Genomic DNA, 56,669 nt, shown 5'->3' with positions numbered 1-56,669 from the left:
TGCTGGACATGACCCTGCGCGATATCGAGCGGGTGTTGTACTTTGAAAGCTACGTGGTCACCGACCCGGGCATGACGACCCTCGAGCAGGGCCAGTTGCTGTCCGACGAGCAGTACTACGAAGCTATGGAAGAATTCGGTGACGAGTTCTCCGCCAAGATGGGCGCGGAAGCGGTCCAGGACCTGATGATGCAGTTGGATCTCGACCACGAGATTGCCACGCTGCGCGAAGAGATCCCGGCAACCAACTCCGAGACCAAGATCAAGAAGCTGTCCAAGCGCCTGAAGCTGATGGAAGCTTTTGCCAACTCCGGCAACAAGCCTGAGTGGATGGTACTGAACGCGCTGCCCGTGCTGCCGCCGGATCTGCGTCCGCTGGTACCGCTGGACGGCGGTCGCTTCGCGACTTCCGACCTGAACGATCTATACCGTCGTGTTATCAACCGTAACAACCGCCTGAAGCGTCTGCTGGACCTCAACGCGCCGGACATCATCGTGCGCAACGAGAAGCGTATGCTGCAGGAATCTGTGGACGCACTGTTGGACAACGGCCGTCGTGGCCGCGCCATTACCGGCTCCAACAAGCGTCCGCTGAAGTCTCTGGCTGACATGATTAAAGGTAAGCAGGGTCGCTTCCGTCAGAACCTGCTCGGTAAGCGCGTAGACTACTCTGGTCGTTCTGTGATCGTGGTGGGTCCCACCCTGCGTCTGCACCAGTGTGGCCTGCCCAAGAAGATGGCCCTGGAACTGTTCAAGCCATTTATCTTCGGCAAGCTGGAAGCCCGTGGCCTGGCCACGACGATTAAAGCTGCCAAGAAGATGGTGGAGCGCGAGCCGCCGGAAGTATGGGATATCCTCGCCGAAGTCATTCGCGAGCACCCCGTACTGCTGAACCGTGCACCGACCCTGCACCGTCTCGGCATTCAGGCATTTGAGCCTGTGCTGATTGAAGGTAAGGCAATCCAGCTGCACCCGCTGGTTTGTGCGGCCTACAACGCTGACTTCGACGGTGACCAGATGGCGGTACACGTACCGCTGACTCTGGAAGCCCAGTTGGAAGCGCGCGCACTGATGATGTCTACCAACAACATCCTGTCGCCCGCCAACGGTGAGCCCATTATCGTACCTTCCCAGGACGTGGTTCTGGGCCTGTACTACATGACCCGTGAGCGCATTAACGCCAAGGGTGAGGGCACGCTGTTTGCCAACGTTTCCGAAGTGCACCGTGCTTACGTTGCCGGTCACGTACACCTGCAGGCCCGCGTCAAGGTTCGTGTCACCGAGACTGTGGTTCAGGACGAGGGCGACCCAATCACTCGTACCTTTGTTGCTGAAACCACCGTCGGCCGTGCGCTGCTGTGGGAAATTGTCCCCGCCGGTATCGCCTTCGATATGGTGAACCAGGACATGGCCAAGAAGGCTATCTCCCGCATCATCAACCAGTGTTACCGAGTGGTTGGCCTGAAAGCGACTGTGATCTTTGCTGACCGCCTGATGTACACCGGTTACGAGTACTCCACTCGCTCCGGCTCCTCCATCGGTGTGAACGACTTCGAGATCCCCGAAGAGAAGGCTACCCTGATCGAACACGCGGAAGCCGAGGTTATGGAGATCGAAGAGCAGTACGCTGCCGGTCTGGTAACCCAGGGTGAGAAGTACAACAAGGTGATCGATATCTGGTCACGTGCCAACGACCTGATCTCCAAGTCGATGATGGAAGGCCTCTCTAAAGAGACTGTGGTCAACCGCGACGGCGAGGAAGAGCAGCAGGCATCCTTTAACTCCGTATACATCTACGCTGACTCCGGCGCGCGTGGTTCGCCCGCCCAGATCCGTCAGCTGGCGGGTATGCGTGGTCTGATGGCCAAGCCGGATGGCTCTATTATTGAGACACCCATTATTGCGAACTTCCGCGAAGGCCTGAACGTATCGCAGTACTTTATCTCTACTCACGGTGCTCGTAAGGGTCTGGCGGATACCGCTCTGAAGACTGCGAACTCCGGTTACCTGACCCGTCGTCTGGTTGACGTGGCGCAGGACTTGGTAGTGACCGAGGACGACTGTGGCACCGATGCCGGTCTGCTGATGACTCCGGTTATCGACGGCGGCGACATCATCGAATCCCTGGGTGACCGGGTGCTGGGCCGTATCGTGGCCCGCGATGTAATGAAGCCCGGTTCTGAAGACGAGATCGCGATTACCGCCGGCACTATGCTGGACGAACTGTGGATCAAGCGTCTGGAAGAGATGAGCATCGATGAGATCGAGGTTCGCTCGCCCATTACCTGTGAGACTCGTCACGGTATCTGTAGCGCTTGTTACGGTCGCGACCTGGCACGCGGTCACCGCGTGAACATGGGTGAAGCGATCGGTGTTGTGGCAGCCCAGTCGATCGGTGAACCCGGTACCCAGCTGACCATGCGTACCTTCCACATTGGTGGTGCGGCATCCCGGGCGACTGCCCAGGACAACATCCAGGTGATGAACGACGGTACCGTCCGTATTCACAACCTGAAGACCGTAGAGAACACTGACGGCAACCTGGTCGCGGTAAGCCGCTCCGGTGAACTTTCTGTTCTCGATGTACGCGGCCGCGAGCGTGAGCGCTACAAGCTGCCCTACGGTGCTGTGCTGAAAGTGAAGGACAACGAAGAGGTTGCCGCTGGCGCCATCGTTGCCAACTGGGATCCCCACACTCACCCGATCATCACCGAGGTGGCCGGTACCGTGAAGTTCAGCGGTATGGAAGAGGGTATTACCATTAAGCGCCAGACCGACGAGCTGACTGGTCTGTCCAGCATCTCGGTGATGGAAGCCTCCGAGCGTCCGGCTGCAGGTAAGGACATCCGTCCTGCCGTGACCCTGGTCGACGACAAGGGTGAGGAACTGTGCCTGGCAGGTACCAACGTACCGGCCCACTACTTCCTGCCTGCGCTGGCACTGGTGAGCATGGAAGACGGTGCCAAGATCGGCGCGGGTGATGTTATCGCCCGTATCCCGCAGGAAGGCTCCAAGACCCGTGACATCACCGGTGGTCTGCCCCGCGTTGCCGACCTGTTCGAAGCGCGTAAGCCGAAAGAGCCTGCCATTCTGGCGGAGATCTCCGGTACCGTGTCTTTCGGTAAAGAAACCAAAGGCAAGCGTCGTCTGGTGATTACCCCGACTGACGGCAAGCCGCTGGCGGATGGTTCCGATCACTACGAAGTACTGATTCCCAAGTGGCGCAACATGAGCGTGTTCGAGGGTGAATTCGTAGAGAAGGGTGAAGTGGTTTCTGAAGGACCGCCCAGCCCCCACGATATCCTGCGTCTCAAGGGCATCGAGGAACTGGCCAAGTACATCGTCAATGAGATCCAGGAGGTTTACCGCCTGCAGGGCGTGAAGATCAACGATAAGCACATTGAGGTGATTGTTCGCCAGATGCTGCGCAAGGTGATCATTACTACCAGCGGCGATTCCAGCCTGATCAAGGGCGAGCAGGTCGAGTACACCACGCTGCTGGAAGAGAACGAGCGTCTGCAGGCCGAAGGCCTGGTGGCTGCTACCGGCGAGCGCGAGCTGCTCGGCATCACCAAGGCGTCGCTGGCCACCGAAAGCTTCATCTCTGCGGCCTCCTTCCAGGAGACTACCCGCGTACTGACCGAAGCTGCGGTAACCGGCAAGCGCGACTACCTGCGTGGCCTGAAGGAGAACGTGGTTGTGGGTCGTCTGATCCCCGCCGGTACTGGCCTGGCCTATCACGAAGAGCGCAAACGCAACCGCGATTCCGACTCTGACATGATGGTTTCTGCTCAGGAAATCGAAGCGGCGCTGACCGAAGCACTGCAAGCTGATAGCTGATTTTTCAGTAGATCCGCACTTAAAGAAGTTCGCCCAACCGGGCGAACTTTTTTTTTTGGCCGTAATTATGTTCTTGTAGTCATTTGGGCGGCGTGAAGATTGGGGAGCGGCCGTCCTGTGACTCTGGGAATATAAGAAAAATACATGGTTTTCTCTGAACCCTTCTTTCTGTTCGTTTTTCTGCCATTGGCTCTGGTGGTCATCAACCTGAGCGCAGGGCGTGGGCACAACGTGTTCATTCTGGCGTTCAGCTTGATCTTTTACTATTGGTCGTCGGGGCTGGCCACGCTGGTGCTGGTGGCGTCTATCGTTGTGAACTGGCTGCTGGGGTTGTGGCTGGGGCGCAGTTCCTCGAAAGCTGTGCTGAGCATCGGGGTGGCTTTTAACCTGCTGGTGCTGGGCTTCTTCAAGTACGCCTTCTTCTTCAGTGACAATATTCTCAGAGTGGTCGACAGCGTGCAGGACAATCCGTTTCTGGGCATCGTGCTTCCCATAGGCATCTCGTTCTATACATTCCAGGGCGTGGCTTATCTCGTCGACATCTGGCGCAAGGAGATTCCCGCTGAGAAAAACCTGCTGACTTTTGCTGCCTATCTCATGTGGGACACGCACTGGACCGAAGCTGCAGGCTTTGATGCGATGAATCAGCTGTTCGAAGCTAGGCCTGGCGAAATCGGCATTCCACAGCGTGCAGTAGCGACGGAACGCATACCCCAGCAAGCTGACCTTGCCGCAATGCTGGCACTCGATGCCTCACATTTGCCCGCCATCGAAGCTCCCCAGCCGGAGCCTATTAAAGAGGCTCAACAGATGCCTGTAGCGCCCTTATTCCTGCATGATTCCTTCTATGAGCGAATAATGCCCTACCTAGTGTCCAGAGCACCGTCCGCCAGCTTCGAGCGGATGCAGCAGTATCGGCTGCAGACCGCACGCGAAACACTGGATGCGGCCAGTCTCGTGGTGTTTTCTGCGGTGCAGCGCAATTATCCGCGTTATGTCTGGAGCCGGGAGGTATTGGGGTGGGGGGAGCGATCGGCGACTGGATACTGGCTGGGATGAACCGTGCTTCGCAGAGTTGCCAATGGGGCGATACGGTCAAAGTGGTTGCTCGCCGAGACCCACGTAGTCCCGGTGGTCTGCTCTTCTCCATTCCCCGAGTATTTCAGAGTGGCGCATTCTGCCTTCGGGTTCGGACGTCTTTGCCCCGCCCGGTCAGGGCGATGCTACAGGTCTCCAGTAGCGAATGGGGGATGCCGGAATTTAGTACCGGAAGAATGATTGAAACGCATTTCGCACAGGGCAATGATGTTCTTGGCCTGATCGTTCCCGCCGGCTACGGTGCAGAGCAGTACCGCCTGTCCCTGACCGGCAGGCTTTCAGCGAGCAGTCGTATCGATATCGAAGTGGCTCACCTTCCTTGAGCCACTCTCAGGACATATCTTTCGTTCTGTACGAAGCTTGAACAATCCTTAAGTTGATCTACTTTTAGACTCGGATCGGGGCAGGGACGTCCACCCGGGGATAGCAACCTGGATGAAGACCTGCGCCAGGGATACGTGCCTGCCCGATGTTTGTTCCTCTCTGTCCTCTAATCTGCATTCGTGATCATGCGAAGAGGAATAAATCTATGAAAATCAGAACAATAGCGATGGCTGCTACGCTGCTCGCAGGAATGTCTCCGCTCGGAATCGCGGCCCAGCAGGAGGTGCCGACGGTGGTGCCGGTGGAGTTATTCACCTGCAGCTTCAAGGAGGATAAGGCCTGGGATGACCTGGATGTCCTGAACAAGAAGTTCGCTAAATGGTCTAAGAAGAACGATGGCAGCTACAGTTCCTGGACTATCTCGCCGCAGTTCAGAACCAACGATGGCGAGTTTGACGTGGGCTGGATTGGCTCCGGGGTGACGGGCCAGTAAATGGGGCAGGGCATGGACAACTGGATGGCGGGTAACGACGGCCTTGGTGAGTCCTATGCAGAGGTCATTGGTTGCAGCCACTCACTGGTGTCGTCAATCCCCGTGCATGCGCCGAATGGGCCTCCCCAGGGCAATGGCATCGTGTGGTTCTCTAGTTGCATCATCGATGACGATAGCGACTCAATGAAGGCCTACCAGGCCCATAAGAAGTTCTCCGAGGTCATGTCGAAGATGGGTGGTAAGGGACAGTCATGGCTGATGTAGCCACAGCTAGGGTTTAGCGGTATTGAGTTTGACCACTACTCGGTGGTGAGCTTTGAAAACTATGAGCAGCTGGGCGAGGCCTGGCATAACTACGCCAATGGCGGTGGTTGGGCCAAGCACCAGGAGATCATGGACGACGTGGCGGAATGCGATAGCCCGCGGGTGTACGACGCCAGAATGGTCGTTCTGGGAGGAAATAACCGCTAAAAAAAAGGCCGGCATAAGCCGGCCTTTTTTCCTGAAGGTAGCGCTTAGCCGTTGGCTTTACGCTCCTTAACTTCGGCAACCACCTCGTCTGCCACGTTCTGCGGGCAGGGCATGTAGTGGCTGAACTCCATGGAGAACTGGCCACGGCCGGAAGTGATGGTGCGCAGGTGGCCGATGTAGCCGAACATCTCTGACAGAGGTACGTCTGCCTTGATGCGTACGCCAGTGGCGCCTGCGTCCTGGTCTTTGATCATGCCGCGACGACGGTTCAGGTCACCGATAACGTCACCTACGTGATCGTCTGGAGTGAACACGTCAACCTTCATGATGGGCTCGATCAGCTGAGCGCCGGCCTTGGGCATGGACTGGCGGAATGCGCCCTTCGCTGCCAGTTCAAAGGCAATGGCCGAGGAGTCAACTGCGTGGAAGCCACCGTCGTACAGCTCGATTTCAACGTCAAGAACGGGGAAGCCGGCAATCGGGCCTTCGTCCATCATGACCTTGAAGCCCTTCTCAATGGCAGGGAAGAATTCCTTCGGTACGTTACCGCCCACAACAGTGGAGGTGAAGGAGAAGCCGTCGCCAGGCGCAGCGGGCTTGATGCGGTAGTCGATCTTACCGAACTGACCGGAACCACCAGACTGCTTCTTGTGCGTGTAGGAATCTTCGATTTCCTGGGTGATGGTTTCGCGGTAGGCCACCTGAGGCTTACCAACTTCCAACTCAACGCCGTAGGTACGCTTGAGGATGTCGACTTTAACGTCCAGGTGCAGCTCGCCCATGCCCCTGAGGATGGTTTCACCGGAGTCTTCGTCGGTTTCAACGCGGAAGGAGGGGTCTTCTGCAACCATTTTACCGATCGCAATACCCATTTTCTCGGCACCGCCCTTGTCTTTCGGAGCAACCGCGATGGAGATAACGGGCTCGGGGAAGACCATGGCTTCCAGGGTGCAGGGGTTCTTCTGGTCACACAGGGTGTGGCCGGTCTGAACGTTCTTCATACCGACAATCGCCAGAATGTCGCCTGCCTGGGCAGAGTCGAGTTCGTTGCGGTCGTTGGCGTGCATTTCCACCATACGGCCAATACGCTCGGTCTTACCGGTAGCGGAGTTGAGGATGGTGTCACCCTTGTTCAGTACGCCGGAGTAGATACGCACGAAGGTCAGGGCGCCGAAACGGTCGTCCATGATCTTGAACGCCAGGGCGCGCAGGGGCTCTTCCGGATCAACGGTCGCGAATTCACCAGTGGGCTCACCTTCTTCGTCGGTCAGCGGCTGGGGGTCTACCTCGGTGGGGCTGGGCAGGTAGTCAACAACGGCGTCCAGTACCAGCTGTACACCTTTGTTCTTGAACGCGGAGCCACAGTAAGTGGGGAAGAAGTCCAGCTTGCGAGTACCTTCTCGGATGCAGCGCTTGATGTCTTCCATGGAGGGCTCGTTGCCTTCCAGGTATTGTTCCATCAGCTCGTCGTCCTGCTCAACGGCAGTTTCAATCAGCTTCTCGCGCCACTCTTCAACGTCGTCGGCCATGTCGGCGGGAACGTCGGTGATTTCGAAGTTCTCGGGGTTGTCGTTATCGGCCCAGACGTGCGCCTTGCGGGTCAGCAGATCGACAACGCCGATGAAGCCGTCTTCGCGGCCGATGGGCAGAACCATGACCAGCGGGTTGGCACCCAGTACGTCTTCTACCTGCTTAACAACGCGGTAGAAGTCTGCACCGATACGGTCCAGCTTGTTCACAAAGATCAGGCGGGATACTTCAGATTCGTTCGCGTAGCGCCAGTTGGTCTCGGACTGGGGCTCAACACCACCGGAGCCACAGAATACGCCAACACCACCGTCGAGTACTTTCAGGGAGCGGTAAACTTCTACGGTGAAGTCAACGTGTCCTGGGGTGTCAATGATGTTTAGGCGGTGATCTTTCCAGAAACAGGTGGTTGCTGCAGACTGAATGGTAATACCACGCTCCTGCTCCTGTTCCATGAAGTCAGTGGTCGCAGCACCGTCGTGTACTTCACCGGTCTTGTGAATCTTACCGGTGAGCTTCAGGATGCGCTCGGTAGTGGTGGTTTTACCCGCGTCAACGTGGGCGAAAATACCAATATTTCTGTAAAGGGATAAGTCAGACATTGGGTCTCTCAATCGTTCAAAGTTTGGCCAGAAAAAATTGTGGCGGATAGTACATGAAAAAGGCCTGTTTGGGGAGCAAAAAACACCCAAATTTCTCCCGCCGGGGCCAGGTATATGGGGACGATTTGTTGTTGACTCAAGGTGGGGCCATCTATAGAATGCCGCCTCCTCATTTTTGGGGTGGTTTCCTGTGGCCTTTTATTAAGGTTTTGCAGGTTATCCGGTCCAGAGCTGGGGAAATGGCCATAAGGCCATGAAATACAACATTTTTTGGAGTTCTATCTGAATGGCAACGATCAACCAATTGGTTCGTAAGCCCAGGAAGCGCAAAGTAGAAAAGAGCGACGTACCTGCCCTGCAAAGCTGCCCGCAGCGCCGCGGTGTTTGTACTCGTGTTTACACTACCACGCCGAAGAAGCCGAACTCTGCACTGCGTAAAGTATGTCGTGTACGCCTGACCAACGGTTACGAGGTTTCCTCTTACATCGGTGGTGAGGGTCACAACCTGCAGGAGCACAGTGTAGTTCTGATTCGCGGTGGTCGTGTAAAGGACCTTCCCGGTGTGCGTTATCACACCGTGCGTGGCAGCCTGGACACCTCCGGCGTAGCCGACCGTCGTAACGGTCGCTCGAAGTACGGTGCCAAGCGTCCCAAGTAAGTCCTGAAGCGTAAGCTGGCTTATATATAGATGTAAGTAAGGCCGAACCCCTGCCTCCCCCGCATTTGTGGCAGGTCGGTGTTCGGGTAACCCTGAAGAGAGAGAGGCTAATATGCCCAGAAGAAGAGTAGTCGCCAAGCGCGAAGTACTGCCCGATCCTAAGTTCGGGAACGTGACTTTGGCGAAATTCATGAACCACGTAATGATCAGTGGTAAGAAATCCGTCGCAGAGACCATCGTTTACGGTGCTCTGGACATTGTTCAGGAAAAACTGAACAAGGATCCCCTCGAAGCATTCGACGAAGCGCTGGAAAACATCGCGCCCATGGTAGAGGTTAAGTCTCGCCGTGTGGGTGGTGCTACCTACCAGGTGCCCGTGGAAGTACGTCCCGCCCGTCGTGTGGCTCTGTCCATGCGCTGGTTGGTTGAGTACGCTCGCGGCCGCGGTGAGAAGTCCATGCGCCAGCGTCTTGCCGGCGAGATCATCGACGCATCCCAGGGCAAAGGTAATGCCGTGAAGAAGCGTGAAGATGTTCACCGCATGGCTGAAGCGAACAAGGCATTCTCGCACTACCGCTTCTAATCACCACCTTTTTCCGAGGAAAGCAGCGTGGCACGTCAAACGCCTATTAACAGATACCGAAATATCGGTATCTGTGCACACGTGGACGCGGGTAAAACCACGACCACCGAACGTGTTCTTTTCTATACAGGCCTGTCCCACAAGATTGGTGAGGTGCACGATGGTGCAGCCACCATGGACTGGATGGAGCAGGAGCAGGAGCGGGGTATTACCATTACCTCCGCGGCTACCACCTGTTTCTGGAAAGGCATGGACGCGCAGTTCGACCAGCACCGCATTAACATCATCGACACCCCCGGACACGTGGACTTCACCATTGAGGTGGAGCGTTCCCTGCGTGTTCTGGACGGTGCCGTGGTAGTGCTGTGTGGGTCATCCGGTGTGCAGCCCCAGACCGAAACCGTCTGGCGCCAGGCGAACAAGTACGAAGTGCCGCGCATGGTGTTCGTCAATAAGATGGACCGTGCCGGCGCCGATTTCATGAGCGTGGTAGATCAGCTGAAGGAGCGCCTTGGCGCCAACGCTGTGCCGCTGCAAATGACCATCGGCGCCGAGGACGAATTCAAGGGCGTGGTAGACCTGATCGAGAACAAGGCCATTCTTTGGAGTGAAGCCGATCAGGGCATGTCCTTTGAATACGCCGATGTGCCCGAAGACCTGGTTGACCAGGTAGAGGAAATGCGTGAGTTCATGGTGGAGGCAGCTGCCGAGGCCAGCGACGAGCTCACCGAGAAGTACCTCGAAGAGGGCGAGCTTTCCAAGGAAGAAATCAAGCAGGGCATTCGCGCCCGCACCCTGGCCAATGAGATCGTGCCCGTACTGGGCGGCTCGGCCTTCAAGAACAAGGGTGTGCAGGCGGTACTGGATGCCGTGATCGAATTTATGCCTTCTCCCACCGAGGTGAAGGCGATCGAAGGGCACTTGCTGGACAAGGACGAAACCCCTGCGACGCGCGAAGCGGACGACAACGCTCCCTTTGCCTCGCTGGCGTTCAAAATTGCCACCGACCCCTTCGTGGGCACCCTGACATTCTTTCGCGTTTACTCCGGCAAGTTGGAATCCGGCACTGCCGTGTACAACTCTGTCAAAGAGAAGAAAGAACGCGTTGGCCGGATGGTGCAGATGCACTCCAACAGCCGTGAAGAGATCAAGGAAGTGCTGGCGGGCGATATCGCCGCCGCAGTGGGCCTCAAGGATGTCACCACCGGTGACACCCTTTGTGATCCCGACAGCCCCATTGTGCTGGAGCGCATGGAATTCCCCGAGCCGGTAATTTCGGTGGCGGTGGAGCCCCGTTCCAAGCCCGATCAGGAAAAGATGGGCGTTGCCCTGGGCAAGCTGGCCCAGGAAGATCCGTCCTTCCGGGTCAAGACAGATGAAGAAACCGGCCAGACAATTATTTCTGGTATGGGTGAACTGCACCTGGACATTATTGTCGACCGTATGCGTCGCGAGTTCAGTGTAGAGGCCAATATCGGTAAGCCCCAGGTGGCCTACCGCGAGGCGATCCGCAACACTGCGGAAATCGAAGGCAAGTTTGTACGCCAGTCCGGCGGCCGCGGCCAGTACGGCCATGTATGGGTCAAGTTTGAGCCCGCAGAGGACGAGACCGCAGAAGGCCTGGAATTCGTCAACGAGATTGTTGGCGGCATCGTGCCCCGGGAGTACATTCCCGCGGTACAGAAGGGTATCGAAGAGCAGATGCAGAACGGTGTTCTGGCTGGCTACCCCCTGCTGGGCCTGAAGGCCACCCTGTACGACGGTTCCTTCCACGATGTGGACTCTAACGAAATGGCGTTCAAGATTGCCGCAAGCATGGCGACCAAGAAGCTCGCTAGCGAGGGCGGCGCAGTACTGCTCGAACCCGTTATGGCCGTAGAAGTGGTGACGCCTGAAGAGAACATGGGTGATGTGGTTGGCGATCTTAATCGTCGCCGCGGCCTGATTGGTGGCATGGACGAAAATCCCTCAGGTAAGGTGATTAACGCCGAGGTACCGCTGGCAGAGATGTTCGGTTACGCGACCGACCTGCGCAGCGCAACCCAGGGTCGTGCGACCTACACCATGGAATTTTCGAAATACGCAGAGGCCCCCGCGAGTGTGGCAGATGCGATTGTTTCAAAGTACGCGTAATCGGGGACAGACCCCAATTTCGCTGTTTTAAATTGGGGTCTGACTCCGATTGAGTAGGATTTTTTGACTGGGTGGAGTGATCCTCTGCCCACATTTTAAAGAGGAGCCTGGTAATGGCAAAAGAAACGTTTGAACGTACTAAGCCCCACGTAAACGTGGGCACCATCGGTCACGTTGACCACGGTAAAACTACCCTGACAGCGGCCCTGACCCGCGTATGCTCCGAAGTATGGGGCGGCGACGCGGTAGCCTTCGACGGTATCGACAACGCACCTGAAGAGAAAGAGCGTGGCATCACCATCGCGACTTCTCACGTTGAGTACGACTCTCCGATTCGTCACTACGCGCACGTTGACTGTCCCGGACACGCTGACTACGTGAAGAACATGATTACCGGTGCTGCGCAGATGGACGGCGCGATCCTGGTTTGTGGTGCTACTGATGGCCCCATGCCCCAGACTCGTGAGCACATCCTGCTGTCTCGTCAGGTAGGCGTACCTTACATCGTTGTATTCCTGAACAAGGCTGACCTGCTCGCAGAAGACTGTGGCGGCGCCGACACCGAAGAATACGAAGAGATGAAAGAGCTGGTTGAAATGGAGCTGCGTGAGCTGCTGGACCAGTACGAATTCCCCGGTGACGACACTCCGATCATCTGTGGTTCCGCGCTGATGGCGCTGAACGGCGAAGACGAGAACGAGCTGGGCACCACTGCCGTTAAGACCCTGGTAGAGACTCTGGATTCTTACATCCCTGAGCCCGAGCGTGCCGTTGACGGTGCCTTCCTGATGCCGGTTGAAGACGTATTCTCCATCTCCGGTCGCGGTACCGTAGTAACTGGCCGTGTTGAGCGTGGCATCATCAAGGTTGGTGAAGAGATCGAGATCGTTGGTATCAAGGACACTCAGACCACTACCTGTACTGGTGTTGAGATGTTCCGCAAGCTGCTGGACGAAGGTCGTGCGGGTGAGAACGTAGGTATTCTGCTGCGTGGCACCAAGCGTGACGAAGTTGAGCGTGGCCAGGTGCTGTCCAAGCCCGGTTCTGTAAACCCTCACACCAAGTTTGAAGCTGAGGTTTACATTCTGTCCAAGGAAGAAGGCGGTCGTCACACGCCTTTCTTTAAGGGCTACCGTCCGCAGTTCTACTTCCGTACTACTGACGTAACCGGTGCATGTGAACTGCCCGAAGGCGTTGAGATGGTAATGCCTGGTGACAACGTACAGATGGTTGCCACTCTGATCGCTCCGATTGCGATGGAAGATGGCCTGCGCTTCGCGATCCGCGAAGGTGGTCGTACTGTTGGCGCTGGTGTTGTAGCCAAGATCATCGAGTAATCGATATCGCGTCTGCCCTTGCCTTACGGTGAGGGCCTTAAAGAGCCCGGCCTTTGTGTCGGGCTTTATTGTTTTGGTTTTGGCTAATCTATCCGCCACGGAACTGGCGAGGAGATTGCGTCACGACCACAAGCTCAGCTCCGATGGCTGCGGCCGGGGCGCAACTCAGAGTGGGATTGCTGCGCAATCCTCAAGCACTCAGCCCGGAAAGCCCTCCGCCCTCTCCGCTGAGCTTATGCATGGCCTGATGGTGACATAATTTTCTCGCCAGCGCCGTGGCTCGATTCCGGTTTTAACTTCATGATCAAAGATGTCGAATTGAGATGGGGTATTTGCGATTAAGCCCAACTTGGGAAATGCGCTTGCTGCAAATCGGGATTTGAGTGGTATAGCTGTGAAGAGTGGGCTTGGCAAAGCGGTTTATCGGAGCGGCCGAAAAGAGGGCCGGGAGTGGCGTAAGCTCTTCCGAAATCGTCGGGAGGCATGGATGCCGGACGCCGAAGCGTCCCATGGATGGGCTTGCAGCGGTTTCGGAAGAGCTTACGCCGCTCCCGAACCGCATAGTCAGAACTAACCCGATAAAACTCAGGCCAACAGCGAGTCGATATCTTTCTCAATATCAGCAGGCTTGGTCGTCGGCGCATAACGCTTAACAACGTTGCCTTCGGCGTCTACAAGGAACTTGGTGAAGTTCCATTTGATATTCTTGGTCAGCAACCCCGGGGCTTCATCCTTGAGGTGCTTGAACAACGGGTCAGCCCCGGAGCCATTCACTTCAATCTTGCCCATCATGGGAAACGAAACGCCATAGTTGAGCTGGCAGAATTCCTGAATCTCATCGTTGCTGCCAGGGTCCTGCTTGCCGAACTGGTTACAGGGGAAGCCGATAACGGATACGCCTTTGTCTTTGTACTTTTCATAGAGCTCTTCAAGCCCCGCGAACTGAGGCGTGAAGCCGCACTTGGAAGCCGTGTTCACAATCAGCAGAACCTGGCCCTTGAATTCATCGAGTGGACGGTCGGTGCCGGCGGCGTTCTGCACGGTGAAGTCGAATACGGTGGTCATGGGAGGCATCCTCGCGGTTATCAGTGGTTGGGTGTCTAAAGTATCACAGAGCTATCGATACGCGAGGTAAAGCAGGACAGATCATGGACGCAGACACAAAAAAGGGGCCTTAAGGCCCCTCGATGCATTTATGCGAGGTTTACGCGGGCTGCATCTGCGCCTGTAGCTGAATTTCCTTCATGAGGAGCTCCATGCGCTTGCGCTGCATCTTCAGCGAGTATTCCAGCTCCTTGAACTTGGTGCGCAAGGTGGCTGTTTCCCATTTCTGCTGCAGGCGGGCGCGCTTCTCGCCCAGGGCGCCACCCAGTTCGGCTTTCTTGGCTTCGTAGCGCTGCGCTTGCAGGGTTGTCCACTCGTTCACTGATTCAGTGAATTGCTGGTACTCGCGCTCAAGTTTGTCTCGCAGCGTGTCAGAGCTCTCGGTCTCGTCCAACTGGGCGCGGGCGCGCTTGAACTGAGTGTCGAGCATGGCGCGCTGAATTTTAATCTCGGGTACGCGCACCAGCTTGCTGGCCAGGCCCACGCGTGAGCAGCCGTTAATCAGCCACTTGGTGGGATCCCACTGCCACCAGCGAATGCCATTGCGGTAGTCCGTTTGGAAGATGTGGTGGTAGTTGTGGTAGCCCTCGCCGTAGGTGAGGAACGCCAGGAAACCATTGTCGCGGGCGCTGTTGGTCTCGGTATATGGGCGCGTGCCCCAGAAGTGCGCGAGCGAATTGATGAAGAAGGTAACGTGGTGGTTGACGATCAATCGGAACAGGCCGACCAGCAACAGCGTGCCGATGACGTCGCCCAGGTATAGGCCCAGCAGCAGCGGCAAGCCCACGTTCATAAAGGTAGTGAGCGCCACGTAGTGGTTGTGCTGGAACATGACCACGGAATCGCGCTGCAGGTCCTTGGCGTTGCTGAAGTCCTGCTCGTTGGTGCGGTACTCGCGCAGCATCCAGCCCATGTGGCTGAACCACAAGCCGCGGCCCGCGGAGTAGGGGTCTTGTTCATTGTCATCCACGTGACGGTGGTGACGGCGGTGATCGGAAGCCCAGATCAGAATGCTGTTTTGCAGTGCGCCAGCGCCCCACAGTGCGTAGAACCACTTGAGAGCCGGGTGTGCTTCGTAGGCCTTGTGGGACCACAGGCGGTGATAGCCACCGGTGATGGACATGCCGTTCAGGTAGAGGAACGCCAGTGCCCACAGCCACTGCGCCAGGCTGTAGCCGTGATAAATACCCCATGCAGGAACTGCTAACAGTGCGATCAGAGGGAGCCCGACAAACACTGCAACATTGATCTTGTCCAGCGGGGGCTTGTTGTTGGGGTTGCTCATGGCGTTGGCCTTGGCCTCAATCGAAAAAGGTCGTCTATAGTAACTTCTTTGCCGCGCAAAGTCCTAGCGGGGTCAGTATTATGCCCAACCCTTAAATCAGCCTGAATCCGGGAGTCCATGAGCAACAAGCAGGCCGTCTTTACCAGTGGATCCACCATGCGTCATGTGCTGGTGATGACCGCTGCCAGTGCGACTGGTCTGCTGACCATGTTCGGGGTGGACATGGTCGATATGTACTTTCTGACCTTGCTGGGCGAGACCGAGCTTGCGGCGGCCGTCGGCTATGCAGGGACACTGATATTCTTCCTGGTGGCGGTAAGTATCGGCTTACAGATCGCCCTCGGTGCGCTGGTGGCGCGGTCCGAGGGTGCGATGCGCCGCGATCTCGCCAGTCGCTACTGCAGCAGTGGCTTATTGTTCAGTTTCCTGGCGTCGGTGGTGATCAGCCTGCTGGGCTGGATCTGGCTGCGAGAACTGTTGCAACTTCTGGGCGCCGGGGGATCCACACTCGATTACGCGGTGAGCTACGCCAATATTCTGCTGCCGAATATGCCGGTGCTGGTACTGGGCATGAGTGCCGCAGCGGGTGTGAGAGCCGTGGGCGATGCGCGCCGTTCCATGTGGGCAACGGTGGCGGGGTCATTGGTGAATGCGGTGTTGGACCCCCTGTTTATCTTTACCTTTGGCTGGGGTCTGGAGGGCGCCGCCTGGGCGTCGGTGGTTGCGCGGTTAGTGGTATTCCTGGTGGCCTGGCACGCGATTTACCACGTGCACCGACTGCCGGTAAAAATCAGTTGGCAGGAGTTTGTTGAGGACCTCGGGCCGCTCATGAAGATCGCCACGCCGGCCATTCTGACCAACCTCGCGACGCCGATAGGCGGTAGCTTCGTGTTGCGCACCATGTCCCAGTTTGGTGACAGTGCGGTCGCGGGCGCGGCGATTATGGGGCGCATCACCCCGGTGGCGTTCTGCGCCATTTTTGCGCTGTCCAGCGCGGTAGGGCCTATCATTGGCCAGAACGCCGGCGCTGGCCTATACGACAGAGTGCGTTCCACCCTGCGCGATGCCATGACTTTCAACGCCGTGTATGTGCTGTTGGTGTGGTGGTTGATGTGGCTGCTGGGTGATCTGATTGTGACGGCATTCTCCGCTTCCGACGAGGCGGCTGACCTGATTCTGTTCTACTGCAATTTCCTGACAGGTGCGTTTATTTTCAATGGCGCGCTGTTTGTGGCCAATGCCAGCTTCAACAACTTGCGCCATCCCCACTGGGCGACAGGATTTAACTTTGGTCGCGTATTGCTGGGAACCATTCCGGCGGCTTACCTGGGGGGCAGTGGTACGGCGCGCGCGGCGTACTGGCGGGCGAGGCGTTTGGCGCGCTGGCCTTTGGATTACTGGCTATGGTCGCGGCGTTTCGCCTCACTCATCGGCTGGAGCGTGAGCACACCCCGCTCCCGGACACGAATCAGGTGGAAGGCCTGGATACCGAGCGGCGCCCGCCGCTCTAGGTTGGGATCAGGGCTGGGCGCGATGCTCGTCGAGGGCGCGGTGCAGCCATTCACCAGAGGGTTCGGTAACGCCATCGCAAGTCACCGTATATTTCTTGCCTGTCCAGGAGCTCTCTGAGGCCAGCCGGTCGATAAACTGGTCGGCGTTGTTCACATACTTACCGCCGCGTCGATACTTGAGACGCAGATGGTCGGCGGCATCTGCCGAATTGTGTACCGTACCATTGCGCTCAAAGTCGCAGCCGCTTTGCTCCACAAATCCCAGCAGATACTGGACTTCGGGATCCGGTGTGTCCGCCTGCACCAGTGTTGCGGTAAGAGCCACTAGCAGGGCGGCGGTAGTAGTCAGGGTTTTCATTCAATCACCAGTCGTGCGCGCAGCGCGTTGTGGTCGGAGCTTTCGACCGGAATGACTTCGGTGTGTTCGACACTGAGGCCGCGCACATAGATGTGGTCCAGCGGGCGACCAAAGAAGGTGGTGCGCTGGTCGTCCTGGAACTCGACAGCCGCGAGGCCATGGCGCGCCAGCACGCGATCTACCAGCGCCTGGCGGTCTTCGCTCCAGGTGTTAAAGTCGCCGGCCAGAATCGCAGGGCCATTGTGCCTGGCCAGCAGGCCGGCCAGGGGACGCAGCTGCTTCTCCAGGTCTTCAATGCCGAAGGTAAAATTCACCGCGTGCAGGTTAATGGCCAGCAGCCGCTCGTCACTGTCCAGCAGCGGGTGCTCGGTGACGGTGGCGGTTTTCGGGGTGCCCAGCCAGGGTTCCATGCTGCTGAAATTACACGACAGGCTCGGTGAATGTGAGCTCAGGGTCATGACGCCAGTATGCAGGCTCTCGGTGCTGTAGCCCTGGGTAAAGGCCTGGTAAATATCCCGTTCGTCGAGTTTGCCGGGAATGTCCGCCTGGACGGAGGCTTCCTGTAGGAAGGCCAGGTGAACATCGGACGCCATACTGGCCAAATCTTCCGCCCAGCCTGCGTTGCTGGCCTTCTGCATGTTCCAGCTGAGAATATCCAGGTGACCGGACAGGGCCTGGCCCACCTGTGCCTCTTCCTGGCCAAGGCGCAGGCCACAGGAGTTGACCTCACGTGCCAGTGTGCGCGTATGGGTGATGCCGGCAGTGACCGCTATCGCGACGAGCAGTAGCGATAAGCGCGGCAGCCAAGCAAACCGTTTTTTGAGTAGGGCGGAACTGTTCATGACGACGAGTATTGCAGGCCGCGGCCACGGCGTACATGACCAGGGGCGCCAGAGTTGCAGTTATCTGGCGCCCACGGCCGTGTCACAGGCGTTCAAGGTAGGTGAGGTATTCTAGGTCGGTGATTCTGCGGCGAAATTCAGCGATTTCCTGGGATTTAGTGAGGGTGTAAATGCGTTGCAGCTCTTCTCCCAGTGAGTTGCGAATAAAATCGGATTCACTGAACAACTGCACCGCGTCCGGCATGTAAACCGGCAGTGCGGCTTCTTCCTGGGCATAGCCGTCGCCGCTGATGGGGTCGCCTGGCGAGAGATTTTCACGAATACCTTCAAGCATGCCCGACAGGATCACGGCAAATAACAGATACGGGTTGGTGTCGGCGCCGGCCACCCTGTGCTCGAGGCGCCGCGCGGTCGGGCTGCCCGCAGGTACACGCACAGCTACCGTCCGGTTTTCGTAGCCCCAGCTGGGGTAGGTGGGCGCATGACACCCTTTCTGGAAACGCCGGTAAGCATTGTAGGAGGGGGCAAATATCGCCACCGATTCGGCCATATAGGTCAGGCATCCCGCGATGGCGTTTTGCAGCAGAGGGGTGCCTTTGTCGCTGCCATCGTCAAAGATGTTAAGGCCCTGTTCGTCCAGCACACTGCAGTGGACGTGCATGCCGTTGCCGGCTTCCTCCTCGAAGGGCTTGGCCATAAAGCTGGCGATGAGTCTGTGTTTGGCGGCCACGCCCTTGATCAGGCGCTTCATCATGATGATCTGGCGTGCGGCGAGCACCGGATCGCTCACGTGCTGCATGTTGACTTCGTACTGGGAGGGGGCGGATTCCTTGACCACGCCGTCGAAGGGCAGGTCCTGGGCTTCGCACGCGGTGCGCAGGTCTTCCATCATTACCCTGTGCTCGTTCAGAACATCCAGGCCATAAGTGTTGCCGCCAATGGGGCTGCCACTCGCCGGCACAGGGCAGGTGTGGTCGGGCAGGGTCGCGCCGTTGCCGGTGGCGTTCAGGGTGACCAGGCTGAATTCCAGCTCCGCGGCAATGACCGGGCGCCAGCCAGAGGCGTGAAAGCGTTCCACCACGCGGGCCAGTACATGAGCGGGGTCGCCCATATAGGGTGAACCGTTCAGGTCGTACATGGCCAGCATGACCTGCCCGCGCTCGCCCCCTGGTGACCAGGGGGCCGGTAACAGCGTGCCTTCGATGGGGCGGCATAGTCCGTCGGCATCGCCCGTGCTGAACACCAGTTCTTCGACGTCTCGTCCCCAAATATCCAGGCTAAGGGCGGTTTTGGGCAGCTTGAGCTCACCTTCAAATACCTTGCCCAGTTTGGGCCTTGGGAGCCATTTGCCGCGCATCACACCGTTGCAGTCGGGCAGGAGTGCCTCGACGGTGGTGATTTCCGGGTGGGCGCGCAGGAACCAGTCTACTTCGACTGACATGGGTTGTGATCCGATTGAAGTTAGCGGTCACTATTGCTCTAGCGGGCGTGGAGCTCAATGCCCTGCTTGGGGCAGGGCAGGGTGTACAGAATGGTCTAGCGGGGCGCCATGTAAATGCTGAGCGGGTCGCGCGAGCCGGCCTCGCCTACGCAGGACATGGCGTTGAGGAACAGTGAGAACAGGTCGGTCTGCGAGCTGACATCCAGTTTGCGATAAATGCTTTTGCGGTGCCTGCGCACGGTTTCCACCGCAATGTCGAGACGGGCGGCAGAGGTGTCGGTGCCGTAGCCACGCAGCATGAGCTCCAGGACATCCTTCTCTCGCGGTGACAGGAGGGAGGAGCCAAAGGTTTTGAAGGCCTGGTTGATCTGATGATCGATGCCGGGCTGGATGAGGTGCTCTGCAGCGAATTTGCGGTGTTGGCTCTGGGTTTTTAGCAGCTCCGAGACAGGTTCCGCCAATAGGTACAGCGCCTCGTATTCATCGTCAGTGAAGGGGCCTTGGTGGGGCAGACGCATCACACACAGGTTGATGACAATACCTTCGCCCAGATTGGTCAGATACACCACTTCATCGACGGTGCCGGTGTGGGCGTAGTAGTCGGTGTAGTAGTTGGTCTCTTCCAGCTTGCCTAGAGCAACACGCGAAAGACGGTAAATCTTGGAGCGCGGTTGCTGCATGGACGTCTGGTAAAAGGGGTCTTCCTGGTAGGGGCCATCCAGGTATTCATCGACCTGGCTGGCCAGGGCCGACGGTGGAATCTCGTGGTACAGCAGCTGGGGTGGTACGTTGCGGCGGTAAAGCCATACCTGGGGGTAGTCGACCCTGACCTGGTGACTTATGGCTTCGATCAGGCAGGGGAAAAACTGCGGGGTGCCAAGGGCCGCGATGGCTTTGGATAGATCCCGGTTCCAGCGGCTGATCTGTTCGAGATTGGTCATGTGTTGACGCTTTGGTGTCTATCACGCGAAAGTAACCCATATTGGTCAGGGGGCCGGCGGGCTGTCAATGTTGGAATGGACGAAAGTGGCAAAAGTCGCACTAGCGAATACCGGGGCGACAGAATTTGAACTGGACCAGAATTCTCGGCAGGGACCCTTTCGCTTGATACGCGGTCTCAGGATATACTTTTGTCACACATTTGCGGGAGGAGGCTTTGGTAAAGCAACTGGTCGATTCTGACTTTTACAATGAAGCGGTGCCTATTGAGTTCACCCGGGCCCTGCTTGCCCAGGCGAAAAACTACGGCGCGGATGTCACTGCACTGCTGGAAGCAGCCCGGTTCCCCTTTGATCCCCTCACTCAGCACGCCCAGACAGCATTTGTGTCCCGCGAGCAATACAGCCGCCTGTGTTTGCAGTTAATCCAGGTCTTGGGAGATGAATCTGGCGGTGTCATGCCTGACGTTCGCACGCCCGTTGGAACGACGCGGCTGATATTGTTGAGCATGTTGAACAGTTCGAACCTGTCTGCAGCACTGCGCCGGGGTATCGAATTTAATGCCACTTGCCGTATTCGTCAGGGCGCGAAAGTGGTCAATGGCCTGGTGGTGGATGCTGAAGGCCGTGACGCTACGCTGACCTACCTGTGTGAAGACGACCCCCTGGAGCATCAACACAGTGTGCTCTGCAATCTGGCAATGTGGTTGCGCTTCAGTGGCTGGTTGATCGGCCAGCATATCGACATTGTCAGCGCGACCTGTGCCGGCCCCGAACCGGAGTTAAATGCGGGCCTGAGACACTTTTTCCCCTGCCCGGTGGAATTCAACGGCACCGCGAACGCGGTGAGTTTCAGCGCTCGTCATCTTGAAGCAGAGCTAATCCGCAATGAGGCGGATTTGCGCCACTTCCTGAAATTGGCGCCGTACCACATTGTCATCGAGCCGGAGCCAAGTGAGGTCAGCGTGACCCAGCGCATTCGCGGAATTCTCGGTGATGATTTTCGCGAGGAAATGCCCAGCTTCGAAGATCTCACAGGGCTGCTGAACATGTCGGCGCGTACCCTACGTCGACGCCTGGAAAAAGAGGGCACCTCCTACCAGCGCATCAAGGACAACGCCCGCCGAGATGCAGCGATTTCGCTGTTGAGTCGCGATGGATTAACGGTTTCTGAAGTGGCTGAGCGGGTGGGCTTCTCGGATCCTTCCGCCTTTCATCGCTCGTTCAAGAAGTGGACCGGGCAGTCGCCGGGGTCCTACCGCTAGCGATCGCTAGTCGGCCCAGTTGAGCGGATCCGTGCGCCAGTGCGATTGCCATGCGCGATATACCTTGTTGGAATAAGTGCGCCGGCCAACGCTGCCGTTGTAGCGGGCTAGCGCCTTGTGCAGGTGGCCTTTTTCACGCTGCAGGTAAAATTGCAGAATGCGCGTTCCATACGAAAAGTTGGTGATATTGTCGGTAAGGTTGTCGTCGGGGCGGCCGATCTCGTCTTTCCAGAACGGCATGACCTGCATCATTCCCTGGGCGCCTACCCGTGACACGGCAAACCGGTCAAAGTGGGATTCCACTTCAATCACTGACAATACCAGCTCCGGTGGCAGGTTGGCCTGGACCGAGGCTGCGTGTATCTGCTGGAGAATCTCCAAACGGTATTCCGGGTCTTTGACGTATCTCGCCAGCCGCGCAGACATATCTACCAGCCACACCTCGGCATCGTATTTGTCGTCGAAGGACTGGGCCGAGTTGATCGTGGAATCCAGAAAATCGCGCAACTCAGCGCGCTCCTGATCGTCAGCGGGCTGGCTGAGGCCGGCTGAGGACCACAGTAAGGTCGCAACCAGCAGGAGATGGTGGAGCAAGGGATTAGCCTGTCAGCTGCGCAGTGATGAACTCGACAATCTGCTCACGCGGGATGAGTTGCGAGTCGTCATCACGGCGGCCTTTGTACTCGATGTTGCCCTCTTTGAGTGCGCGATCACCAATGACAATGCGATGGGGAATGCCGATCAGTTCCATGTCGGCAAATTTCACCCCTGGGCGCTCGTTGCGATCGTCCATTAGGACATCGACGCCCTGGGCCTTCAGCGTTGCGTAGAGTTCCTCTGCGCAGGCGGCGACCTCTTCCGACTTCTGCATATTCAGGGGCACAATGGCGAGCTGGAAGGGGGCCATGGCCGCCGGCCAGATAATGCCCTTGTCGTCGTGATTCTGTTCGATCGCCGAGGCCACAACCCGGCTCACGCCGATGCCGTAACAGCCCATGGTCATAGTGACATTGCGGCCGGTATCGTCGAGTACCTGGGCCTTCATGGCATCGCTGTACTTCGTGCCCAGTTGGAAGATGTGGCCAACCTCGATGCCGCGTTTGATTTGCAACGTGCCCTGGCCGTCCGGGCTGGGGTCGCCCTCTACGACTTCGCGGAGGTCTTCCACTCGGCCTAGGGGGCAATCGCGCTCCCAGTTGGCACCGGTAAAGTGGAAGCCGTCTTTGTTGGCACCACAGCTGAAGTCCGCCAGTGCGGCGGCGCTGCGGTCGACGATGACATCGATATTCATGCCTACCGGGCCCAGGGAGCCAAAGCCGGCGCCACAGGCTGCGCGCACGGCTTCTTCATCGGCCATGCACAGCGGCGAGGCAATGCCACTTAGCTTTTCTACCTTGATGCCATTGAGTTGGTGATCGCCGCGCAACACCAGGGCGACCAGCTGGCCCTCCTCCTCGCCGTGAACAACCAGGGTTTTCACCGACGTGTTGGCTTCGATCTCGAGGAAGGTGCAGAGGTCCTCAATAGTTTTGACACCAGGGGTAGCTACTTCTGTGAGCTCCGCGGCAGGGGCAGGGCGGTCGCCGGCAGGGGCCACTGCCTCGGCCATTTCTACGTTGGCGGCGTAGTCACTGCTGTCGGAGAATGCAATGTCGTCTTCGCCGGAGTTGGCCAGCACGTGGAATTCATGGGAGGCGCTGCCGCCAATGGAACCCGTGTCGGCGATGACGGGGCGAAAATCCAGGCCCAGGCGCGTAAATATCGCGCTGTAGGCCTGGTGCATAACCTGGTAGGTGTCTTCCAGTGAGGGCTGGTCCACGTGGAAAGAGTAGGCGTCTTTCATCAGGAACTCGCGCGAGCGCATGATGCCGAAACGGGGCCGGATCTCGTCGCGCACCTTGGTCTGGATCTGGTACATGTTGATCGGCAGCTGTTTGTAGCTCTTGATTTCATTGCGGATCAGGTCGGTGATGACTTCCTCGTGCGTGGGGCCAAGGCAGAAATCGCGCTCGTGCCGGTCGTGGATGCGCAATAGTTCAGGGCCGTACTGTTCCCAGCGACCCGATTCTTCCCACAGTTCTGCCGGTTGCACGACCGGCATACTGACTTCCTGGGCGCCCGCGCCGTCCATTTCTTCGCGCACAATGTTCTCTACCTTACGCAGCACACGCAGGCCGAGGGGGAGCCAGGTGTAGAGGCCGGATGCGAGCTTACGAATCAGTCCGGCGCGGAGCATGAGCTGGTGGCTGATGACCTCGGCGTCGGCGGGTGTTTCTTTCTGGGTGGCGATCAGGAAGTTGCTGGTGCGCATTGTGGTTCCAAATTGGGGAAAACGATAAGGGCGCCTATTTTAATGGGCATATGAGTATCGGTAAACGGTGGTTGTTGTGCACTCTTTTCGGGCATTTGTCAGGTGAAGTTGCGTCCGGGACTGCAATATAAGGGTTTTTTTGCCCTCGATGTGCGAAAACACTTGTATTGCAGTATTTTCTGCATTATACATTTGTACGTGGCTTGTTGTTGCCGCCCAGCTGTAAGGGAAGCGGAATGGCTCGGCACAAACCTGAAACAACTCACTATTAGGGAAGGTCGAAAATAACATGGCGACTAAGAAAGCAGCAGCGAAGAAAAAGGCTCCGGCCAAGAAAAAGGTAGCGGCTAAGAAAGCTCCAGCTAAGAAAAAAGCAGCAGCGAAGAAAGCCCCTGCCAAAAAGGCAGCAGCTCCCGCGCGTAAGGCAACTGCGCTGAAGGAGAAAATGACCAAGAGCCAGATCGTTGCGAGCCTCGCGGAAAGCACTGATCTGAGCAAGAAGCAGGTTAATGCCGTTCTGGATGAACTGAATGTGCTGATCGAGCGCTCTATTAAGAAGCGTTCCGTTGGTGAATTCACTATTCCTGGTGTGATGAAGATCACCACTGTGAAGAAGCCCGCCCGCAAAGCGCGCAAGGGTATCAACCCCTTCACTGGTGAAGAGACGACCTTCAAGGCGAAGCCTGCCAGCATTGCTGTCAAGATCCGCCCGCTGAAGAAATTGAAGGAATACGCCGCTTCCTAAGCAGCTTTTCCTGAGTCGACCGGCCCGCTGCGCTATCGGGCCGGTTGATTTGCCCCAACCCATCGCCGCGCTCTGACGAGTGAAGGGCTTTTTTGCCCCGGCGAACCTCCCTCCCCAAGCTTGGCCTTCCAAGTTGCTTGGGTTAAAATCCGCGCCTCAAAATTTCTCTCCAAGTGATTGATAGTTGGTGGATTGAGCCCCATGCCGATTTACGAGTACCAATGCCAGAAATGTGGCAACGAACTTGAGGCGCTGCAGAAGATCAGCGATGCGCCCCTGGTTGATTGCCCCGAATGCCATGCGCCCGAGCTCAAAAAGAAGGTGAGCGCGGCCGCTTTTCGGCTGAAAGGTGGTGGTTGGTATGAGACCGATTTCAAAACCGGCAGCAAAAAGAACCTCCATGGGGGTTCGGAAAGCTCATCTTCCAGCGATTCTTCGAGCTCCGCGAGCGAAAGCAAGAAGTCAGCCTGATCGCCCGGCAATAAGCCGGAGCGAATAGCCAAAATACGGAATTTTATTATGCGCAGTCATTATTGTGGCGTTCTGTCCACTGCCAACATCGACGAGACCGTCACTATTTGTGGATGGGTTGATCGCCGCCGCGACCATGGCGGGGTGATTTTTCTCGATATGCGCGACCGCGATGGCATTGTTCAGGTGGTATTTGACCCGGACACCGAAGAGCACTTTGAGCGCGCGGACCGGGTTCGCAGTGAATATGTGTTGAAAATTACCGGCCGGGTACGCGCCCGCGGTGAAGGTACCGTTAATCCTGCAATGGCCACCGGTGAGATCGAAATCCTGGGTAAGGAGCTCGAGATTCTCAATACCGCGGCTACGCCCCCCTTCCAGCTGGATGAGCACACCGCGGTGGGCGAGGAAGTCCGTCTGCGATATCGCTATATGGACCTGCGCCGCCAGGAAATGCAGGACAAGCTGATCAAGCGCTCGAAAATCACCTCGGCGATCCGTAACTTCCTCGACAGCGAGGGCTTCCTGGATATCGAAACCCCGATTCTGACTCGGGCGACCCCGGAAGGTGCCCGCGACTACCTGGTGCCGAGCCGCACTCATCCGGGGCAGTTTTTCGCTCTGCCCCAGTCACCTCAGCTGTTCAAGCAGCTGCTGATGGTGTCTGGATTCGACCGTTACTACCAGGTGGCCAAGTGCTTCCGCGACGAAGATCTGCGCGCCGACCGTCAGCCTGAGTTCACTCAGATTGATATCGAGACATCCTTCCTCGGCGAGGAAGAGATTATGGCGATCACCGAGCGCATGGTGCGCGAACTGTTCAAGTCGACCCTGGATGTCGATCTGCCCGAGTTCCCCCACATGCCTTACTCCGAGGCTATAGAGCGCTATGGCTCGGACAAGCCGGACCTGCGTATCGACATGGAACTCGTGTCCGTTGATGACCTCATGCAGCAGGTCGACTTCAAGGTCTTCCGCGGTCCCGCGGACGATGAAGCCGGCCGTGTTGCCGCTTTGAAAGTGCCCGGCGGTGCCAAGATCAGCCGCAAGGAAATCGACGACTACACCAAGTATGTTTCCATCTTCGGTGCCAAGGGCCTTGCCTGGATCAAGGTAAATGACCTGGCGGCCGGGGTTGAGGGCCTGCAGGCGCCCATTCTCAAGTTCATGCCCGATGAAGTGGTTATGGAGATGATGGAGCGTCTCGGCGCTGCAGACGGCGATATCATCTTCTTCGGTGCAGACAAGGCCAATGTCGTCAACGAGGCAATCGGTGCGCTGCGCATCAAGGTGGCCGAGGATCTCGGTCTGGTGCGTGAAGGCTGGGCACCTCTCTGGGTGGTTGACTTCCCGATGTTCGAAGACGATGGCAATGGTGGTCTGACTCCGCTGCACCACCCCTTCACTGCGCCTTCCTGCAGTGTCGAGGAGCTGGAAGCCAACCCCGCCGGCGCGCTGTCGCGTGCCTATGACATGGTGCTGAATGGCTGTGAACTCGGCGGCGGCAGTGTCCGTATCCACGAGCGCGAGATGCAGGAAGCGGTTTTCCGCATTCTGGAGATAAGTGACGAGGAGGCCAACGAGAAATTTGGCTTCCTGCTTCAGGCCCTGCAATACGGTGCACCGCCCCACGGTGGCCTCGCCTTTGGCCTGGACCGCATGGTGATGTTGATGACCGATTCGGCATCCATTCGCGATGTAATCGCCTTCCCCAAAACCCAGACAGCGGCCTGTGTGATGACCGACGCGCCTGGCGAGGTGAATGCCCAGCAGCTGCGTGAACTGAATATTCGTCTGCGCCAGAAGGCCGAAGGCGAAGGCGCCTGAGCCTTCTCTAGGCGCCAGCGCGGAGTTCAGCCATGGCAGGCCACAGTAAATGGGCCAATATCAAGCATCGCAAGGCGGCTCAGGACGCCAAGCGCGGCAAGGTATTCACCAAGCTGATCCGTGAGCTCGTCGTGGCCGCCAAGCAGGGCGGCCCCCATCCCGAAGATAACCCCCGCCTGCGCGCGGCGGTCGACAAAGCCCTGGGTGCCAATATGACCCGGGACACCATCGACCGCGCTATCGCCCGTGGCGCCGGTACCAACGAAGCCGACAATATGGAGGAGCTGACCTACGAAGGTTACGCTCCCGGCGGTGTCGCGGTACTGGTTGAGGTGATGACAGACAACCGCAACCGTACCGTGGCCGAAGTGCGCCATGCGTTTACCAAACGTGGCGGTAATCTGGGCACAGATGGCTCGGTTGCCTATCTCTTTTCCCGGGTCGGTCAGATCGGGTTTGCCCCTGGGGCTGACGAAGAACAGGTCATGGAAGTGGCTCTGGAAGCCGGTGCGGAAGATATCACTGCTCACGAGGATGGGTCTCTGGATGTGACTACTCCCTGGGAGGAATTCGGCACCGTCAAAATGGCGCTGGAAGCGGCCGGCCTCGAGCCCGCCGGCGGCGAAGTGACCATGATCGCCTCCACCACCGTGCCCATGGCAGACGCCGGCAGCGCCGAATCCATCCTCGCCCTCATCGACGCCCTCGAAGACCTCGACGACGTCCAGAACGTCTACACCAACGCCGACATCTACTAATACCCCAGGGTGCCTGAGAAATTTGGGGTCTGACCCCGGGTGACGGGGTGGGGAGATGCCTGTATATTTGTACAGAATAATGACATTGGTGGGGTGGCGCGGGGCGAAGCGATGGCGCTGATCATGGGAATCGATCCGGGGTCGCGGAAAACGGGCTTCGGAATCATCAATTATGTGACCGGGAAGGCTGAATACGTGACGTCGGGTGTGATTAAGCTGCCCGAGGGCGATATCGCGCCTCGGCTCAAGATCATCTACGACAGTGTGACTGAGTTGGTTGAGCTTTACGGGCCGGCAACGCTGGCGATTGAGCAGGTTTTCATGGGGAAGAGCGCCGGCTCTGCCCTCAAACTGGGGCAGGCCAGGGGCGCGGCGATTGTTGCCTGCGCGGCCCAGGATATGGATGTGTTTGAGTACTCGGCCCGGCAAATCAAACAGTCTGTGGTCGGTACTGGTGCGGCAGATAAGGGGCAGGTGCAGCACATGGTGAAAGTGCTGCTAAAACTGCCTTCTGAGCCCGCCGAGGATGCCGCGGACGCGTTGGCCGCTGCCCTGTGTCACGCGCACACACAACAGAGTATGATCAACATGGCTGGCGCCACTTCTGTGCGCCGGCGCCGGATACGTTAAGGGGATCGGCCCTCCATGATAGGTAGAATTCGGGGTACGCTGGCTGCCAAACAGCCACCGGATATTCTGGTGGATGTCGGTGGTGTCGGCTACGAGCTGCAGGTGCCCATGACCACCTTGTTCCAGCTGCCCGAGCTGGGGGCGCAGGTGACACTGCTCACGCATTTTGTGGTGCGCGAGGACGCCCAGCTGCTGTATGGCTTCATCGATGAGCGCGATCGTGAACTGTTCCGCCAATTAATCAAAGTGAACCGGGTCGGCCCAAGCTGGCCCTGACCATTCTCTCGGGTATGGATGCCAAAAGCTTTATTGGCTGCGTGCAGCGCGACGATATTTCCGGCCTGTCGGCCCTGCCCGGGGTGGGCAAAAAAACCGCCGAGCGCCTGTTGATTGAGATGCGCGACAAGCTCAAGGACTGGCTCGGCGAGATGGAAGCCGGCGGGTCCGCTGGTGGCGCTGTGATCGAACCGGTGGCCGATATGGTCGCCGACGCCGAGGGCGCGCTAATTGCCCTCGGGTATAAGCCGGCCGAAGCGGCCAAGGTGGTTGCCGCAGTGAACGATGACTCCATTGCGGATTCGGAAGAGCTGATCCGCCGGGCCCTGAAATCGATGGTGAGCGGATGATAGAAACCGACCGCCTGATCGCCCCGGAGCCTGAAGGCCCCCGGGAGGATGCCCTCGATCGCGCTATTCGCCCGAAATCGCTGGATGAATACGTCGGCCAGAAGGCTGTTCGCGAGCAGATGAGTATATTTCTGCAGGCGGCCAAAGGCCGCGGTGAGCCGCTCGACCACACCCTGATTTTTGGCCCGCCCGGGCTGGGCAAAACCACGCTGGCGAGCATTATTGCCAACGAGATGGGCGTGTCCCTTAAAACGACTTCAGGACCGGTGCTGGAGAAGGCCGGTGATATCGCTGCGCTGATGACCAACCTCGAGCCCGGCGACGTCTTGTTTATCGATGAGATACATCGCCTCAGCCCCTTCGTAGAGGAAGTGCTGTATCCGGCCATGGAGGACTACCAGCTCGACATTATGATCGGGGAAGGTCCCGCGGCCCGCTCGATCAAGCTCGACCTGCCTCCCTTCACCCTGATCGGTGCCACCACGCGCGCGGGATTGCTTACCTCACCGTTGCGCGATCGTTTCGGTATCGTGCAGCGCCTTGAGTTCTATGAGGTCGCCGACCTTGCACATATTGTGGAGCGCTCGGCGCGCATTCTCGGTATGGGCATCGACAAGCAGGGCGCCACCGAAATTGCGCGCCGCTCCCGGGCACGCCCCGAATTGCCAATCGCCTGTTGCGCCGGGTCCGCGATTACGCGGAAGTGAAGGCTGATGGCCATATTGGCGCTGAAGTCGCTGACCGCGCGCTGGATATGCTCAGCGTTGACCAGCAGGGCTTTGATCACCAGGATCGCCGCCTGCTCCTCGCCATGATTGAGAAGTTCGATGGCGGTCCGGTGGGGGTCGATAGCCTAGCTGCGGCCATTTCCGAGGAGCGCGGGACGATTGAAGATGTGCTCGAACCCTACCTGATCCAGCAGGGATATGTGGTGCGCACACCCCGCGGCCGAGTGGTGACGCGCAACGCCTACCTGCATTTCGGGCTGCCTCAGCCCAGGCCAGGTGAGGCGGGCAATTTGTCGCTGGATCTAGATGGCGGGCAGGAAGAGTGACGTCTGGCCAGGAATTTTCTCTGCCGCTACGTGTCTACATTGAAGATACGGATGCCGGTGGTATTGTCTATTACGTCAATTATCTCAAATTTATGGAGCGCGCTCGCACGGAGTTCATGCGGGCGATGGGCTACGGCAAAGATTACATATTCAATAACGATCTGATGTTCGTGGTGCGCAATGTGGCGGTAGAATACCGGGCACCTGCCAAGTTGGACGATGAATTGATCGCCACGGCAGAGATCACTGAGTTGGGCGGGGCCTCGATGACCTTTGCCCAGCGAGTATTGCGCGGCGACGAAGTGCTTGCCGGTGGCGACATTCGCATCGCATGCGTAGACAGCACTTCGGTCAAACCGCGCCGTATACCCCGGGATATGGTGGCACGCCTGTCCGGGGCAGAATGACATAACGCAAAAGGGGATCCCTCTTGGAAGAGCAACTTAGCCTGATAGACCTCATTCTTCACGCCAGTTTCACCGTGCAGGTGGTCATGGCAATGCTGGTCATGGCCTCAATTCTGTCCTGGTACATGATCGTCCAGCGCTATATTTACTTCCGTAATGCGCGCGAGGAAATGTACAGCTTCGAGGAGCGTTTCTGGTCGGGTATCGATCTCTCCCAGCTCTATCGCGAAGGGAACGAAAAGGCCTCCGACGGGCATGCCATTCTGGGTATGGAGAGTATTTTCAGGGCGGGCTTCAAGGAGTTTTCGCGCCTGGCCCAGCAAAAGGAAATGGACTCCGAGGCCATTCTGGAGGGTTCACGGCGCGCCATGCGTGTGGCGGTATTGCGTGAGGAAGAACGTCTCGAGCGTCACCTGGCGTTTCTGGCTTCTGTGGGTTCCACCAGCCCATATATCGGTCTGTTTGGCACCGTTTGGGGCATTATGCATTCCTTCCGCGGCTTGGCCAATGCTACCCAGGCAACGCTTGCCACAGTGGCGCCGGGTATCTCCGAGGCGCTGGTTGCAACCGCCATGGGCCTGTTTGCTGCGATCCCTGCGGTACTCGCCTACAACCGTTTTGCCGCCAAGGTAGAGGTGTTCAGTAACCGCTATGACACTTTTGTAGATGAGTTCTCCAGTATTCTCTACCGCCAGGCGTACGCACTGCGCGCCCGTCAGGGAGGCTGAGCTACCGTGAGCAGAGCCCGCGGCAAGCGCAAACCCATGGCAGAGATCAACGTCGTGCCGTATATCGATGTGATGCTGGTCTTGCTGATTATCTTCATGGTCACGGCGCCCATGCTGATGCAGGGGGTGAAAGTTGATCTGCCCGAGGCCGCCGCGGACCCTGTCGAAAATCAGGACAGCGAGCCGTTAATCGTATCCGTGGATGCCAGTGGCCAGCTGTTTCTGAACCTGGGGCAGGAGAAGCAGGTGCTTGCGCTGGCCACCATCAAGGACCGGGTGTCTAAAGTGATTAAGCGCAACCCGGATAAGCCGGTGCTTATCTGGGGTGACGAGGCTGTCCCCTACGGCGAGGTTGTGACGGTGATGGTCGCCCTGCAACAGGCCGGTGCGCCCAGTGTCGGCCTGGTAACCGAGAACCCTCAGTGAGCACTGACTCCGTCTATGCCAAGCCCGTGGCGCCGCGCATTGTGGTGCGCCCGGCCATGGCAAGCATCGCCCTGCATGCGATGATCCTGGCATTTATGTTGTGGAACTGGTCGAGCCCGATGGAAACCAAAACCATCGAGGCCAAGGCACCGCCGAAAGTAATTAATGCCCGCCTAGTGGATGCCAGTGAGTTGATCGCCAAACCCAAGCCGAAACCGGTGGCCAAGCCGAAACCCAAACAACCCAAGCCGGTGGCCAAGCCCAAGCCAAAGCCCGCGCCACCCAAGCCCAAGCCACAGCCCAAGGTAGAGCCAAAGCCGGAACCCAAGCCCGAGCCCCGCATTACCGAAGAGGAACTCGCTGCCATCGCTCGCGCGGATCTGGCCCGTGCCATGGCCGAGGAAGAGGAAGTGCTCGCGGCAGAGGCGGCCGTGACGGCCGATGAAATGGCCGCCAGCTATGCCGCCCTGATTCAGCGCACAGTCATTAATTACTGGAGCCGCCCCCCGAGTGCTCGCAACGGTATGGAGGCGGTGTTGATTGTACAGTTGGTGCCCACCGGTGAAGTGGTCAGCGTGCGCCTTGAGCGCAGCAGTGGTAACAGCGCTTTTGATCGCTCCGCGATGAATGCAGTAGAAAAGGCCGGCAGCTTTCCCGAGCTCAAGAATCTGCCCGCCAATGAATTTGAGAAAAACTTTAGGCGCTTCCGCCTGTTATTCAGACCCGAGGACTTAAGATACTGATGAAACGGCTGGTATTGGCTCTGGCGCCCGTGCTTCTGGCACTGATGGCGTTGAATGCACGGGCTCAACTTACAATTGAAATAACCCAGGGTGTGGATGATCCCACCGCGATTGCAGTGGTGCCCTTTGCCTGGGCGGGCCCTGGCCCGGCGCCGGAAGATATTGCCTGGGTCGTGGACAGTGATCTCGCACGCAGCGGCCAGTTCGCACCGGTGGGCCGCGCCGAGATGCTGGGGCGCCCCAGCACCGAGCGCGACATCTTCTACCGTGACTGGCGAGCGCTGGATACGGAATACATTCTGATCGGTCGCTCCTCTGCCTCGGGCCAGGATTTGCGGGTGGAATACGAGCTGTATGACGTGACCCGCCAGGCGCGCGTTTACCAGGGTGTTGAGACCGGGCCGATTAACGAGGCGCGCATGATTGCTCACCGGGTGGCTGACGATGTTTATGAAAAGCTCACGGGGATTCGCGGCGCCTTTGCCACTCGCCTGTTATATGTGTCTGTGACCCGTGTGGAGGGCGGCAAGGACTACTATCGCCTCACCCTGGCGGATTCCGATGGTGCCCGCCCGATTGTGCTGCTGGAGTCTCGTGAGCCAATTATGGCCCCGGGCTGGTCGCCAGATGGCAGCGAGATTTCCTATGTGTCCTTTGAAACCGGGCGCCCGGCCATTTATCGCCAGAATCTGTCCAGTGGCGCACGCGAGCAATTGACCAACTTCAAGGGCCTCAATGGTGCTCCGGCCTGGTCGCCGGATGGCCGCAGCATGGCCATGGTGCTGTCCAAGGACGGCAGCCCGGATATATACCTGCTGGATCTCGCCACCAAGCAACTGACGCGGCTGACGCGCCACTACGCTATCGATACCGAACCTACCTGGACGCCGGACGGCAGGACACTATTGTTTACCTCGGATCGCGGTGGCCGTCCGCAGATCTACAAGTACGATATGCGTACCGGCAATACCGAGCGACTCACCTATGAAGGTGTTTATAACGCACGTGCCAGAGTCGCCCAGGACGGTCGCAATGTGGTCATGGTGCACCAGGTAAATGGCCGTTTCCACATTGCTATCCACGACCTTGTGACCAACCGTTTGCAGGTGCTGACTTCTACTGAATTGGATGAATCTCCCAGTATCGCACCCAATGGTTCCATGGTATTGTACGCAACGAAACATGCAGGTCGCGGGATACTCGCCGCGGTATCTGTCGATGGGGGAGTAAAGTTCCGCCTGCCTTCGAGAGAGGGCGACGTGCGGGAGCCAGCATGGTCACCTTATATGGAGCGCTGATAGCGCTCTTTAGAAGCTAAGATTATAGAAACCAAGTTCTTTTAAGGAAGAGTATTATGAAACAACTACCTGTTGCCGGTAAGGCTATTACACTGCTGTTTGCAGCAGCATTCCTGGCAGCTTGTTCCGGTAATTCCAAGGAGCAAGAAGAAGCAGCAGCCGCGGCAGCGGCAGCCGAGGCGGCACGCATTGCCGAGCAAGAGGCTCTCGCTGCACAGCAGGCAGAGCAGCAGCGCTTCCGTGACGCAGCAATTGCTGCCGGTAGTGTTTTCTTCTTCGACTACGACAGCTACACCCTGAAGCCCGAAGCGATCGCTGCTCTGGATGCCCACATCTCTTACCTGGCCGGCAACAACGAAACCGTTCGCCTGGAAGGTCATACTGACGAGCGTGGTACTCGCGAGTACAACATGGCTCTGGGTGAACGTCGTGCCAACGCGGTACGAGACTACATGGTAGTGAATGGTGTTGCTGGCTCACGTATTGAGACAGTCAGCTACGGTGAAGAGCGTCCCAACGCCTACGGTTCCGGTGAAGCCAACTGGTCACAGAACCGGCGCGTTGAACTGAAGTAATCGCGCTATGACAGGCATAAGCAAATGGCTTGTGGCGGGCGGGCTGGTCATTGTGACCAGCCCGTTCTGCTTTGTGGCCCATGCACAAGACTATGTGGATGTGGAAGCCGAGCGCAGTGGGCGCCAGTCCGCACCGCAATCGGCTCCGGTACAGCCCGCTGTGTCAGACCCTTACGCCACGCCGGCCAGCCGCGATCCCTACAGCGTCCAGCCTGCCCAGACTTACCCGGCCACCAGCTACGGCGTTACTAGTGCCCCGGCGGCGCCGACAACAGCGACACCGCCCCCGGCAAGCCAGATGACCTCCCAGGCCGTCGGTGGCCAGGGCAATGTTGGCAATCTGTTCCTGCAGGTCCAGCAGTTGCAGCAGGAGGTGATGCGGCTCAACGGCATGGTGGAAGAGCAAGCCAATGAACTGCGAATTCTCAAGGCCCAGAGCCTTGAGCGCTATGTCGACCTCGACAAGCGCCTGAGTGCGGGCGGCGGTAGTGCCCCGACGGCCAGCGGTGGGAGTACTCAGGTTGCTCCAGCTCCAGTAGGCGGTGGCGCTATAGGTGGCGGCGCTGCGGAAATCCCCGGCGAAGCCCAGGCCTACAAGGCGGCGTACTCGTTGGTGCGCAGCCAGCAGTTTGACGAGGCCGTGACGGCGTTTAATGATTTCCTGCGCGCTTATCCGGATGGCAAGTATGCACCCAATGCTCATTATTGGCTGGGTGAGCTTTATCTGGTGGTGCAGCCCCGTGATCTGGAAGGTTCACGGCAGGCCTTTACCTTGCTACTCGATCAGTACCCCACGAACGGTAAGGCACCGGATGCCATGTACAAGCTCGGCAAAGTCTACTTCGAGAAGGGCAATCGCGAGCGCGCCCGTGAGCACATGGAGCGCGTCATCAGCCAATACGGTAACACCAGCAGTTCCGCGGTCAAACTGGCCCGGGATTTCCTTGCTCAGAACTACTGATTCCGCGCGCCTCAGGGCGCGCTCCTCCTATGGCCGATCACGCTCCACAATCCACTGACTCCACCCTTGATACAACGCCGACACTGCGCCTCACCGAGATGTTCTACTCGCTGCAGGGCGAAACCCGTACGGTTGGTCTGCCCACGGTATTTGTGCGCCTGACCGGCTGTCCACTGCGCTGCGTTTACTGTGACACCGAGTACGCGTTTAGCGGCGGTGAGATATTTACGCTCGACCACATTGCTGCCAAGGTGGCCGAGTGGCAGCCGCGCTATGTCACTGTCACCGGAGGAGAACCGCTGGCGCAGCCCAATTGTCTGCCGCTGCTTATCCGGTTGTGTGATGCGGGCTACGAGGTGTCATTGGAAACCGGCGGGGCAATGCCGCTGGCCGGCGTCGATCCGCGGGTGGTGACGGTGCTTGATTTGAAAACGCCGGCCTCGGGAGAAATGTCGCGCAATGATTACGCTAATATCCCGTTGCTGAAACCCCATGATCAGGTGAAGTTCGTGATCTGTGATCGGGCAGATTACGAGTGGATGCGTTTTAAGCTGGAAGAGTATCAGCTGGCCACGCGCGTGGCTGAGGTACTGCTGTCGCCGAGTCACGGCCAGCTCAGCGGTCGCGAACTCGCCGAATGGATCCTCGAGGATAACCTGCCAGTGCGCATGCAGCTACAGCTGCACAAGATCCTCTGGAACGACGAACCAGGACACTGAAACCATGAATAGTGATAAGCGCGCCGTCATTCTTGTCAGTGGCGGCCTCGATTCCACCACCGTGTTGGCCATGGCTCGGGCCCAGGGCTACGCCTGTTATACCCTCAGTTTTGATTATGGCCAGCGCCACCGGGCGGAACTGTTGGCAGCCGATCGGGTCTCTACAGCCCTGGGTGATGTCGAGCACAAGGTGGTTAACCTGAACCTGGACGCCATTGGCGGCTCTGCCCTGACTGATACGGATATCGATGTCCCCGAAGAGGAAACCCAGGGTATTCCGGTGACTTATGTGCCGGCGCGAAACACGGTGTTCATGTCGATCGCGCTGGGCTGGGCTGAGGTGTTGGGCGCCCAGGACATTTTTATTGGCGTTAATGCGGTCGACTATTCCGGCTACCCCGACTGTCGTCCGGAGTATATTGCTGCCTTTGAAGCAATGGCTAACCTGGCGACACGGGCTGGCGTTGAGGGGCAGAAGCTGACCATTCATACACCCTTAATGGAATTGGGGAAGGGAGATATCATTGCGGCAGGCCTGGACCTTGGCGTGGATTATTCGCTGACAGTGTCTTGTTACCAGGCCGACGCAGACGGCCGCGCCTGTGGTAAGTGTGACAGTTGTCGACTGCGCCGGCAGGGTTTTGTCGACGCTGGGGTGGCAGATCCCACCCGGTATTATTGAGTTTGTTACGGCGAAAAATATTTTTGGCAAACGCTTGTTTTTTGCCGCTAAATCATTACTATACGCACCTCTCTGGGGGCGCCACCTATTTCGGTGTTCCAAGATTTAGGGCCGTTAGCTCAGTTGGTAGAGCAGTTGGCTTTTAACCAATTGGTCGCTGGTTCGAGCCCAGCACGGCCCACCAAACAAAAAAGCCCACCCCGTACGGGGTGGGCTTTTTTTTGCCCGTGATTTAGCACTGCGCTCAGTCGTCGTACTCCAGCGTGCGCTGTCCGGCCCGCGCGGAGTGCCGCGCTGTTCCAGGCCATCCTGGCCAGACTCAGGTGACTGGGTGTTCAGGGACTCCGGCAACGGTTTCAGGCCCAGCGCGCCCCAGCGATGGGTGGGCAGGGCGCCCGTGAGGTCACTGACATCGACCACCTCGACCAGTCCAAACGAGGGTTGCAGGGCCGCCCCCTGGCCGGCATTTTCATTCCAGGCGGAGAAACTCGCATCAGCCAATTGCCGATTGCGATCAAACTGCAGCACCAGAAACTCGCCGCTCACCCGGGCGGCGCCCAGGTCCAGGGACAGCAAATCGACCCCCAGGGGCCGAGGCTCAGGCCCAGCGAATCGTCGCCAATTACCCAGTGCTCCCACGCCATGACATAGCCCTGAGGTGTCGCTGACAATCGCAGCGGCGGGCCCAGTCTGGCAATAACCTCACTCAGGGGGGTGCCTTTCGCGGGAACGTCAGTCTGCGCCAGTGGCTCGCCCAGGTCATAGGTCCAGCGTGTGCAGCCGCCCAGCAGCACGACCAGCGCGAGGACAGTCAGGCGCGCTATCAACGCTCGTCCCCTGTGGCCAGTTGGGTGGCGTAGTCGGTCAGGCGATCGTCGCTATCAAAAAAGAACACCGCGCGATCGTATTGGGTGTCCAGCTTGAAACGGTTGTAGACCACCAGCACCAGTCCCTGCCCCTTGCTCTGTTCGTAGAGGTAGTACAGTGCCGTTTCGTCTCCCAGGGCGACAATTTGCGAGGGTGGGCCCAGGGCGCTCAATACCTGCTGGCGTGTGGTCTCCCCCCGGGTGAATGTCGCTGATTCGATGGCCTGCCAGTTGTCGAGCACGCCGCGCCGGTTGTCGTACTGGGCGCATCCGCTCAGTAGCGCAAGCATCAAGGCTGCGATAGCGATTTGGGTGGGTTTGTTCATTTCACGTCTCTCCTGATGGTGGTTGTGACCCCCCTCACAGCCTGGATATCACGCTGAGAGCGGTTGTAGTCACGCAAGTGCCTAATCTATATACTGTTTCAGTCGTTTTTCAATATTATAACCGCGCCCAAAACAGGCCCGGGATTATTCCGCGAGTACTATGAGTAGCACACAAGCCGCAGCGACCTGTAGCAATGCCCCGCAGAAAATTGTCTGCGTGCTGGGTATGCACCGCTCCGGCACCAGCTGCCTGACCGGCTCCATGCAGGAAGCAGGGCTGGAGTTGGGTGACCATTCCACGTGGAATCCGCACAATCTCAAGGGCAATCGCGAAAATCAGCACATCGTCGATATCAATGATGCGGTGCTCATGGCCAATGGGGGCGGCTGGGACCAGCCCGTGGACGTGATCCAGTGGCCGCAAGATCAGCTGAATGCCGCCAGGGGGCTGTTCCAGGAGTACGCACGGTTCAACTATTTTGGATTCAAGGATCCACGTACGCTGCTGACACTGGAGGGCTGGCAATCGCTGTTCCCTCACATGCAATATATCGGCATATTCCGTCATCCGATGGTAGTCGCCCAGTCACTCCATAACCGCAGTGAGTTGCCAATGGCGACGGGCCTGGAGTTATGGCTGCAGTATAATCGTCGACTGCTGCGAGCGTATCGCAAGCAGCCGTTTCCCATTCTGTGTTTCGATGAAGCGCAGGATATATTTCAAGAAAAGCTGCGCAATGTGCTATGCGATCTCGGGCTGGATGCCGGGGAAGGTGCCTTCTATGAACAGCAGCTAAAATCCGCGCAGGGTGGAGAAGGGACGCCGCTACCCTGGAATATACGCCGGCTGTATCGAAAGCTACAGCGGCTGGCTGAGTGAGGTCCTGATGCTTGGGCATCTTAAAAAAATAATTAATGGCGATATACCCGCCACTCCCCGCGACGAGAGTCGGCCGTTGGTCAGTTTTATCGTCATTGTTTACGACATGCCTGAGCAGGCAGAGCGCACACTGCAATCGCTCACGCCGCAGTATCAGGAAGGGGTTAGTGAACTCGACTACGAAGTTATCGTGGTTGAAAACAAATCTGAGCGTAATCTGAATCCCGACTTCCTGCGCACCCTACCTGATAATTTTACGTACCACCTGCGACACGAACGCGAGCCGACACCGGTGCATGCGATTAATCATGGGGCAGGCATCAGCCGAGGTCAGTATGTGTGTGTTATGATCGATGGCGCCCGCATGGTGACGCCCGGGGTAGTGCGCAATATTCTGCGCGGGCACCGACTGCATGACAAAGCGGTGGTTACCGTGCCTGGTTATCATATCGGCAGTGAGCTGCAACAGGACGCTGTTGAACAGGGCTATGGTGTCGAGCAGGACCGGAGCCTGATTCGCTCTATTGGCTGGCCTCTGGAAGGCTATCGTTTGTTCGATATTTCCTGTTTTAGCGGCTCCTGTGCGCCGGGCTTTTTCCGCCCGAATAGCGAGAGCAATTGTATTAGTATCCCCCGTGATATCTGGGCTGCCCTTGGCGGCATAGATATTCGCTTCAATATCCGCGGTGGCGGTCTGGTGAATCTCGATCTCTACAAACGCGCCTGTGAATTCCCCGGTGTGGAACACGTTGTGCTTCTCGGTGAGGGCACCTTTCACCAGTTCCATGGCGGCGTGACTACTGGCGGTGAGGCGCGCTCAAAGCGAGAAGCATTGATGAAAGAGATCAAGGACCAATACGAAGATATCCGTGGCGAGGCCTACGCAAGCCCGGTGTCCACGCCGGTATTTCTCGGTGAGCTGCCGGATCAGGTCCTGCGATTTGTGCAGGCCTCAACAGAGCCAGTACTGGCCCAGCGCGATGGACGGCAGGATTCCGACGCGTCCAATTTTTCCGTAGTAAAGTCAGGCTCAGGAAGAGTCTGAAAACGAAAGCGATTTAACTTATGTCCTCGAGTATTTATTTCCCACCCTCACTTCAGCGTTTTGAACCCAAACGTATGGTTTTCAGTACCTGGGTGGATCACCTGCCGTTCGCCTACGACCTGGTGGAGGCTATCCGCCCCAAAATGACGGTGGAACTGGGGGTTTATAACGGTCTCTCGTTCTTCACCTTCTGTCAGTCGCTGATCGAGAACGACATTGAAGGTGTGTGCTATGGCGTGGATTGCTGGGAAGGCGATGTACATACAGACGCCTATGACGATTCGATATATCAGGATGTGGCCACACACGCTCGCGACCATTATCGCGGCATTACCTATTTGCTGAAGATGTACTTCAACGAGGCGCTCAATCATTTCGATGCCGAGACGGTTGATCTGCTGCACATCGATGGTCTGCACACCTATGAGGCTGTACAGGAGGATTTCACCAACTGGTATCCGAAAGTACGCCCGGGTGGCATTGTGCTGTTTCACGATGTGATGGCGCGCATCAAGGATTTCGGTGCCTGGAAGTACTTTGACGAATTGCAGGCGACTCACCCTGAAACCTTCCGCTTCGACCACGGCTTTGGCCTCGGTGTGCTGCGCAAGCCTGGTGGCGATCGCACTGCACCAGAGCACCCTTTGCTGCAGCTGCTGTTTTCTGAGAACGAAGAAGAGCGCCGCAAGCTCAAGCAGCTGTATGTCCATGCCTCGCACTTCCTGGAGGCGCGACGCCAGGCCAATCGCTTTAAGGCGATGGCCGGTGGCAACAAAAAAGGCGGGCAAGGCAAGGCCGGTAACGAAGACCGCGTCCAGGCCTGATTCGCCAGGGAGTGCTGAATTGGCAGCCTTAAGTCGCTTATTTCTGCTCCTGTTGGTGTTGCTATTCATAGCCGGTTGTGACCGGCAGGAGCCCGCATCGCCAGCCGCCCCCGACAAACCCAATATTCTCTTCATTCTTGTCGATGATATGGGCTATGCCGATCTGGGGGCGAATCGCCCCGACGCTGGAGTTAGCCTGACACCGGCATTGGATCAGCTCGCCAACGAGGGTATTCGCTATACCCGCAATTATGTCGACAGTACCTGCGCCGCCAGTCGTGCCGGTATTCTGACGGGGACCTCACCGCTGCGACGGGGCTTTCGCCCTCAGGGAACAGGTATTGCTCCCGAGGTGGACACGCTGCCCGAGTTGCTCCGCGAGGCAGGGTACAGTACCCACCACGTTGGCAAGTGGCATTTGGGGTATGTCTCCCAGGCCGCCTGGCCACTGGCCCAGGGTTTCGATACCTTCTATGGGTTCCTCACTCAGTTCTTTTTGCGAGGCCCACATGAGCCGCCTGAACTCAAGGTTGCCCGGCCGGTGTATAGCAATCCCTGGCTGCAGCGGGACAACAAATTTCCACGCGCTCACCAGGGCCACTTGTCTCAACTCTTGCTGGACGAAGTGCTGACATTTGTCGCATCAGCGCCCCAGCGCGACGAGCCCTGGTTTCTCAATTATTGGCTCTACCTGCCTCACGGTCCGTTGCAGCCAGCCGCTGATTTTGCGGACCAGTTTGCAGACACCCCAGGGGGGCGCTACCAAGCGATGCTAGCCCAGTTGGACCATAACATTGGTCGCGTATTAGAGAAGTTGGACGATGTCGGGCTTGCTGAAAGCACTTTGGTTATCGTCACGAGCGATAACGGCGGCACAGCTAAGCAAATCGATAGTAATGCGCCCTTTTCGGGCACGAAGATGAGCTTCGAGGAGGGCGGTGTCCGCACCCCTCTTATTGTGCGCTGGCCGGATGGATTGGGAGGCGGCACAACTGACGATACGGTGGTGTCTTATCTCGATTATCTGCCTACGATGGCTATAGCTGCGGGCAGCGGTCTGCCCGCTGGCCTTCCGGGGCGTGATTTGCGGGCCCTGGCCCAGGGCGAGGCATTGTCCGCCCGGTCACTGTTCTGGGACAGCGGCACATCCAGCCAACCTGCCTGGTCGATGTTGTCTGCGGACGGTCGGTGGCGTGTGCATCGCAATTTTCTCGGCGACCCTGTCCTAAATGATTTACAAACGGATAGTGCGGGCAGTGAAAACTTTGCCGCTGAGCGGCCGGACATCCTCGCCAGGAATATAGACAGCTTCCAGCAGTGGCGTATGGCGGCGAGAACTTTGGATCTGCTATTTGAAAGCCACGGCGCAGCAGGCAGAGGGGTGTTGCGGGGTGAAGACTTCCAGCGCACACCGGGCGTGGGGGGTTCAGTTTTGCCGTCGCTGTTACCCCGACCGACACCAACTCGAGCGATGTACAGATCATTGCTGAGCAGCCCCGTCACTGGCGGTTCTGGCAGCAGGGCGAAAAGCTCTATCTTGACGTGGTGGGCCTCACGCTGGAGAGTGCTGCTCCGCCCAGTGGTCGTTGTACGCCGCTGGTGGTGACCGCAGCCTTTAACTTCAGCCATATTGCACCTAGTAAAGCCTATGCCGTGCTGGAGTTGTTCATTGGCGATGAGCGAGTGGCCAGCACCCGTATATCGCGACCATCACCGCCGGTAGATTCCTATTCTGCGCCAACCTACCTGGGCGCCAACGCACAGGGCAAGGCGTCATTTGGGGGTATACTGGGCCAACCTGTTATCGTGAATGAAATGGTTGTGCCCGACGACGTGGCCGATCCCTGGACGCGCAATGGTGTGTCAGACCTGACGCGCGGTCTGTGCGATGAGGTAAACCAGGTTTTGCTTGAGCCAGGTCAATAACAACTTAGCGACAATGGCGCTAGCATGGCGCGTTGACAATGAACAATGAGGCCGCTTATGGCCCGCAGAGAAAAGTATGAACGGTACCGATAGTCGAATTGAGCATGTACTCCAGACGGCAGCGCAGTTGGCAGCGGAGCATGAGTTCCGCGCCGCGATTGAGTATCTCGCCCGAGAGAATCGCCAGGCGGGGCAGGCAGTCTTCGAGCGCCAGATGTTGAATTACGCCATTGAAGGTTTCGCGGCCGCCAGTCACGGAGAAATTTCCTGGGGTCTTGAGCACGATAACCGTTTTGCCGATACCCAGGGCTTGCCTGAGATTGAAGCTGCAGATCTGGATGCGCAGGCCTTGCGCTCGGGTATTCTGGGCAAGGGTGGGCTGATAGTACGTGGGCTAATGGATGCGGAGCGCGTTGTAGCAACCCGGACCCTTATCGATCAGGCCCTGAAGGCGCGTAAGGCCATTTCCGAGGGTGGCGACCCTGATCACTACCAACGCCAGTTTGCGCGGCCTGAAATGGTTTCTGGCGGCCCTGTGCAGTTCGGTACGCTGGGTGGCAATCAGTACACTAATTCGGGATCCGTTTGGGCGGTGGACTCACCGCAGGCGGCGTTTGCCATGCAGGAGTTTTATCGCAGCGTGGGATTGCCCGAGCTGTTGCAGGCGTATTTTGGTGAGCCGGCCTCGCTGTCGGTGCGCAAATGGGTACTGCGTTGTGTACCTCCGAATAACGGCGCGGAGTCTGGATGGCATCAGGACGGGCAGTTTATGGGTGAGGATATTCGCACTGTGAATCTGTGGGTGTCGCTAACGGATTGTGGTGAAGGTGCAGAGGCTCCGGGTATCGATATCCTCGCTGATAGTAACCGGGAAATTTACCCCACCGGGACACATGGAGCACCTTTTGACTGGACGGTCGGGCAGGGTGTTGTCGACGAGTTGGCTGAGCGCTGTGCGGTTGAGCGTCCGCACTTCCGGCCAGGCGATGCGGTTTTTTTTGATCACTACAACCTGCACCGTACCGGCTTCGGGACAGCGGACGTCAACCATCGCTATGCGGTGGAGTCCTGGTTCTTTGCCAATTCACTGGCCCCGGCCAAGCAGCAGCCCCTGCTTTTCTAGCTGTAGTTATGATCGATTGGGATTTGTCGGACCTGGACAGCGCAGCGCCCTTCTTTGAGGCTAATGCGTTGCTTGGCGACCCTGAGCGGCTGCGCCAGCGTATGGAGCGCGATGGTTACCTGTTTTTCCGCTCTCTGCTGCCGGTCGAGCCGCTGCAGGCATTGCGTGAACAGTTGACCGCTATTCTGGCAAGGCGCGGTTGGATTCAGGGCGGTGAGCAGCGGCTGAATGCGCGCGTGGCATCACTTCCTCATCGCGAGGGAGATGAGGAATATATTGCGACGCTGCGGGAGACGGTGCGGCTGGAGTCGCTGCACAGTTTGCCTCATCGATCTGAGCTCATGCAGTTGATGCAGGATTTGTTGGGGCCGGGGGCCTTTCCCCATCCTCTGAGCATTACCCGGCTTGTTTATCCTCGCGCACCGGAGTTGTCGACGCCGCCGCATCAGGACTATCCGAATAACCAGGGTACAGAGCAATTGACGGCTGCCTGGATACCACTGGCAGACTGCTATCGGGAGCAGGGTTCACTAGCGATCCTGGAAGGGTCACACCGTTATGGTCTGTTACCACTGCAGTTCCACCTCGGGCCCGGCAATCGCAAGGCCGTCACAGATGAGCGCCTGGCGGAATGTCGCTGGGTTGCATCAGATTTTAAACTGGGAGATGTGCTTCTATTCCCGTCACTCACGCTGCACAGAGCGCTGGATAATAGCAGCGAAGAGAATCTGCGCCTTTCGGTAGATTATCGCTATCAGCCTGCGGGTGCTGAGCTGACCCCTTCGTGCCTAAAGCCGCATTTTGATTGCTTGCCCTGGAGCGAGATATATCGCGGTTGGCACAGCGATGAGTTGCAGTATTACTGGCGTAGCTGTGACTATCAGGAAGTGCCCTGGCGAGAAGCGTTGCATGCGCTTCCAGAGGGGCACCTCGACGAGGCTTTGCGTGACGAGATTCTTTATGAAAAAGCGATTCTTGAGCGCTACGGTAAGTCGCCGGAACAGCCGCGCTAGCTTCCAATGCGGCTGGCTTAGGGGCGGTACCCCAATGCTTCAAGCCGTTGCAACTGCACCTGGGTGAAATCGTCCCGCCACTGATGATGGCGGAATCGATTCAGCGTAGCGGGTGGACGGATGCGGTCTGCCAGTGCTGCGCGCTCCGCAACATCAATATCCAGCTCCAGAAAGGAAAATATACGTTCCAGTTCTGAATCGGGCGCTTGGCAGAGCGCTTCATAGCGCACAAGCAGAAACTGGCCTTCCAGTGTTGCGCCGACCTCTATCGCCTTTTCGTTAGCGATTAGCCAGTACTCCATGGCGTCTCTGGGTGCTGCCCTGCCTGTATCATCAAACTGTGTATGCAGGCCAACATATTCACCCCACATACTGAGTTGGCGCTGGTTGCCTGAATACGCCATATCCAGGCCATTGCGAATAATGTGAATGTATTGAATCGCCGGGAAATAATCAGCAAGCTCGCGCAGCCACAGGTGTGTGGCGGGGACCTTCCAGCCCGTGCGACCGGAAAGTCCCAACTGTTCGCGTCGCTTCAGTAGCAGAAACTCAAGCCCCCAGAAAGCAGCTCGCAGCCGGGTTTTCAGCGGCATGCTCTGCAGCTTGTCAGTGTGAATGATCGGATGCATGGGTGGCCACTCCAGTGCATCGTGCGCGTCGTTTGAGGGAGTCGCCATGGCCACCCCGGCTTCGGCCAGAATTTGGGCGAGAATTCGTGTGCCACTACCGCCCACGGCTCCCACCGCGATGGGGTTTTCGAGGAGGACGGCCTGCGGGGCTTCATATTCAATTTTGCCTTCCAGCAGCGAAGCATAGGGCTTAAACATCAGGGGCTAGTTCTTCAGATGGATTTTTGACGCCTCGGTCGGAAGATGTCCCATGTAGTGAACATTTTTTTCAGTCATCACCGAATCCGTGCCGCGTATGTTTCGATATTGCTCACGATAGCTTTCGGTGCGCGTTTTGCGCTCTTCCATGGATACGTTGGTCGTGGTTCCTCCATGCAGTTGATGGAAGCTGCCTTCGCCGACCAGTTGCACGGGAGTGGTGCCCGCTGCGTCTGCTGCGCGCTTGTAGAGGTCGAGATTGAGGAAACCACCACCTGGAAGATCGAACTGCTCATCACAGCCGTCCAACCGGTCGAACAGGGTTCGACTCAGGGAGATACAGTTCGATTCAAACATCTTGTTGAACCAGGTGATATTGCGCGCGCCAGCTCTGAAGGGTGTGCCAATTTCAAACAGGCGATAACCGTCTTCAGGCCAGTTTATCGACGCCAGTAACTTGTCCTCTGCGGGCTTATCATAACCTTCGATTATCGATTTGTTCTGCTCGTCGGGCCCGGTGAAAAAGTAGCGGGTGGCGACCAGAGGTTCGTCAAATGCTCTGAATGTACTGAGCGTCATTTCAAATACGCCCGGCGTCAGCAGGTGTGCACCGTCAATCATCAGGCAGAGAATCTCGCCGCGGGCCTGTTCGGCCGCCAGGTTGATTGCCTTTGCTGGAGAGGGGTGGGCGTCGTCAATGCGAATCAGCTCCACAGGAACATCCACATGGGAATATGATTGCGGGTCGATTGCCTGCGGAGAGCCGTTGTCCACCAACAGCACTTCGTACTCAAGATCAGCGGCGCCTAACTGGTAGTTGCGCGCCAGGCCCTGCAGCGTGCGCGGGATCTCCCTGGCCATGTCGTAGGCGATAAGAATGACGGACAGCTTCATGCGGAAGTCTCTGGGATGTAATCGAACGCCCTGAGCCGTTCGAGTTGAGTTTGGCTGAAATCGTTGCGCCAGTCGTGTTGCGTGTGGCGGTTCCAGGTCGTGGGTGTTTTGATCAATGCGGCCAGTTGATGGAGACGCTCAAGCGGCAGGTCCAGCTGAAGGAACGAAAATATCCGACTCACTTGTTCAAATGGGGCACTGCAAAGCTCTTCAAAGCGAACCAGTAGAAACTGACCTGGCATAGCGGCGGATTGCCTCATAGCATTCTCATTGGCTAGCAGCCAGTATTCCAGGGCGTCCCGGGGGGGCCATTCCATCGTCGTCAAAGTGGGTGTGAATGCCCAGTGATTTTCCCCACATGCGCAACTGGCGTTGGTTGCGTGAATAGGCCATGGCCAGGCCATTTCGCAGAATGTGTATGTACTGGGACCCGGGAAAGTAGTCCCCCAGCTCCCGCAGCCACAAATGAGTAACCGGGACCTTCCATCCGACACGGCTGCTTAGCCCCTGTTCTTGCCGACGGGCATCGAGCAACTGCTCGAGCCCCCAAAAGGCCGCATGCATGCGTTGATCAACCGGAATTTTTTGCAGGCGTGGGCGGTTGATGATCATTTTCATGGGCGGCCATTCCAATGCATCGTGCGCCTCGTTAGACGGCGTTGCCATGGCCACGCCTGCCTCTGTGAGGACTTGGGCCAGGACGCGCGTGCCGCTGCCCCCGACTGCGCCGATGGCGATAGGGTCTGGAGTATACGCTGCCTGGTTACCGTGGTATTCGATCGTGCCGTCGACGAGGGCGGCATAAGGTCTAAACATACTATGTGACTGAAGCTGGTTCTGGATCCAGTCTACCCCAGTCACTGCATTTTCTGTAGAGTTAGCGTCCAGTAAGAGAGGGGGTAAATCAAGGTGTCAGGAACTGATCATGGTGGGCTAGAGCTCAGCGCGGGCATGCGCGGTAAGGGAACGTATCTCCTTGAGCTCGAGTGCATTCGCGGGCTGGCCATTTTACTGGTCTACCTGTTCCATGTTTGGGGTATCACCTTCGGTCGACATCAGGGAGGTGTGTCGTTCGGTCTGGGCTATGTCCTGGGTGGCAATACCGGGGTAACTCTATTTTTTGTCCTGAGCGGTTTTCTGTTAAGCCTTCCCTGGTGGCGAGCTGCCGCCGAGGGCGCTGCGGCTCCCAGTGTGCGCAACTATGCATTGGCGCGCGTTTTGCGCATAGTGCCCCTTTATCTGGTTGCGGTACTGATTGCTGCGATTGTCACCGGTAAGTGGGAGGTTGCGCTGCAAGCGGCCCTGTTCCAGTTCGTCGGCTTCGACATGTTTCCGTTTAGTGTGGTCTGGTGGACGCTGGCTACGGAATTTCAGTTTTACGTTCTGCTACCGCTGTGTGCGTTGGCACTGTGGCGCGGCGGCTTGGCTAGAGTGCTTTGCTTTGGGGCCCTGGTCGTTTGGCTGGGCTGGTATCTGTCTACGTTCGTGCTTCCTGGGCCGGATGGTCCAATCCGCTCGTACTGGGTGACAAAGTCTGTGTTCGGGCGATTGCCCGCTTTCCTGATGGGCGTTATTGCCGCCGGCGTCTACCTGCGGTTGTGCGACAGGCCGCAACGTATTACCGGAATATTGGTCACGGCTGGGATAGTTATCGCCTGGCTAGGGCTTGGCGGAGTACTTGGCGAAGCGGCACGGATTGGCGAATCGAAAGCTGAATGGGCCTGGCATCTGCATCACAGCTATGAAGCGCTGTTGTGGACGGCGATTATTCTGTTGCTGCTGCTAGGCAGACCGCGGTTCGCTGCGGTGCTGGTAAATCGCCCGATGGCCCTGTTGGGAAAGCTGTCCTACTCGTTGTATCTGATTCACGTGCCGGTACTGTTTTATCTGATTTACTCGATTAAGACGCCGATGGAGGAGGCATACATTGGATCCTGGTATGCCTACGTATTACCTGTGGCTGCGCTGTTGCTGAGCGTGGGGCTCTCTTATGTGACCTATCGCTTGATCGAATTACCTTTTTTGAATCTGAAACATCGCATTCCGTTCTAACCGGAGTTGATTATGAAGAACTTTTTTTGTGCACTGGCTGCCCTGCTGTTGTTGCCTGTCCTGGCACTCGCTGAACTTGGCCCGGGTGACATGGCACCGGATTTCAGCCTGCAAGGGTCGGATGGCAAGACTTACACGCTTGCCGATTTCCGGGGCAAGCAGGCGGCAGTGATTGCCTGGTTTCCCAAGGCGTACACCAGTGGTTGCACGATTGAGTGCAAGTCATTGGCGGAAAATGGTCACCTGATTCGCGAATATGACGTGAGTTACTTTATGGCCAGCGTCGACCCCTTGGAAGACAATGTGGGCTTTGCTGAGGAAACGGGGGCAGATTTCCCGCTGCTCAGTGACCCCGAGAAGCAGGCAGCCGAGGCCTATGGCGTGTTGCACACGCTCGGTTATGCCAAGCGTCACACGTTTTACATCGACGCAGACGGCAAGGTGCTGAAAATCGATCGGAATGTGAAGCCGGCAACATCAGCGGAAGATATGGCCCGCACCCTGGGTGAACTCGGCGTGGCCCGGCGCTAAACGCCTAACTGACATGCACTGTGTACAGCCCCGCCTGGCCTGTTAATTTGGACTGGCGGGGTGAAATCTAGCGGCCAGGCTTGCTACGTGGCCGGGGCTGGGCCAACCTGAAGGCCATTTGGCAGTCGAGGCAGGGATATGCCCTTATCCGAAAACGAACATCCCCGTGACGAAACCCTGGTGGAGGCGGTAAACCGCGAGGCCGGTGAATTGATTCACCTGTTGCGATGCTCAGAGGCCCCCGATGAGGTGTTGGCTGAGGCCACCGAGCATATGCAGGCAGCGATGAGTGCATTGGCACCGTATCTGCAGCAGGGTGAGGGCTGGTCTACCGTCACTATCGCCAGCGACACTCCGGGATTGGGCTGGCGCGAGGATGACCTTACCGCCTGTATGCCGTACAGCCCTATTACCGGCAAACGCAATCCTATATCTCCGCCGATTCGCATGTGGCGTGATGGCGATGAGGTGCGCGGGGAAGCCCTGTTCTCACCCACCTATGCCGGCCCTCCGAACAGTGTGCATGGCGGTATTATCGCGGCGGTATTCGATGAGTTGTTGTCGATGGCCAATGTGATTACCGGTGCCGCTGGCTTTACTGGCACGCTCAGCATTCGTTACCACAAGCATACGCCCCTCAATCGGCCTATCGAGTTGTGGGCGGTGTGTGACAATAACACTGGTCGCAAGCAGTTTACGCGTGGCGAAATGCGCGTTGACGGTGAAGTCACCGCCAGCGCAGAGGGGCTGTTTATCCGCCCCGTGAAGCCGCTCGGTGAAGTGCCTAAGCGGCAGCAGGACTAGGCGATAGCTTAGAAGCTGTAGCTGACCCGGGCGAAGACGTTGGTCCCATAACCTGGGATGCGTTCACGCATGCCGATGTCGGGATTGCGCGCCCGGTTGTAGCCGCCCAGATGGTCGCGATATTCCTTATCGAAGACGTTGTCGACGCCCGCAGCGAGCTCCACTGCCGAGGTCATTTGCCAGCTCGCGCTGAGGTTGAGCAGACCATAGCCAGCGGTTTCCTGTTCGCGATTGGTTTCGCTGACCTGATTCTGGGCACTGTAGAACACACCCTCCGCTCCGAAAGCCCAGCTTCCGTTGACATAGTTCAGACGGATGCTGGTGTTGGCCGGGGCGATTCTGTAGAGCTCGTCCTCAATGTCGTCACGTTTACCGCGAACATAGTTCACGATCCCTGACATCGACCATTGATCTGAGAGCTGCCACGCCCAATCCATGTCAAAACCATAGATGACCGCATCGACGTTGTTGAATTGCAGCGGTGCCGGGTTGGTCGTGCCGTTCATCATATTCATCATCTGCACAAACATGGTCGCCGGGGCGATCTCGCTGGTAGTGCCCTGAATGTAGTCGTCGACCTGGCTGTAGAAGATGCGTGGGGCCAATGTGAAGCGGGTGTTGCTGAAATCCATGCCGAACTCGATCTGGCGAGAGACTTCCGGATCGAGTTCGATATTGCCTGTATAAGTGTTGCCATCGGCAAGGCCGGCGGTGGCTTCCAGTGGCAGCCACAAATAGCGCTCCTGATAGCTGGGGGATCGGGTTTTCTGGGCCAGGCCCGCGTACCAGCTCGTGGTGTTCGAAGCCTCATACCAGGCCTTGGCAACGAGGTCGACATTGTGGTCCGTCTGATCGCGGTCGGCGTTGTTGAAGGCGTCGCGCAAAGCCGCTGCAGGGGGCATCATTTGCGCTGGGGTGCCGTCGACAGTGTCTGCATCCATGCTGACCGCGTTGTAGCGCAGGCCCAGCTCGGTGCGCCAGGTATCGCTGAGCTCCAGCTGGCGTTCCAGGAATGCACCGAGTACGTCACGCTCGGCATCGTTGAAGTTGACCACGAAGAACATGGCCGCATTTGGGTTGTCGATATTGGAATTGTGGTTGGCACTGAATCCATCCAGGCCAAAGCTCCAGTGCCCCTGATCATCGTACATCGTGGAGTGCAGCTTGAAGCCGCGGTTTTCGCTGTCGGCAATATTGCGACGCCACAGCATGCCACTGGCCGGGGCCTGGCGCAGGTGATAGTTGGTCATGCCGTGTTCGAGGTCGCTGCCAAATACCGCAGCAGATACTTCCAGCTCGCCGGGCAGCTCAAAGCGATAGGTCAGGTCAGCAAGGTCGCCTTCAATGTACTCAATATCCATTGGCAGGGCAGGGGTGCCGGCATCGCCTGTGTCGTTGTAGCCATAGTTGACCTGGACACTGTGATTACCGGATTTGAAGCCATAACCGATATCGTAGCGCTCTCGCTCGTATTCGGTGGGGGTGATGTCGCCGCCGCTGAACTCGGCGTCATCGCCCGATTCCACCATCGCGGCGGCATTGAATTTGTGGTCGCGGTTAGCCGCGAACAGCGCGCCTGTGAGGTGCTGGCCGCCATTGACGGACTGTGCACTGGCGATAATTTTGCCGTCAACACTGAATTCGCCGCTAGCGGTGAAATCGCCGCGCTCGGTGCGGGCGTCAATCGCCCCTCCAATAGACTCCTGGGCAACGCTTACCGGGGCAATGCCGCGGTATACCTCAAGGGACTGGAGCAAGCCGTTACGGGCATAAGACAGTGGCGGATCCATCCAGTTGGGGCCGGAGGGTGCCAGCTGGGTGCCATCAAGGGAGGTGGCTATGCGTCCGCCATACATGCCGCGGTACTGGGGAATGCCGGTGAGGGGGCCGTTGCTGTTGACGTTGGCGCCAGGGGCTTTTTTCAGCAGTTGCGCTACATCGGCAGAAATCACCAGCTCATCACTGATATCGATGGTGCGAGTGTCATGGTTGGCAGTAACGACCAGTTCTTCGATGTGGTCTGCGAGTGAGTGGGCGCTAAGTGCGCTCAGTGCTAGAGCGAGGACAGTGCGTTGCAAGGGAATAATCCATGGTAATTACAGCAGGGCGGGCAGTATATCCAGCACTGTGATGGCTCGCCTGTGGCATGTTGTCGCACCCGTGTCGCAGCAAGGTACAACTATGTTTACCTGCGCTGAGTGTGGCGCCGAATGTAGTTTATTTATACCCGAACAGGCGTTGTATCTCGTATATTTGATCGTGGTAGAGATGCCCAGGAAGGGCGCAATTTATAACGATAGAAAATACTTGGAGAGAATCATGCTCACCCATCGCAAGACCCTTGCCACCGCCGTATTACTGGCCAGCAGCGTGGCCGCCAGCACCGCTTATGCGCAACAACTGGAAGAGGTGATTGTTACCGCCCAGAAGCGCACCGAGTCGCTGCAGGACATTCCTATCTCCATCTCTGCATACGATGCAGACAATATTGAGTCCATGGGCCTGTTTACCGCCCAGGATCTCGGGGCGGCGTCTCCCAGCCTGTAAATGCCGATTTATCCTACCTCGGCTAACAACCTGGCGTTGTTTATCCGCGGTATTGGTAATGCCGACTCAGTGGTGATTACCAAGGATCCCACAGTAGGAATTTACTATGACGGTGTATACGCAGCCCGCTCTACCGGTCTGCTTGCTGACCTGGCTGATCTTGAGCGCATTGAAATTCTGCGCGGCCCGCAGGGCACCCTCTATGGCCGTAATACGACCGCGGGCGCAGTTAACTTCATCAATGCCAAGCCCACTGGAGAATTTGCCTTCAAGCAGGTTCTCGGTGCAGGCAATTACGGTAGCTGGCGCTCTATCAGTCACCTGAATCTGGATGACATGGGCGGTTTCAAAGCAAAGTTTACCGCTGCGTTTTCAGAACGTGATGGCTGGGTCGACAATGAGGGTGCCAATGCCATCCCCGGGCTGGATTACACCGATTTCTATCTGCGCGAAAACCAGGGCTATCGTATCGCGCTGCGCTACGATGGTATTGAAAGCCTGGTCGTGGATTACAGCTACGATTACTCCGACATGAATACCGCGCCCGGCTATCACCAGTATGGTGGCCCGACTGGAGGGCTCGATCCCGCCTTTAACCCCATTACTGACACTTTCCGCAGCCGGCTGGAGGAAACGCGCAGTCCTACCGGCGGCGAGCCAACGGCCTACTACCTGCCGGAAACCGAAACCGAGGTACAGGGGCACAACCTGACGATAGAGTGGGCCCTCAGCGACGCTATGACCCTGAAGTCGATTACCGGTTATCGTGAGTTCGATGACGATGCGTCACAGAACTTTACCCAGTCCTTCGGCGGAGCAGGCTCGCTTGAAGTGTGGGCGGTGACTGAGCACGAGCAGTTCTCGCAGGAGCTGCAGCTGCTGGGTAGCTATGACAACTTCCAGTATGTTGCCGGCGTCTACTACTTTGATGAAGAGGGCGCCCAGACAGAGCAGCAGTACCTTGATCGTGCTGTGGTCGACCAGACAGGTATCATCGCTCTGGATCTGACCAACTTCCCACCCACGCCCTGTAGCGATCCGTTCGGGAGTGGCGTTGGGCCGGATGTACCGCCTTGTACCGATCTGGGCGCGTTCTTCCCGCTATACCTTGGCGAGTATGCCGTGGATATTGATAACGAGTCCTGGGCGGTCTTCGGTCAGGCGACCTGGAACGCCACCGAGCGTCTCGACCTGACGCTGGGCCTGCGTTACACCGATGACCAGCGAGATGCAGTGCGTACCAACGATGGCCTGACCTGGAATTCCTTCGGTCCTGGTCAGTCTGCATCCGATCTGGATGAGACTGACTACACGGTGATCGCCGATTATCGCTGGACTGACGATGTGTCCACCTACGCCAAGGTCTCCACGGGTTTCCGCTCCGGCGGATCCAGCCGCAATGGCCTGAATTTCAATCAGGCGTTCGATAAAGAAACCGTGACTTCTTACGAGCTGGGCTGGAAGAGCGAGCTGTTCGACCAGGGCCTGCGCCTCAATGGTGCGATCTTCTACATGGAAATCGAGGATATTATTCTCGACTACCTGCCTGACCCGGTGAATAACCCGCAGTTTGTCGAAGTGTTCAACTCAGGCGAGGCGGAAATTACCGGCCTTGAACTCGATATCACCTGGGCACTGGGCGAGAACTTCCTGGTCGGTGCGAGCTATGCGTACCTGGATTCCGATATCAAAAACGCAATCTTCCCGGATGGTTCTGATCGCTCCGATACCACCGAGCTGGTATGGGCGCCCGAGCATGCCTATACCATCATGGCCGACTGGGATATCCCGGTGAGCTATGGCAATTATCGCCTGCACGCGGACTACGCCTGGCAGGACGACCAGCTTGCCCTGGCGAACACCAACTTCGGTGAGGTGCTGGTAGAGGACTACGGTATGTTCAATGTGCGCTTGAGCTTGTCCCAGGTGGAAATGCTCGGCGGCGACTTCCAGTTCGCGCTGTGGGCCAAGAATGCCACGGACACTGACGACGAGAGCTACGCCATTGGCGCCACCTCGTTCACTTACCTGGCACCGCGTATGTACGGTGCAGAAGTGATCTTCGAGTATTGAGGTAGGAGAGATGCCAAAGCCCCGCCCTGCGGGGCTTTTTTTTGATCAGATTTCGCGGGCGATAATGCCCGAGGGCAGGCTGGCTTCCCAATTGAGCGGATCCAGATCCGTGGGCAGCCGTGGTTGGTAGAACATGCGCTGCTGTTTGATAAACAGATCCAGCTCGGCCTGCTCGGCCTCGCCCTGTTCCATTTCAAACATCTTTTCGCGGACGCCGTTGACCGGGTCAATATTGCATTGAGCGCAGGCCTGAGGCCGGCGAGCTAATGTCTCCAGTTTGACCTGTTCCATGGCGTCGATACTGTACTCGAACACCGAGCCCAATGGGTCGGTCTTGTGATAGTCGCCGCAGCAGATGTAGTACTGGCCGCTCCAGCCAATAAACACGAAATAAAAGGGCGCGGAGCAGAGCGTGGTGACTTTGCGCTTGGCCAGCAGTTCTCGTGCTTCATCCTGAAAACGGTCACTTTCGATAAAGTAGTGGCTGTTGTCACAGTCGCCTCCGCGATTGTTCTGCTCGAACTTGAACGTTTCACCAACGCCGGCGGCGTGCCAATAGGCGCTGTACTCGTCTACCTTGTCTTGATTGAGGTCGTGAATAACGATGCTGACCGCCGATTCCACGTTTCTCTCAGCGTATTCCTCCCGAGCGATCTCCAGAAACGCCAATGCATTGTTGCGCGTGGTCTCGAAGTCGAGGTTGTAGACCAGTTCATAGTCTTCCTCGGTGTCGGAAATACTGAAGCAGATGCCCTTGAGGCCAGCATCGAGCAGTGAGCGGGATCTCTGGGGTGTCAGCAGGTTGGCGTTGGTCGTCATCATGACTTCCACACCCTCTGCAGTGGCGTAGCGGATAAATTCTTCGACCTGGGGGTGCAGGAGTGACTCGCCTTGTCCTGTAAAGGAGATACGTGGGAAAATCTCCAGCTCTTTCACTCTCGCCACGACCTGTTTAAAGGTGTCGAACGGCATGAAGCCCTGATCCGGGCTTTCATCTGCAACGACCAGAAGCGCCTATCTGGAAGGTTTACTGGGTGATGCCAGAATTTGTGAGATTGCTTCTGAGTTGCTCGGCGAGGGTTATGCGTTTCGCGTTAGTGACTGCAGTATCTATGACTGCGGCACCCAGTTTCATCGGGATTCCTATGGCGCAGACCTGTCCTTTACGAATATCAAGATGGCGCTCTATCTCGATCCACTGGATGCGCAATCCGGGGCAATTCGGGTGATTCCCGGCAGCCATCATCCGGGCAGTGCGTTCACCCGGTTACTCAATCAGCATGTTGATTCCGGGTTTGGCGATCTGAACCTGGATACCGATGAAGTGCCCGCCACGGTATTGGCGAGCCAGCCGGGTGATCTATTGTTATGGAACTATCGCCTGATGCACGCAACCAGTTACGGAGGCAATCAGCGCCGCATGCTGGCGCTGGAGTTTTCCGAACCTTATGTCAAGGATGCTCCCGCCGCTCTGGAGACTTAGCTGTCGCTCAGCTGTTCCTCGATTAAGCGGTGAAAGCGAGCGGCGGCCTTTTCCAGTCCACCAAACAGCAGGCTGTCGTTGGCGGCGCTGTGCAGGCCGCGCTGTGCCCCTTCGGCCACGAAGATATCCTCGGCTGCAAAAACACCCTCATCGATGAGGCGGAACGAACGGCCAAAGTGATCGCGGCGTTCCTCCGTTTCCGGTAACTCCGGTACCAGCATGTAGTGGACAAAGATCGTGCGGTCGACGCTTTTTGGAAACAGGCAGATCACGCTGATGTAGTCCGGTTGGAAGACCAGCACTGCATTGGGGAACGTGGTGTATGAGAAGGTGACATTGTGCCGCAGGTCCGGTAGCGATTCGGCGGCAGTGCCGACCGCATCTGCAATCTCATTGCGCGCCACCGCGCTGCGCGTGTGCATGCCGAGCATGCCGGTTTCTGCCAGTGAGTCAGGGAAGAACGGACCCACGGTGTTCTTGTGCAGGCGAGTCACATGATACCCGTCGAGAAAGGCGTCCTGAACGAGTTTCCAGTTGGCGGATACCTCACGCACACTTTGCTGGCAGTAGTGAAAGTCCCCGAGGCGGAAGAAATCGAACTCGGGGCCAAGGCCGGCTAGGTGACTATCGATGTCCATATTACCTTCGATCTGAGCCCAGATCAGGCCATTGCGCACCTCTGTCG

57 protein-coding genes, 1 tRNA gene and 2 pseudogenes (2 of these 60 cut by a window edge) are annotated in these 56,669 nt (G+C 57.6%); 42 read left to right on the top strand and 18 right to left on the bottom strand.

The features are described from left to right. From rpoC to BST95_RS19855, 6 genes are all read left to right on the top strand, one after another. Window positions 1-3,839: the 3' portion of a DNA-directed RNA polymerase subunit beta' gene (rpoC, locus tag BST95_RS18950; RefSeq protein ID WP_066050956.1), read on the top strand. The gene continues 379 nt to the left of window position 1, outside the view; the window shows 3,839 of its 4,218 coding nt (coding positions 380-4,218); its start codon lies off the left edge, out of view; the stop codon is at window positions 3,837-3,839. Window positions 3,840-3,983: 144 nt separating this feature from the next. Beyond that, a complete protein-coding gene (locus tag BST95_RS18945) occupies window positions 3,984-4,898 on the top strand; it encodes a hypothetical protein (RefSeq protein ID WP_084200951.1) in 915 nt (304 codons plus the stop codon). Between the two features lie 215 nt (window positions 4,899-5,113). Further along, window positions 5,114-5,260, top strand: a complete 147-nt coding sequence (locus tag BST95_RS19860; RefSeq protein ID WP_157114520.1) for a hypothetical protein — start codon at window positions 5,114-5,116, stop codon at window positions 5,258-5,260. A gap of 206 nt (window positions 5,261-5,466) precedes the next feature. Beyond that, entirely contained in the window at window positions 5,467-5,754 is a 288-nt protein-coding gene (locus tag BST95_RS18940; RefSeq protein ID WP_084200950.1) for a hypothetical protein, read from the top strand. Window positions 5,755-5,766: 12 nt separating this feature from the next. Further along, window positions 5,767-6,018 carry a hypothetical protein gene (locus BST95_RS18935; protein WP_146004273.1) on the top strand — a complete coding sequence of 84 codons (252 nt, stop codon included), beginning with the start codon at window positions 5,767-5,769 and terminating at the stop codon, window positions 6,016-6,018. 45 nt (window positions 6,019-6,063) lie between these two features. Next, window positions 6,064-6,225, top strand: a complete 162-nt coding sequence (locus tag BST95_RS19855; RefSeq protein ID WP_157114519.1) for a hypothetical protein — start codon at window positions 6,064-6,066, stop codon at window positions 6,223-6,225. Between the two features lie 44 nt (window positions 6,226-6,269). Here BST95_RS19855 and fusA (BST95_RS18930) read toward each other — a convergent pair whose 3' ends face one another. Then, on the bottom strand, window positions 6,270-8,354 hold the full coding sequence (gene fusA / locus BST95_RS18930; RefSeq protein WP_066050968.1) for an elongation factor G: 2,085 nt from the start codon (window positions 8,352-8,354) through the stop codon (window positions 6,270-6,272). Between the two features lie 286 nt (window positions 8,355-8,640). On the opposite strand from fusA (BST95_RS18930), the gene rpsL reads away from it, so the two are divergent. The 4 genes from rpsL (at window position 8,641) to tuf (ending at window position 13,065) form a co-directional block, all read left to right on the top strand. Then, window positions 8,641-9,012: a 30S ribosomal protein S12 gene (rpsL, locus tag BST95_RS18925; protein ID WP_007230799.1), complete on the top strand. Its 372-nt coding sequence runs from the start codon at window positions 8,641-8,643 to the stop codon at window positions 9,010-9,012. Window positions 9,013-9,124: 112 nt separating this feature from the next. After that, on the top strand, window positions 9,125-9,595 hold the full coding sequence (gene rpsG, locus BST95_RS18920) for a 30S ribosomal protein S7 (RefSeq protein WP_066050971.1): 471 nt from the start codon (window positions 9,125-9,127) through the stop codon (window positions 9,593-9,595). 27 nt (window positions 9,596-9,622) lie between these two features. Continuing rightward, complete coding sequence (fusA, locus tag BST95_RS18915) at window positions 9,623-11,728, top strand: elongation factor G (protein ID WP_066050974.1); 2,106 nt, start codon at window positions 9,623-9,625, stop codon at window positions 11,726-11,728. A 113-nt stretch (window positions 11,729-11,841) separates the two neighbouring features. Continuing rightward, the gene (gene tuf / locus BST95_RS18910) at window positions 11,842-13,065 is read left to right on the top strand and encodes an elongation factor Tu (RefSeq protein WP_066058696.1); all 1,224 of its coding nucleotides are present in this window, start codon (window positions 11,842-11,844) and stop codon (window positions 13,063-13,065) included. Between the two features lie 585 nt (window positions 13,066-13,650). Here the strand turns inward: tuf and BST95_RS18905 are convergent. Together BST95_RS18905 and BST95_RS18900 are read right to left on the bottom strand one after the other, a co-directional pair. Further along, complete coding sequence (locus BST95_RS18905; protein ID WP_084201238.1) at window positions 13,651-14,130, bottom strand: glutathione peroxidase; 480 nt, start codon at window positions 14,128-14,130, stop codon at window positions 13,651-13,653. Window positions 14,131-14,269: 139 nt separating this feature from the next. Continuing rightward, complete coding sequence (locus BST95_RS18900; protein ID WP_084200948.1) at window positions 14,270-15,454, bottom strand: fatty acid desaturase; 1,185 nt, start codon at window positions 15,452-15,454, stop codon at window positions 14,270-14,272. Between the two features lie 117 nt (window positions 15,455-15,571). Here BST95_RS18900 and BST95_RS18895 point away from each other — a divergent pair, with 117 nt between their 5' ends. Beyond that, window positions 15,572-17,083: an MATE family efflux transporter gene (locus BST95_RS18895; protein ID WP_240500232.1), complete on the top strand. Its 1,512-nt coding sequence runs from the start codon at window positions 15,572-15,574 to the stop codon at window positions 17,081-17,083. Here BST95_RS18895 and BST95_RS18890 read toward each other — a convergent pair. The 4 genes from BST95_RS18890 to BST95_RS18875 form a co-directional block, all read right to left on the bottom strand. Then, window positions 16,973-17,323, bottom strand: coding sequence for a DUF5329 family protein (locus tag BST95_RS18890; protein WP_084200947.1), 351 nt, complete (start codon window positions 17,321-17,323; stop codon window positions 16,973-16,975). The two genes, BST95_RS18895 and BST95_RS18890, sit on opposite strands and share 111 nt — an antisense overlap. Next, the gene (locus BST95_RS18885; RefSeq protein WP_084200946.1) at window positions 17,320-18,165 is read right to left on the bottom strand and encodes an endonuclease/exonuclease/phosphatase family protein; all 846 of its coding nucleotides are present in this window, start codon (window positions 18,163-18,165) and stop codon (window positions 17,320-17,322) included. The genes BST95_RS18890 and BST95_RS18885 overlap by 4 nt, the downstream gene beginning before the upstream one ends. An 82-nt stretch (window positions 18,166-18,247) precedes the next feature. Then, entirely contained in the window at window positions 18,248-19,606 is a 1,359-nt protein-coding gene (locus tag BST95_RS18880; RefSeq protein WP_084200945.1) for a glutamine synthetase family protein, read from the bottom strand. A gap of 95 nt (window positions 19,607-19,701) precedes the next feature. Next, the gene (locus BST95_RS18875) at window positions 19,702-20,547 is read right to left on the bottom strand and encodes a helix-turn-helix transcriptional regulator (RefSeq protein WP_084200944.1); all 846 of its coding nucleotides are present in this window, start codon (window positions 20,545-20,547) and stop codon (window positions 19,702-19,704) included. A 215-nt stretch (window positions 20,548-20,762) separates the two neighbouring features. Here BST95_RS18875 and BST95_RS18870 point away from each other — a divergent pair, with 215 nt between their 5' ends. Continuing rightward, window positions 20,763-21,809 (top strand): AraC family transcriptional regulator, encoded by a 1,047-nt coding sequence (locus BST95_RS18870; protein WP_169844005.1) that lies wholly within the window; start codon window positions 20,763-20,765, stop codon window positions 21,807-21,809. Between the two features lie 6 nt (window positions 21,810-21,815). Here BST95_RS18870 and BST95_RS18865 read toward each other — a convergent pair whose 3' ends face one another. Next, the gene (locus BST95_RS18865) at window positions 21,816-22,403 is read right to left on the bottom strand and encodes a lytic transglycosylase domain-containing protein (RefSeq protein ID WP_369795130.1); all 588 of its coding nucleotides are present in this window, start codon (window positions 22,401-22,403) and stop codon (window positions 21,816-21,818) included. Window positions 22,404-22,407: 4 nt separating this feature from the next. Then, entirely contained in the window at window positions 22,408-24,120 is a 1,713-nt protein-coding gene (locus BST95_RS18860) for a proline--tRNA ligase (protein ID WP_084200942.1), read from the bottom strand. A 289-nt stretch (window positions 24,121-24,409) separates the two neighbouring features. Here BST95_RS18860 and BST95_RS18855 point away from each other — a divergent pair, with 289 nt between their 5' ends. The 17 genes and pseudogenes from BST95_RS18855 (at window position 24,410) to BST95_RS18775 (ending at window position 36,954) form a co-directional block, all read left to right on the top strand. Continuing rightward, window positions 24,410-24,865 (top strand): HU family DNA-binding protein, encoded by a 456-nt coding sequence (locus BST95_RS18855; RefSeq protein WP_066052899.1) that lies wholly within the window; start codon window positions 24,410-24,412, stop codon window positions 24,863-24,865. A 201-nt stretch (window positions 24,866-25,066) separates the two neighbouring features. Next, a complete protein-coding gene (locus tag BST95_RS18850; RefSeq protein ID WP_066052902.1) occupies window positions 25,067-25,336 on the top strand; it encodes an FmdB family zinc ribbon protein in 270 nt (89 codons plus the stop codon). Between the two features lie 48 nt (window positions 25,337-25,384). Further along, window positions 25,385-27,163: an aspartate--tRNA ligase gene (aspS, locus tag BST95_RS18845; protein WP_084200941.1), complete on the top strand. Its 1,779-nt coding sequence runs from the start codon at window positions 25,385-25,387 to the stop codon at window positions 27,161-27,163. Between the two features lie 32 nt (window positions 27,164-27,195). Next, window positions 27,196-27,921 (top strand): YebC/PmpR family DNA-binding transcriptional regulator, encoded by a 726-nt coding sequence (locus BST95_RS18840; RefSeq protein ID WP_084200940.1) that lies wholly within the window; start codon window positions 27,196-27,198, stop codon window positions 27,919-27,921. Window positions 27,922-28,032: 111 nt separating this feature from the next. Further along, complete coding sequence (gene ruvC, locus BST95_RS18835; RefSeq protein WP_084201237.1) at window positions 28,033-28,551, top strand: crossover junction endodeoxyribonuclease RuvC; 519 nt, start codon at window positions 28,033-28,035, stop codon at window positions 28,549-28,551. Window positions 28,552-28,566: 15 nt separating this feature from the next. Continuing rightward, window positions 28,567-29,177: pseudogene (gene ruvA / locus BST95_RS18830) on the top strand (Holliday junction branch migration protein RuvA). Then, window positions 29,174-30,231: pseudogene (gene ruvB / locus BST95_RS18825) on the top strand (Holliday junction branch migration DNA helicase RuvB). The pseudogenes ruvA and ruvB overlap by 4 nt, the downstream one beginning before the upstream one ends. Continuing rightward, window positions 30,228-30,638 (top strand): tol-pal system-associated acyl-CoA thioesterase, encoded by a 411-nt coding sequence (gene ybgC / locus BST95_RS18820; protein ID WP_084200939.1) that lies wholly within the window; start codon window positions 30,228-30,230, stop codon window positions 30,636-30,638. The pseudogene ruvB and the gene ybgC overlap by 4 nt, the downstream one beginning before the upstream one ends. Window positions 30,639-30,661: 23 nt before the next feature. Further along, window positions 30,662-31,366 carry a protein TolQ gene (gene tolQ, locus BST95_RS18815; protein ID WP_066052919.1) on the top strand — a complete coding sequence of 235 codons (705 nt, stop codon included), beginning with the start codon at window positions 30,662-30,664 and terminating at the stop codon, window positions 31,364-31,366. 36 nt (window positions 31,367-31,402) lie between these two features. Continuing rightward, window positions 31,403-31,792, top strand: a complete 390-nt coding sequence (tolR, locus tag BST95_RS18810; RefSeq protein ID WP_066052922.1) for a protein TolR — start codon at window positions 31,403-31,405, stop codon at window positions 31,790-31,792. Beyond that, window positions 31,789-32,535: a cell envelope integrity protein TolA gene (gene tolA, locus BST95_RS18805; protein WP_084200938.1), complete on the top strand. Its 747-nt coding sequence runs from the start codon at window positions 31,789-31,791 to the stop codon at window positions 32,533-32,535. The genes tolR and tolA overlap by 4 nt, the downstream gene beginning before the upstream one ends. Further along, entirely contained in the window at window positions 32,535-33,833 is a 1,299-nt protein-coding gene (gene tolB / locus BST95_RS18800) for a Tol-Pal system beta propeller repeat protein TolB (protein ID WP_084200937.1), read from the top strand. Before tolA ends, tolB begins: the two co-directional genes overlap by 1 nt. 56 nt (window positions 33,834-33,889) lie before the next feature. Next, window positions 33,890-34,408, top strand: coding sequence for a peptidoglycan-associated lipoprotein Pal (gene pal, locus BST95_RS18795; RefSeq protein ID WP_066059772.1), 519 nt, complete (start codon window positions 33,890-33,892; stop codon window positions 34,406-34,408). Window positions 34,409-34,415: 7 nt separating this feature from the next. Then, a complete protein-coding gene (ybgF, locus tag BST95_RS18790; protein ID WP_084200936.1) occupies window positions 34,416-35,369 on the top strand; it encodes a tol-pal system protein YbgF in 954 nt (317 codons plus the stop codon). 29 nt (window positions 35,370-35,398) lie between these two features. Next, on the top strand, window positions 35,399-36,088 hold the full coding sequence (gene queE / locus BST95_RS18785; RefSeq protein WP_084200935.1) for a 7-carboxy-7-deazaguanine synthase QueE: 690 nt from the start codon (window positions 35,399-35,401) through the stop codon (window positions 36,086-36,088). Window positions 36,089-36,092: 4 nt separating this feature from the next. Beyond that, window positions 36,093-36,770: a 7-cyano-7-deazaguanine synthase QueC gene (queC, locus tag BST95_RS18780; protein ID WP_084200934.1), complete on the top strand. Its 678-nt coding sequence runs from the start codon at window positions 36,093-36,095 to the stop codon at window positions 36,768-36,770. 108 nt (window positions 36,771-36,878) lie between these two features. Further along, window positions 36,879-36,954, top strand: a tRNA-Lys gene (locus BST95_RS18775). Between the two features lie 358 nt (window positions 36,955-37,312). Here the strand turns inward: BST95_RS18775 and BST95_RS18770 are convergent. Continuing rightward, window positions 37,313-37,597 carry a hypothetical protein gene (locus tag BST95_RS18770; RefSeq protein WP_084200933.1) on the bottom strand — a complete coding sequence of 95 codons (285 nt, stop codon included), beginning with the start codon at window positions 37,595-37,597 and terminating at the stop codon, window positions 37,313-37,315. Further along, a complete protein-coding gene (gene bamE, locus BST95_RS18765; protein ID WP_084200932.1) occupies window positions 37,594-37,962 on the bottom strand; it encodes an outer membrane protein assembly factor BamE domain-containing protein in 369 nt (122 codons plus the stop codon). The genes BST95_RS18770 and bamE overlap by 4 nt, the downstream gene beginning before the upstream one ends. 160 nt (window positions 37,963-38,122) lie before the next feature. Between bamE and BST95_RS18760 the strand changes: the two genes are divergently transcribed. From BST95_RS18760 to BST95_RS18730, 7 genes are all read left to right on the top strand, one after another. Continuing rightward, on the top strand, window positions 38,123-38,842 hold the full coding sequence (locus tag BST95_RS18760) for a hypothetical protein (RefSeq protein WP_084200931.1): 720 nt from the start codon (window positions 38,123-38,125) through the stop codon (window positions 38,840-38,842). A gap of 7 nt (window positions 38,843-38,849) precedes the next feature. Then, window positions 38,850-39,887, top strand: a complete 1,038-nt coding sequence (locus BST95_RS18755) for a glycosyltransferase family 2 protein (RefSeq protein ID WP_084200930.1) — start codon at window positions 38,850-38,852, stop codon at window positions 39,885-39,887. A gap of 74 nt (window positions 39,888-39,961) precedes the next feature. Beyond that, window positions 39,962-40,711, top strand: a complete 750-nt coding sequence (locus tag BST95_RS18750) for a class I SAM-dependent methyltransferase (RefSeq protein WP_229801914.1) — start codon at window positions 39,962-39,964, stop codon at window positions 40,709-40,711. Window positions 40,712-40,730: 19 nt separating this feature from the next. Then, window positions 40,731-42,317: a sulfatase-like hydrolase/transferase gene (locus BST95_RS18745; protein ID WP_169844004.1), complete on the top strand. Its 1,587-nt coding sequence runs from the start codon at window positions 40,731-40,733 to the stop codon at window positions 42,315-42,317. Next, a complete protein-coding gene (locus BST95_RS18740) occupies window positions 42,314-42,637 on the top strand; it encodes a hypothetical protein (RefSeq protein ID WP_169844003.1) in 324 nt (107 codons plus the stop codon). Before BST95_RS18745 ends, BST95_RS18740 begins: the two co-directional genes overlap by 4 nt. A gap of 76 nt (window positions 42,638-42,713) precedes the next feature. After that, a complete protein-coding gene (locus BST95_RS18735) occupies window positions 42,714-43,760 on the top strand; it encodes a phytanoyl-CoA dioxygenase family protein (RefSeq protein ID WP_084200926.1) in 1,047 nt (348 codons plus the stop codon). Window positions 43,761-43,768: 8 nt separating this feature from the next. Then, window positions 43,769-44,773, top strand: a complete 1,005-nt coding sequence (locus BST95_RS18730; RefSeq protein ID WP_084200925.1) for a phytanoyl-CoA dioxygenase family protein — start codon at window positions 43,769-43,771, stop codon at window positions 44,771-44,773. Between the two features lie 17 nt (window positions 44,774-44,790). Here BST95_RS18730 and BST95_RS18725 read toward each other — a convergent pair whose 3' ends face one another. The 4 genes from BST95_RS18725 to BST95_RS20000 are packed head-to-tail and all read right to left on the bottom strand — an operon-like array spanning window position 44,791 to window position 47,310. Continuing rightward, window positions 44,791-45,600: a sulfotransferase family protein gene (locus BST95_RS18725; protein ID WP_084200924.1), complete on the bottom strand. Its 810-nt coding sequence runs from the start codon at window positions 45,598-45,600 to the stop codon at window positions 44,791-44,793. Between the two features lie 6 nt (window positions 45,601-45,606). Then, window positions 45,607-46,494 (bottom strand): glycosyltransferase family 2 protein, encoded by an 888-nt coding sequence (locus BST95_RS18720; protein WP_084200923.1) that lies wholly within the window; start codon window positions 46,492-46,494, stop codon window positions 45,607-45,609. Continuing rightward, window positions 46,491-46,754: a sulfotransferase family protein gene (locus BST95_RS18715; protein ID WP_229801915.1), complete on the bottom strand. Its 264-nt coding sequence runs from the start codon at window positions 46,752-46,754 to the stop codon at window positions 46,491-46,493. The genes BST95_RS18720 and BST95_RS18715 overlap by 4 nt, the downstream gene beginning before the upstream one ends. A gap of 7 nt (window positions 46,755-46,761) precedes the next feature. Continuing rightward, a complete protein-coding gene (locus tag BST95_RS20000) occupies window positions 46,762-47,310 on the bottom strand; it encodes a hypothetical protein (protein ID WP_169844001.1) in 549 nt (182 codons plus the stop codon). Window positions 47,311-47,403: 93 nt separating this feature from the next. Here BST95_RS20000 and BST95_RS18710 point away from each other — a divergent pair, with 93 nt between their 5' ends. From BST95_RS18710 to BST95_RS18700, 3 genes are all read left to right on the top strand, one after another. Further along, on the top strand, window positions 47,404-48,546 hold the full coding sequence (locus BST95_RS18710; RefSeq protein WP_146004272.1) for an acyltransferase family protein: 1,143 nt from the start codon (window positions 47,404-47,406) through the stop codon (window positions 48,544-48,546). Window positions 48,547-48,558: 12 nt separating this feature from the next. After that, entirely contained in the window at window positions 48,559-49,077 is a 519-nt protein-coding gene (locus BST95_RS18705; protein WP_084200920.1) for a peroxiredoxin, read from the top strand. 138 nt (window positions 49,078-49,215) lie between these two features. Continuing rightward, a complete protein-coding gene (locus BST95_RS18700) occupies window positions 49,216-49,881 on the top strand; it encodes a PaaI family thioesterase (RefSeq protein ID WP_084200919.1) in 666 nt (221 codons plus the stop codon). Between the two features lie 8 nt (window positions 49,882-49,889). Here the strand turns inward: BST95_RS18700 and BST95_RS18695 are convergent, their stop codons facing one another. After that, window positions 49,890-51,959, bottom strand: coding sequence for a TonB-dependent receptor (locus tag BST95_RS18695; protein WP_084200918.1), 2,070 nt, complete (start codon window positions 51,957-51,959; stop codon window positions 49,890-49,892). Between the two features lie 241 nt (window positions 51,960-52,200). Here BST95_RS18695 and BST95_RS18690 point away from each other — a divergent pair, with 241 nt between their 5' ends. After that, on the top strand, window positions 52,201-52,428 hold the full coding sequence (locus BST95_RS18690) for a hypothetical protein (protein WP_084200917.1): 228 nt from the start codon (window positions 52,201-52,203) through the stop codon (window positions 52,426-52,428). Beyond that, entirely contained in the window at window positions 52,429-54,501 is a 2,073-nt protein-coding gene (locus BST95_RS18685) for a TonB-dependent receptor (protein WP_084200916.1), read from the top strand. Window positions 54,502-54,546: 45 nt separating this feature from the next. On the opposite strand, the gene BST95_RS18680 is transcribed toward BST95_RS18685, so the two are convergent. After that, window positions 54,547-55,473: a radical SAM/SPASM domain-containing protein gene (locus BST95_RS18680; protein ID WP_084200915.1), complete on the bottom strand. Its 927-nt coding sequence runs from the start codon at window positions 55,471-55,473 to the stop codon at window positions 54,547-54,549. A 94-nt stretch (window positions 55,474-55,567) separates the two neighbouring features. On the opposite strand from BST95_RS18680, the gene BST95_RS18675 reads away from it, so the two are divergent. After that, window positions 55,568-55,984: a phytanoyl-CoA dioxygenase family protein gene (locus BST95_RS18675; RefSeq protein ID WP_169844000.1), complete on the top strand. Its 417-nt coding sequence runs from the start codon at window positions 55,568-55,570 to the stop codon at window positions 55,982-55,984. On the opposite strand, the gene BST95_RS18670 is transcribed toward BST95_RS18675, so the two are convergent. Next, window positions 55,981-56,669, bottom strand: partial view of an aromatic ring-hydroxylating oxygenase subunit alpha gene (locus BST95_RS18670; RefSeq protein ID WP_084200913.1) — the 3' portion only. 457 nt of this gene lie beyond the right edge of the window; only the last 689 of its 1,146 coding nucleotides appear in the window; its start codon lies beyond the right edge, outside the window — the gene reads right to left on this strand; its stop codon occupies window positions 55,981-55,983. The genes BST95_RS18675 and BST95_RS18670 overlap by 4 nt on opposite strands.

The sequence above is a fragment of the Halioglobus japonicus genome (assembly GCF_001983995.1).
Taxonomy (GTDB): Bacteria; Pseudomonadota; Gammaproteobacteria; order Pseudomonadales; family Halieaceae; genus Halioglobus; species Halioglobus japonicus.
Note: the sequence above shows the minus strand (reverse complement) of the source record. Positions and strands in the feature narration are given on the sequence as shown.

What these genes read in the sequence shown, in the direction of transcription:
- BST95_RS18860 (WP_084200942.1), bottom strand. Translation starts at nt 24,120, where the DNA reads ATGCGCACCAGCAACTTCCTGATCGCCACCCAGAAAGAAACACCCGCC.
- rpsL (WP_007230799.1), top strand. Translation starts at nt 8,641, where the DNA reads ATGGCAACGATCAACCAATTGGTTCGTAAGCCCAGGAAGCGCAAAGTA.
- BST95_RS18840 (WP_084200940.1), top strand. Translation starts at nt 27,196, where the DNA reads ATGGCAGGCCACAGTAAATGGGCCAATATCAAGCATCGCAAGGCGGCT.
- BST95_RS18700 (WP_084200919.1), top strand. Translation starts at nt 49,216, where the DNA reads ATGCCCTTATCCGAAAACGAACATCCCCGTGACGAAACCCTGGTGGAG.
- BST95_RS18690 (WP_084200917.1), top strand. Translation starts at nt 52,201, where the DNA reads ATGCTCACCCATCGCAAGACCCTTGCCACCGCCGTATTACTGGCCAGC.
- BST95_RS18945 (WP_084200951.1), top strand. Translation starts at nt 3,984, where the DNA reads ATGGTTTTCTCTGAACCCTTCTTTCTGTTCGTTTTTCTGCCATTGGCT.
- ybgF (WP_084200936.1), top strand. Translation starts at nt 34,416, where the DNA reads ATGACAGGCATAAGCAAATGGCTTGTGGCGGGCGGGCTGGTCATTGTG.
- tuf (WP_066058696.1), top strand. Translation starts at nt 11,842, where the DNA reads ATGGCAAAAGAAACGTTTGAACGTACTAAGCCCCACGTAAACGTGGGC.
- fusA (WP_066050968.1), bottom strand. Translation starts at nt 8,354, where the DNA reads ATGTCTGACTTATCCCTTTACAGAAATATTGGTATTTTCGCCCACGTT.
- BST95_RS18680 (WP_084200915.1), bottom strand. Translation starts at nt 55,473, where the DNA reads ATGCCGTTCGACACCTTTAAACAGGTCGTGGCGAGAGTGAAAGAGCTG.
- rpsG (WP_066050971.1), top strand. Translation starts at nt 9,125, where the DNA reads ATGCCCAGAAGAAGAGTAGTCGCCAAGCGCGAAGTACTGCCCGATCCT.
- BST95_RS18905 (WP_084201238.1), bottom strand. Translation starts at nt 14,130, where the DNA reads ATGACCACCGTATTCGACTTCACCGTGCAGAACGCCGCCGGCACCGAC.
- BST95_RS18735 (WP_084200926.1), top strand. Translation starts at nt 42,714, where the DNA reads ATGAACGGTACCGATAGTCGAATTGAGCATGTACTCCAGACGGCAGCG.
- bamE (WP_084200932.1), bottom strand. Translation starts at nt 37,962, where the DNA reads ATGAACAAACCCACCCAAATCGCTATCGCAGCCTTGATGCTTGCGCTA.
- BST95_RS18885 (WP_084200946.1), bottom strand. Translation starts at nt 18,165, where the DNA reads ATGAACAGTTCCGCCCTACTCAAAAAACGGTTTGCTTGGCTGCCGCGC.
- queE (WP_084200935.1), top strand. Translation starts at nt 35,399, where the DNA reads ATGGCCGATCACGCTCCACAATCCACTGACTCCACCCTTGATACAACG.
- BST95_RS18890 (WP_084200947.1), bottom strand. Translation starts at nt 17,323, where the DNA reads ATGAAAACCCTGACTACTACCGCCGCCCTGCTAGTGGCTCTTACCGCA.
- BST95_RS18880 (WP_084200945.1), bottom strand. Translation starts at nt 19,606, where the DNA reads ATGTCAGTCGAAGTAGACTGGTTCCTGCGCGCCCACCCGGAAATCACC.
- BST95_RS19860 (WP_157114520.1), top strand. Translation starts at nt 5,114, where the DNA reads ATGATTGAAACGCATTTCGCACAGGGCAATGATGTTCTTGGCCTGATC.
- BST95_RS18715 (WP_229801915.1), bottom strand. Translation starts at nt 46,754, where the DNA reads ATGAGGCAATCCGCCGCTATGCCAGGTCAGTTTCTACTGGTTCGCTTT.
- pal (WP_066059772.1), top strand. Translation starts at nt 33,890, where the DNA reads ATGAAACAACTACCTGTTGCCGGTAAGGCTATTACACTGCTGTTTGCA.
- BST95_RS18720 (WP_084200923.1), bottom strand. Translation starts at nt 46,494, where the DNA reads ATGAAGCTGTCCGTCATTCTTATCGCCTACGACATGGCCAGGGAGATC.
- tolR (WP_066052922.1), top strand. Translation starts at nt 31,403, where the DNA reads ATGGCAGAGATCAACGTCGTGCCGTATATCGATGTGATGCTGGTCTTG.
- BST95_RS18875 (WP_084200944.1), bottom strand. Translation starts at nt 20,547, where the DNA reads ATGACCAATCTCGAACAGATCAGCCGCTGGAACCGGGATCTATCCAAA.
- ruvC (WP_084201237.1), top strand. Translation starts at nt 28,033, where the DNA reads ATGGCGCTGATCATGGGAATCGATCCGGGGTCGCGGAAAACGGGCTTC.
- BST95_RS18755 (WP_084200930.1), top strand. Translation starts at nt 38,850, where the DNA reads ATGCTTGGGCATCTTAAAAAAATAATTAATGGCGATATACCCGCCACT.
- BST95_RS18850 (WP_066052902.1), top strand. Translation starts at nt 25,067, where the DNA reads ATGCCGATTTACGAGTACCAATGCCAGAAATGTGGCAACGAACTTGAG.
- BST95_RS18730 (WP_084200925.1), top strand. Translation starts at nt 43,769, where the DNA reads ATGATCGATTGGGATTTGTCGGACCTGGACAGCGCAGCGCCCTTCTTT.
- BST95_RS20000 (WP_169844001.1), bottom strand. Translation starts at nt 47,310, where the DNA reads ATGTTTAGACCTTATGCCGCCCTCGTCGACGGCACGATCGAATACCAC.
- BST95_RS18760 (WP_084200931.1), top strand. Translation starts at nt 38,123, where the DNA reads ATGAGTAGCACACAAGCCGCAGCGACCTGTAGCAATGCCCCGCAGAAA.
- BST95_RS18725 (WP_084200924.1), bottom strand. Translation starts at nt 45,600, where the DNA reads ATGTTTAAGCCCTATGCTTCGCTGCTGGAAGGCAAAATTGAATATGAA.
- BST95_RS18855 (WP_066052899.1), top strand. Translation starts at nt 24,410, where the DNA reads ATGGCGACTAAGAAAGCAGCAGCGAAGAAAAAGGCTCCGGCCAAGAAA.
- BST95_RS18750 (WP_229801914.1), top strand. Translation starts at nt 39,962, where the DNA reads ATGGTTTTCAGTACCTGGGTGGATCACCTGCCGTTCGCCTACGACCTG.
- aspS (WP_084200941.1), top strand. Translation starts at nt 25,385, where the DNA reads ATGCGCAGTCATTATTGTGGCGTTCTGTCCACTGCCAACATCGACGAG.
- tolB (WP_084200937.1), top strand. Translation starts at nt 32,535, where the DNA reads ATGAAACGGCTGGTATTGGCTCTGGCGCCCGTGCTTCTGGCACTGATG.
- BST95_RS18900 (WP_084200948.1), bottom strand. Translation starts at nt 15,454, where the DNA reads ATGAGCAACCCCAACAACAAGCCCCCGCTGGACAAGATCAATGTTGCA.
- BST95_RS18895 (WP_240500232.1), top strand. Translation starts at nt 15,572, where the DNA reads ATGAGCAACAAGCAGGCCGTCTTTACCAGTGGATCCACCATGCGTCAT.
- BST95_RS18940 (WP_084200950.1), top strand. Translation starts at nt 5,467, where the DNA reads ATGAAAATCAGAACAATAGCGATGGCTGCTACGCTGCTCGCAGGAATG.
- BST95_RS18685 (WP_084200916.1), top strand. Translation starts at nt 52,429, where the DNA reads ATGCCGATTTATCCTACCTCGGCTAACAACCTGGCGTTGTTTATCCGC.
- BST95_RS18935 (WP_146004273.1), top strand. Translation starts at nt 5,767, where the DNA reads ATGGACAACTGGATGGCGGGTAACGACGGCCTTGGTGAGTCCTATGCA.
- BST95_RS18705 (WP_084200920.1), top strand. Translation starts at nt 48,559, where the DNA reads ATGAAGAACTTTTTTTGTGCACTGGCTGCCCTGCTGTTGTTGCCTGTC.
- queC (WP_084200934.1), top strand. Translation starts at nt 36,093, where the DNA reads ATGAATAGTGATAAGCGCGCCGTCATTCTTGTCAGTGGCGGCCTCGAT.